Below are 54,995 nucleotides of genomic sequence, written 5' to 3'. Positions count from 1 at the left end.
CCGGGTAGCCCAGGGTCTCGATCAGGTCCAGCGCCGCCTCCCCGTCGAAGGCGACCCCCGTGCGCGGCGTCGGCAGCCCGGCGCGGGCCAGCGCGGCGTTCGTGGCGAGCTTGTCCCCGCACAGCTCGATCACGTGGGAGGGGTTCACCACCCGGACGCCCAGTCCCTCCAGCGCCCGCGTGACCCCGTGCCCGCGCGACTGGCTCACGCAACGTTCCAGCGCAACGCGCCACGGGACCCCGGCCCGCCCGGCGTCGTCGAAGGTCACCTTGAGCTGCGGCGCATACACCTTGTCGTAGGGCACGCCGAGGTCGTCGAGCGCCGCGAAGAGCATCTTCTCGTCGGGGCGGATGCGGTCGTAGATAACGGCTAAGTCGGCCATAAGGGGTTGAGGGGAGCAGTCAGCTTTCAGCGGTCGGCCGTCAGCAAGAAGGCTGAAAGCTGACCGCTGACGGCTGAAGGCTTCTTACTCCCCCCAGTCCTCCGCTTCCTGCGGGGCCTGTTCCAGACGCGGCGGGTCGAGGGACACGACCTCGTACTCCACGCCCGTCTCGTCGTCGATGACGAGTTCGCCGAGTTCGGGATCGGTGAGTTCGATGGTCGCACCCGTCTCCGGGTTTTCAAATTGAATGGTGGGCATGACGTTCTCCTTGCGGTTGACAGGTTAACGCAGGCCGCCGTGGGCCGGAGGGGTTGCCTAGCCCGCGCGGGAGCCGTCCCCCTCCTCGTCGTCCTCGAACTCCAGTTCGATGCGGGCGCGGCAGTGGGGGCAGGTGACGACGCTCACCTCCACGCCGTCCGCGCCCTGCACGGTGGGGGCGGCGGCGAGCATCTCGTCGGTCACGTCGAACTCCTCGCCGCAGTTCGGGCAGACGGTGAGGATGCCGAGGAGTTCGAGTTCGAAGTCCTCTCCCCCGGCGTTGCGGGTGACCTCCATCTCGGCGTTGCACGAGTCGCACACGATCACGTCGCCGACGGCCAGGTCGGCACGGTCCTCGTCGGTGAGTTCGAGGACCTCCGCGCACACGGGGCAGTCGATTTCCAGGGTTGCCATGCCCAGAGTGTAGTGAGGCGGGATGGGGGATGAGTGATGAGGCGGTTACTCGGCGGGTGGGCCGGGCTCGGGCTCGCCGGGAAAACGCCCGTACTTCTTGAAAAAGGCGAGGATGCTCCCCTCCCGCAGCGCCTCGGTCAGGAAGGCGGGGGGCGGCGGAAGCTGGAAGGTCTCGGTGTCGCGCGTGAGCATCCCAGAGGCCACGTCCAGCGTCACCTCGTCGCCGTCTTCGAGCACACCCGTCAGGTCGGCCTCGAAGGCGGGGATGCCCAGGTTCAGCAGATTGCGGTAGTGGATGCGGGCGAAGGAGGGCGCGATGATGCCGCCCACCTGTAGCTTCTTGAGGGCCTGCGGGGCGTACTCGCGGCTGGAGCCCAGGCCCCAGTTCCGCCCGCCGATCAGCACGTCGCCGGGCCGCACCTGCGAGGCGAACTCCGGGCGGATGTAGTGGAAGGCGAAGGTCTGAAACAGGTCCTCACCCGCCATGAAGGGGGCGAACTTGCCGGGCAGGATGTCGTCGGTGTTGACGGCGGGGCCGAATTTCCAGATGCGAGGCATCAGAGGGTCACCCTGCCAAGATTTCCGAACAAGTGGAGTGTAAATACAACAATTGATACCAAAAGAAGCTTGTGTCTCCAAGCTGCTAAAAGGATTGCAAAGACAGGCAGTCTTATTCGGCCAACCATCACTGAAAGGGACCTGTTTCTCCTTGATAAATAATCATCTACAGCCAGAAGAAACAGTACATCGATTGCAACGGCGACCATTGACGCCGCGTTCTTCGACATCAAAAACGCAGACTCTATATCACCAACGAGCGCATCCCCAGTCATGGCATAACCTATAAATGCCAGGGCCGCAAAATCTTCAACCTTCGTAAGCCACAACGTATGGTGTCTGGATATATTAGTCATGCACTTAGCACCATTTCTACATCCTCCGGCAAAGCAATCCGTCCCATCACCGCCGTCGCCGCCGCCACTGCGGGCGAGGCGAGGTAGATTTTCGCGTCCTTGTCGCCCATCCGCCCGATGAAATTGCGGTTGGAGGTGGAGACGCAGACCTCACCGGGGGCGAGCACGCCCTGGTGACGGCCCATGCAGGGACCACAGCCCGGCGTTCCCAGCACCGCGCCCGCCTGCATCAGCGTGAGGAGGGTGCCGTCCCCCATCGCCGCCTCCATCACCTCGCTGCTGGCGGGAATGACGAGGAGACGGGTGGAGGGGTCGACCCGCTGGCCCCTCAGGACCTCGGCGGCGGCGTGCAGGTCCTCCAGCCGCCCGTTCGTGCAGGTGCCGATGAAGACCTGATCGACCTTCAGGCCGCGCAGCTCCGACACGTCGTGAACGTTGTCCACCTCGGAAGGGGCGCTCATGCGGGGGCGCAGGGCGGCGAGGTCGATGGTCACGTCCTGAACGTAGGTGGCGCCGGGGTCGGGATACACCCAGTCGGGAATGTCGTAGTCGTAGCCCGTCAGAATCTCGCCGCCGGGCACGACGAGGCCCGCCTTGGCCCCGGCCTCGACGCACAGATTCGCCAGCGTCATGCGCTCGCCGCGCGTGAAGCGGTCCCCGGCGTGAATCTCGACGCTCTGGTAGGTGGCGCCGTCTGCCCCCAGGACGCGAATCATCTCCAGGGCGGCGTCCTTGGCGGTCACGCCGGGTCGCAGCTCGCCCACGAAGGTGACCTTGACGCTCTCGGGCACCTTCAGCCACGTCTTGCCGCTCGCGGCGGCGAGGGCGATATCGGTCGCGCCCATCCCCGTGCCGAAGGCGGCGACGGCCCCGTAGGTGGTCGAGTGGCTGTCCGAACCCAGGACGATCCAGCCGGGTTGCGCGAGGCGTTCCTCCATCAGCACCTGGTGGCAGATGCCGCGCCCCACGTCAAAGAGGCGCACGCCCGTGACGGCGGCGTACTCGCGCGCCTCCTTCTGTGCCTGCGCGACGCTGACGGTGGAGGCGGGGGCCACGTGGTCGATCACGATAGAGACGCGCTCGGGGTACTTGGGGCGGGCGGCGAGGTCCTGCTCCATCCTCTGAATGAAGCTCTGCGCGATGGAGTCCACGACCATAACCTGATCGACCTCCACGACGGCGAGGTCCCCGGCGTAGACCGTTCGGTCGCCGCGCCGCGAGAGGATTTTTTCCACCATCGTCTGGGGGCGGGGGGAGGGAACGTTCATGGGCCCCAGTTTCGCGCGCCCGGCCCGCCCACACCGTGAGCTTGCCTGTCCAGGGAGCGGTGACGCCTGGCAAGTGACAAGTTGGGCTTCCGGGGCGCGGACGGGAACTTCGCTCGCTGCGCGGGGGCGCGGGCCGCCCTATGCTGCACCCATGGTCAAGCTGGAGGAAACGCAACTGCCCGGCGTGGGCGTGCGGCACGATTTCGACGGACGCTTCGGCAAGCGGGTGGGGGTGATCACGCACCGGGACGGGCGGCGCGAGATTTTCGTGGCCCGGCGGGACGACCCGGACGCCTGCGCGCAGAGCATCGTCCTGAGCGACGAGGAGGCCGAGGCGGTCGCCGACCTGCTGGGCGGCAGCACGATCACCCGGCACATGAACACCCTGACCCAGGACATCGAGGGATTGGCGATGGACTGGGTGCCTCTCGCCGAGGGAACCCCCTTCGCCGGGCATCCGCTGGGCGACACGCAGATGCGGACCCGCACGGGCACGAGCATCGTGGCGGTGATGCGAGGCGGGCAGGCCATCCCCGCGCCCGGCCCCGAGTTCGGGCTGGAGGCGGGCGACACCGTGGTCGTGGTCGGCACGCCGGGCGGAGTGGTTCGCGCGGCCCGGCTGCTGGGCGGCGAGGGCTGATTCGCCTGACCCCCGCCGCCTTTTCCTGAGCCTCCCCTTCTCCCCGCGCGCCTCGCCCACCGGCTCCGGCCTGCTCGCCGTCCCTGGAGGCCCTCCCCTGTCCCTCGGTCAACTGTTCCTGGAAATCGGCGCGGTCATCCTCGCCCTCGCCTTTGTGGGCCGGGCCGCCGGGCGGCTGGGGATCACGCCCATTCCGCTCTACCTCCTCGCGGGAATCGCGCTCGGGGCCGTGCTGCATCTGGGAGACGGCCCCGAGGAATTCATCCATGTCGGGGCGGAAATCGGCGCGGTGCTGCTGCTCTTCACCCTGGGGCTGGAGTACACCAGCCAGGAGCTGCGCGACAACCTGCGGGCGAACCGTCAGGTGGGGCTGCTCGACCTCGCGCTGAACTTCACGCCGGGCGCCGTGGCGGGGCTGCTGCTGGGCTTTCCACCGCTCGGCGCCGTATTGCTGGGAGGCGTCACCTATCTCACCTCCAGCGGCATCGCCAGCAAGGTGTTGTCGGACCTGGGACGCCTGGGCAACCGCGAGACGCCCGTCGTGCTCGCCGTGTGCGTGCTGGAGGACGTGGCGATGGCCGTCTACCTGCCCGTCGTCGCCGCGCTCCTGATCGGCGGGACGGTGGCGGCGGTCGGGGTCAATCTGGTCGTGGCTCTGGACGCCTTCGTGCTGGCGTTTTTTCTGGCGCTGCGCTACGGGCACGTCCTGAGCCGGGTGGTGAACGTGCGGAACAACGAGACGCTGCTCCTGAGCGTGTTCGGGCTGGTGCTCGTGGTGGCGGGGGTGGCCGACCTGCTGCGGGTGTCGGCGGCCATCGGCGCCTTTCTCGTCGGAATCGCCCTCTCCGGCGAGGTCGCCGACCGCACCCGCGGGCTGATCGAGCCGCTGCGCGACCTCTTCGCCGCCGTATTTTTCGTCTTCTTCGGGCTGCAACTCGACCTGGGGAGCGTGCCGGGGGTCTTGCTGCCCGCCGCGGGGCTGGCGGTGGTCACGAGCGTCACCAAGTTCGTGACCGGGTGGTGGGGGGCCGCCCGCGCCGGGGTGCAGACGCGGGGCCGCTTCCGCGCCGGGGCCACCCTGATCCCGCGCGGCGAGTTCAGCATCCTGATCGCCGGGCTGGGCCTGAGCCTCGTGCCCACGCTGGGACCGCTCGCCGCCGTGTACGTGCTGCTCACGGCCATCATTGGGCCGCTCCTCGCCCGTTTCGACGGTCAATTGGCGCCGCTGCTGGACAGGCGGTTGCGGGAGGCGCGGACGGGGTAGGAGAAGGCAGAAGGCAGACGGCTTGTCCCTTGCCATCTGCCTTCTCCTTGAGCCTCCTGTCCCCCTACACCGCCAGTCCCTGTGCGTGCGCGCTCACCTCGCGCGGCTCGTACTGCCCGGGCGGCAGGCCGATGGCGGGCGTGTTCGCCTCGAACTCGTCGTGCCAGCCCACCTCGTCAAGCGCCTTTTTCCACGCGCCGATGCTCTCGCTCCTGTAGATCGAGTAGGCGGCCATGCCGACCTCGGGGCCGCCGCGGGCGATCACCGACTCGACCCAGGCCCACTTGGCGGAGACGTTGCGCAGTTCGGCGGTCGTCCGCAGCTCCTTCTGGATGCGCTTGAGCTTCTTCTCGATGGTCTGCACCCCCGCGAAGGGGTCGGCGAAGTGCGGCGTGTGGCGCTTGGGCACGAAGGGCGAGATACCCAGCGCGACCCGGTTGATCTTGGCGAGGTCCTTCGTGAAGTCGATCAGCTCGGTGATGTCGTCGTCGTTCTCCGGGCCCAGGCCGATCATCATGTAGACCTTGATGCCCGAGAAACCCAGGTCGCGGCTGATCTGCGCGGTCTTGGTCAGGTCCTCGGTCGTGATGCCCTTCTTCAGCCAGCGGCGCAGACGCTCGCTCGGCGCGTCGCTCGCCACGGTGAAGGTCCGCAGGCCGCCCGCCTTCAGAATTTCGGCGAGTTCGGCGTCCACGGTATCGGCGCGGATGCTGGAGACGCCCAGCTTGATGCCGCGGTCGGTGAGCACCCGCCCCACGTACTTCGTGTGCGGGAAGTCGGAGAGGGCCGCGCCCACCAGCCCGACCTTCTCCACCCAGTCGGGGATGGTGTCGAGGAGTTCCTGCGCCTGGTTGTTGCGGTTGGGGCCGTACATCGTCCGCGCGAGGCAGAAGGTGCAGGGGCGCGGGCAGCCGCGCTGCGCCTCCACCAGGAACATGTTGCTGAGTTCCGAGTTCGGCGTGACGATCTGGCTGTAGGCGGGCAGCAGTTCCTTGGGCGCCGTCGCCCACGTCGGCTCGTGGACGTGCCGGGCGGGGAGGAAGATGCCGGGCATCCCGTCGATCAGGTCGTAGAAGTCCTCGCGCGTCTGCGACTCCCGCAGGGCCTCCGACACCACGGGCACGATCTGCTCGCCGTCGCCGATCACGATGATGTCGGCAAAAGGGGTCAGCGGGTAGGGGTTGGAGGACGTGAAGGGACCCCCGATCATCACGATGGGGTCGTTGTCGTCGCGCTCGGCGCGCAGCGGGTGCATCCCCGCCACGTCCAGGGTGCGGATGATGTTGGTGAGGTCCAGCTCGAAGGACACGCTCAGGGCGAAGAGTTCGCAGTCGCCTGCATCGCGCCCGCTCTCCACGGTGGGCAGCGCCTGGCCCGTGCGCTCGAAGGCGTCCACGTCGTCGGGGAGGAAGGCCCGCTCGCAGGCAACGCCCTCTTCCTGATTGAACATGCGGTAGATGACCTGATAGCCCAGAGAAGCCATCCCCACGGAATAGCGGTTGGGAAACGCCAGCGTGACGCGGATCGGGGCCTGCTTGAAAAGGGTCCCCTTCTCCACGTCCAGCAGCGGTTTGATCTGGTTGCGCCAGTAACTCAAGAAGCCTCCACGGTTCCTAGAAGGTGGGGCGGCGCTGGGAGCTGAGGGGTGCTCAGGAATCAGCGCGCGTCACAATCGAATAGTTTAAAGGATTTTGTTTCCCCAAATGAAGCGGGAGTCACGGGGTCGGCGCGTCCACCCCGCCCAGAAAGGCGTGCGTGCGGTACATCAGTGTGACGGTACCGCTCCGCTCGTGCGCGTCAAACACGGCGTCGAGGGCCCGCGTCATCCCCGGGTACGCGGCGTCACTCGGCGACGGCAGGTAACTCACGCTCCCGGCGAGGGCGTGGAGCCGCTCGCGGGTGAGGGTCAGGGGGTTCTCGAAGGTGACGCGCTCGAAGCCGCCGGGGAGGAACAAGGGAAGCTCGTCCTCGGGAACGCGGGTGGCGAGGTCGGGAGTGCCCTCCTCCTGAAAACGCAGGGCAACTTGACGGTAGGCGAGGTTGAACGCGGTCTCCTCGCCCCGCCAGTCGTTCCAGACGAGCAGAACACGCCCGCCAGGAGTGAGGACGCGGCGAAACTCCTCCACCGTCGGCGCGGGCGTGAACCAGTGGGCCGCCTGTGCGGCGGTGATGAGCGATACCGAAGCGTCGGGCAGTCCGGTGGACTCGGAGGAGCCCGGCTGCACGGTCAGGCGCCCCGCTTCGATCTCCCCGGCGAGTCCCGCCGCCAGTTGGCCGCGCATCTCCGGGTTGGGTTCGACGGCGACGACCCGCGCACCGTGCGCGAGGAGCAGGCGGGTGAAGAGGCCCGTGCCCGCACCCACATCCGCAACCAGGTCACCCAGCAACCCCCGCTCCGCCAGCCACGCGCCGAGCGAGGCCGGGTAGGAGGGTCGCCCCTGCGCGTAGGCGTCCGCGCGGCCCAGGAAACGGTCGGCGGCGGTCAAGGGCGCGCCCCCTTTGTCGGTCGCCACGCGCTTGCCAGGAAGTAGGCCAGCCCGGCGAGCAGCCCCGTCCCCAGCAGATAACCGAGCAGCCGCCCCAGCACACCCGCCGTCCCGACGATGAACGAGCCCAGGCCCACGAGCACTTGCCCGGCGAGCCACACCAGGGACAGCGCCAGGACGGCGAGCAGGATCACACCCGCGAGGGCGAGGAGGAGGCGGGTCATGGGGGCAAGGATAGAGCGATCAGCCGTCAGCAGTCAGCCTTCAGCAAAAAGACAAGGGGCAGAGGCCAACGCTGACCCCTGCCCTCCACGTCCCGAACTTCAGGCGTTCCGCATGTTCTCGATGATCTTGTCCGCGAACTGGCTGGTCTTCACCTCGGTCGCGCCCTCCATGTTGCGGGCGAAGTCGTAGGTGACGACCTTCTGCTGGATGGTCTGGTCGAGGCCCTTCAGAATCAGGTCGGCGGCCTCGGTCCAGCCCATGTAACGCAGCATCATCTCGCCGGAGAGGATTACCGAGGAGGGGTTGATCACGTCCTTGCCCGCGTACTTGGGCGCCGTGCCGTGGGTCGCCTCGAAGACGGCGTGGCCCGTCACGTAATTGATGTTGGCGCCGGGCGCGATGCCGATGCCGCCCACCTCGGCGGCGAGGGCGTCGGAGATGTAGTCGCCGTTGAGGTTCAGGGTGGCGATCACGTCGTACTCGGTGGGGCGCAGGAGAATCTGCTGGAGGAAGTTGTCGGCGATCACGTCCTTGATGACGATGCCGTTCGGAAGCTGGCACCACGGGCCGCCGTCGATCTCGACCGCACCGAATTCGCGCTTGGCAAGCTCATAGCCCCAGTCGCGGAAGCCGCCCTCCGTGAACTTCATGATGTTGCCCTTGTGGACCAGGGACACGTTCTTGCGCCCGTTGTCCACGGCGTACTGGATGGCGGCGCGCACGAGGCGCTCGGTGCCTTCTTTCGAGACGGGCTTGACCCCGAACGCGGAGGTCTCGGGGAAGCGGATCTTGTTGACCCCCATCTCGTTGATCAGGAAGTCACGGACCTTGGCCGCCTCGGGGGTCCCGGCGCGGTACTCGATTCCCGCGTAGATGTCCTCCGTGTTCTCGCGGAAGATCACCATGTTCACGTCACCTGGCCGCTTGAGGGGGCTGGGCACGCCCTCGAAGTACTGCACCGGGCGCACGCAGGCGTAGAGGTCGAGTTCCTGGCGCAGCGCCACGTTGATCGAGCGGATGCCGCCGCCGACGGGCGTGGTGAGGGGGCCCTTGATGCCGACGAGGTACTCGCCGAAGGCGTCCACGGTCTCCTGCGGGAGCCACTCGCCCTCGCCGTAGACCTGCACGCTCTTCTCGCCCGCGTAGACCTCCAGCCACTCGATCTTTTTCTCGCCGCCGTAGGCGCGCTCCACCGCCGCGTCGAGCACCCGCACGGACGCGCGCCAGATGTCGGGCCCGGTGCCGTCGCCCTCCACGAAGGGGACGATAGGGTGGTTGGGTACCTGGAGCGTCTCGCCCTGCATCGTGATCTTCTCGCCCTGGGTGGGCACCTTGACGTGCTGCTGGGTGTTCGTCATGACGGCCCAACTCTACCTCCCCACCCCCCGAATGGGGGAAGGTGCGTTCTGTTACCCGGGATGGGTACACGCGGTCCAAGTTTTCGCAGGGGGCAGCGAAACCCCCGCAGCCTCAAGGCGCGGCTAGGAAAGGGTGACGCGAAGGCCAAGACTCCCCTTACCCACGGTTGAGCTTGCGGGCGCATCCTTGGAGGTACCCATCCGGGAATCCATCCACAGGAGGTCAACACGCATGAGTGATGACAAGAGCACGCTGGGGAACATGGCCGACGCCGCCAAGGCCAAGCTGAACGAGGGGGCCGACCGCGCCCGCGCCGCCGGGCACGACCTCGCCAGCAACTTCGGGGGCACCGCCGACAACCTGAAGGACAAGGCCGAGGCCGCCGAGGACCGCGCCAAGGCCGAGGTCCACAACGCCGAGGCGCACGCCGAGTACGGCGAGGGCAAGCGCGAGGCGCAGGACGGCGACGGTCACTGAACTCCCGGCACACCCGTCTCCTGACCGGCCGCCTGCGAAGGGGCCGGTTTTTCATTCCTTAATGGGGCCTCTCCCCGTAGACTGCCGGGCATGACCACCACCAAGGGGCGGGAGTCGCGGCGGGCGCAGCATGTCCGGGGCGCGCAGGGAGCGCGCGTCACCGTGCGCAACACCCTGGTCGCCTACGCCTTCATGCTGCCCTTCCTGATCCTGCTCGTCCTGTATCACACCTGGCCGGTGTTCTTCGGCACGTACCTGGCCTTTACCAGGTACAACATCATCTCCCCGCCGGAATGGGTGGGGCTTGCGAACTTCCGCACCCTCGCCGCCGACTCGCAGTTCTGGGCGGGACTCACGAACAGCCTGAAATACATCCTCGTCGTGCCGGTCATCCAGCTCCTGAGCATCGCGGTCGCCATGCTCGTGAACCGGCCCCTGAGGGGCATCGGCTTGTTCCGCACGGCGTACTACGTCCCCGTCGTGACGAGTTTCGCGGTGGTGGGCCTGATCTGGACATGGATGTACCAGCAAGACGGCCCGGTGAGCGCCGTGCTGAGGTTCCTGGGCCTGGAGGCGCGCGGCAGCCTGCTCAACAACCCCGCCACGGCCCTCTACGCGGTGATGTTCGTCACGCTGTGGAAGGGCATCGGGTACTACATGGTGCTGTACCTGGCGGGCTTGCAGGCGATTGGCCGCGAGCTGGAGGAGGCCGCCGTGATCGACGGGGCGACCCGCTGGCAGGTCTTCGTGAACGTGACGCTGCCGGGGCTGAGGCCCACCATCCTGGTGTGCAGTCTTCTGAGCACCATCAGCGCGATCAAGGTTTTCGAGGAGATTTACGTGATGACCCAGGGCGGACCCGCCGGAAGTACGTACACGGCGCTCTTTTTCACCTACTCGCGGGCTTTCGTGGACTTCCAGTACGGGCTCGCCGCCGCCGCCGGGCTGATCATCGCGGTCATCAGCATCCTGTTCGGCTTTCTCAACTTCAAGCTGACGAGGGGGGGGAAGGTCGATGCTTAAGGAAGCGGTCAGCCGTCAGCCCTCAGTCGTCAGCCCGACGCTGAGCCAGATCAAGGCGCGCAAGCGGCGCAAGGACCTCCTCTGGAACACCCTCTCCTACACGGTGCTCGTGGTCATCGGGTTGATCCTGCTCTATCCCTTTTACTGGACGCTGATCACCAGCCTGGAGACGACGGGGAGCATCTACGAGGCCAAGCTGCTGCCCAAGGGCGTGAGCCTGCGCAACTACGTCGAGGTCTTCCAGGGGACGACGGTGCCGTTCTGGCGCTTGATCGTCAACAGCCTGATCATCTGCACGCTGGGCGTCACGTTGACGGTCACGCTGGCCTCGCTCGCCGCGTACCCGCTCGCCAAGATGCGCTTTCCGGGGCGGGACCTGATCTTCTACGCGATCCTGGTATTGATGGTGCTGCCCAACGAGGCGGGCCTCATCGTCAACTACATCACGACGATCAAGCTGGGGCTCCTTCAGCAGACGAACCCGGTGCTGGACGCGGCGCGGCAGTACGCGGCGGTGGTGCTGCCGGGGGTGGCGAGCATCGTGGGGCTCTTCCTGCTGCGGCAGGCGTATCTCGGCGTGCCCATCGAACTTATCGAGGCCGCGCGGATCGACGGCGCGAAGGAGCTGACGATCTGGCGGCGGATCATGCTGCCGCTCGCGCTGCCGACCATCGTGGCCTTCTCGATCCTGGAGTTCGTCGCGTACTGGAACTCGTTCCTGTGGGCGCGGATCATGCTGCCCGACAAGAACCTGATGCCGCTGTCGGCGGGGCTCCTCGAACTCTCGGGCACCTTCAGCACGAACTCGCGCGCCGTGATGGCGGGGGCGGTGATCACCGTCCTCCCCATCCTGGTGATCTTCGCCTTCGGGCAGCGGTACTTCATGAAGGGGATCGAGGGGGCGGTGAAGGGGTGAGGCAGGTACGGAAGCGGAACAACGAGCAGAATGGCAGGATGGCGGCATGACGAAACTGTGGCCTGCCGCCTCCCTGCTCCTCGCGCTGCCTCTGGGCGGGTGCGGACTTCTGGGAATACCTCGCCCCGTCACCTTGGACGTGGTGGGCGTCAGTCTTCCCGCCACGGTTTCCCCAACGGCGCCCATGCAGGTGGATGTGCGGGTCGGCACCGGATCGTGTGAGGACACGAACCACCGCCTGACCTTGGTGTCCCGGACGGCTCAAGCCCTCACCCTGAAGGCCGAGGCGACCAAGACCAACTCTGGGGCCGTGTGTCCCGCCGTCTACACCGAGAACACCCTGTCCTACACCGACCCCGGAACGCCCGCCCGCACGATCCCCTTCGAGGTCGTCGTCAACGGGAAGTCGTGGGGCAAGGTCAACGTCCAGTGAGTCTCCCCTACACCACCAACCCCCGCTCCTGGGATGTCCTCGTCGCCGGGGGCGGCACCGCGGGCGCCATTGCGGGCATCGCCGCCGCGCGGGCCGGGGCGCGGGTGCTCGTCGTGGAGGCGCAGGGGAGCCTCGGCGGCACGGGCACGAACGCCTGGGTCACGCCGCTGATGCGCAACGTCTCGGCGGGGCGGAACCTGAACCGGGGGCTGACGGACGAACTCAAGGCCCGCCTCCACGCGCGGGGCGACGGTGCCACCGACCCCGGCGGCAACGACAACTGGTTCAACCCCGAGGGCATGAAGTTCGTGCTGGAGGAGATGCTGCTGGAGTCGGGCGGCGAGGTGCTGTACCACACGCACGTCGTCCAGCCGCTCGTGGAGGAGGGGCGGATTACAGCGCTCGTCGTCCACAACAAGGGCGGATTGCAGGCGCTCCGGGCGGAGGTCTTCATCGACTCGACGGGGGATGCAGACGTGGCGGTGGGCGCGGGTGTCCCCTTCCACGCGGGCGACGAGGAGGGCCTTCACCAGGCGATGAGCCTGCGCTTCACGCTCGCGGGGGTAGATACGGAGCGGCTGTGCGCCTTCCTGAATGCCCGAGGGCAGGGGCAGACGGGGCCCAGCTTCCTGCACTTCTGGATGGTGTGGGGCAAGCGGTCCACGCTCGAACCCCTCTTCCGGGAGGCGGTGGCGGCGGGCGTGCTGGAGGAGCGCGACGGCGATTACTTCCAGGGCTTCAGCGTGCCGGGGCGGCCCGGCGAGATCAGCTTCAACTGCCCGCGCATCCGGGCCGAGTTGAACGACGGCGCGGACCCCTGGCACCTCAGCGCGGCGCAGACGGACGGGCGGGTAGCCATTGACCGGCTCACGGCCTTCTGCCGCCGCTACCTGGAGGGGTGCGAGTCGGCCTACATCGGCACCGTCGCCCCGATGGTGGGGGTGCGGGAGACGCGGCGTGTCAAAGGCGAGTACACGCTGACGCTGGAGGACATTCTGGATTGCCGCCGCTTCGAGGACTCGATCTGCCGCAACCACTACCCGGTGGACATCCACTCGGTCAAGGGCGGGGCGCGGCTGCTTCACGAGCGGGAGGGCACGGCGCCGTATTTCGCCCCCGATGCCTACCACGAGATTCCGTACCGCGCCATCGTGCCGTATGGGATCACCAACCTCCTCGTGCCGGGCCGCGCGGCGTCGAGCACCTTCGAGGCGCAGTCGGCGATCCGGGTGCAGCAAAACTGTCACACGATGGGCGAGGCGGCGGGGATCGCGGCGGCGTGGGCGGCGCGGGAGCAGGGGGGCCGGGTGCGCTGCGTGGACGTGGCGGCCTTGCAAACGGAGATGCGAAGGCTGGGGGGGAATGTGTGAGGGGGAGCGGTGGGCTCTCCGCCGTCAGCGATGGGCCGAAGATCGCGGCGGGGACACTCCTCCTCATCCGCCACGCGAAGGCGACCGGACAGGCTCCCGACGCGACGCTGACTCCCGAGGGCGAGGCTCAGGCGGCACGATTGGCCGAACAGCTCGCCGACCTGGGCATCACCCGCATCGTGAACAGCCCGTGGAAACGCGCGGTGGACACGGTGGGTCCCCTGGCCCAGCGGCTGGGGCCGGAGGTCGAGACGGACGGGCGGTTGACGGAGCGGGCGCTGAGCGGCTTTGACCTGCCCGACTGGATGACGCATCTGCGGGCCAGCTTCGCGGACGCCGAACTCACGCTGGCCGGGGGTGAATCGGGTACGGCGGCGCGGACTCGCGTCGGCCAGGCCCTCGCCGGTGCCCGCGGTCCACGCGGCCTCACCGCCGTCGTCACCCACGGCAACCTGCTCGCCCTGGCGCTGGGACTGGACTTCGAGGGCTGGGCGAAGCTCCGTACTCCCGACGTGTGGCAACTGGGCACGGAAGGACGAGCGGCGCGACTGGAGACGGCATGACCGAGCGAACCTTCAACCCCGCCGACCCCCACGCCACGCCCAGCTATGACGGCACCCCGTACCTGATCGAGCGGCGGGTGCTGGCGGGCGTTCCCGTCCTGATCGAGCGACCTGCGGAACTGGCCGACGTGCGGGCCGTCTGCCTCACCTACCACGGGGCTTGGGCGGCGAAGGAAGGGAAGCTCGGCGTGTACTCCGGGCTCACCGCGCACGGCTGGGCCGTCGTCGTCCCGGACGCGGCGCTGCACGGCGAGCGGCTGGGAGACACGCCGCCCGGGCTCAACGCCCGCGAGTACGTCTGGGAGAGCGTGCGCCGGACGGTGGCGGAGGCCCCGGCCCTGCTGGACGCCCTGGCGGAGCTGTTCGGTCCGGTTCCCGTCTCCGTCACCGGGTCGAGCATGGGCGGGTACGTGACGCAGACCCTCGCGCGGACCGAGAGGCGGGTGCGGCGGGCGGCGGCCCTGATCTCGTCCGGCGTCTGGCACGAGCCCGAGGTCGGGAGGCCGGAACTGCGCGCCTTCCTGGAGGCCCACCGCCCCCTCACCCACGCCGGGGACGCCCCGCCCACCCCCCTCCTGCTGGCGAGCGGGGACGTGGACCCGGCCTTTCCCCTCTCCGCGCACCATGTCCCCACCGCGGCCGCATACCGCGAGGCCTACATGCGGGCGGGATGCCCCGATGCCTTCCGCGAGACCGTGTTTCCGGGAGTCGGGCACTACACGAGTCAGAAGATGCGGGACGAGACCGTCCGGTTCCTGCTTGGTCCCTGAGACGCGCTCCCGCTACCCCGGCGGCACCCGCACGATGGTCAGCATGTAGCGGCCCAGCGCCTGAATCGCCTCGTAGAAGCGGTCGAAGTCGATGGGTTTGACGACGTAGCTCGCGGCGTGAGCCTGATATGACCGCAGGATGTCCTCCTCGGCCTGGCTGGTCGTCAGGATGATGACGGGAATGGTCATCAGCAGGGGGTCACGTTTGAGGACGGCGAGGAGTTCGAGGCCGTTCATGCGCGGCATGTTGATGTCGAGCAAAATCACGTCCGGGCGGGGGACACCCGCGTAGACGCCCTCGCCCCGCAGGAAAGCGAGGGCGTCCACCCCGTCACGCACGACGTGCAGGCGGTTGGCGATTCCGGCGGCGGCAAAAGCTTCCTCGGTCAGGAGGATGTCGGCCTCGGTGTCCTCGACGAGGAGAATCTCGATAGGGGTGGTTTCGGAGCTGAGCATCGGCGGTTCCCGTCCTCTGCCCCGTAGTCTCGCCCCCCCGCCTGGCAGAAACACCCGAAACGTCGCCCGGCGCCTTTACGCTCCCGAAACGCGGCCTTGGGGCTCCCTTGAGTCGGGCTAGGCTGGATTCCATGAATCTCCTGCAAGCCTCCCTGGCGGGCGGGGCCGCCTTCCGCGAGCCGTCGCAGCTTCTCGACGGCCTGACTTTCGAGGTCGCCTCCCGGCCCGTGCCCGGCGTTCCCTACACCCTCGTGGCGCTGCTCGCCCACCTCGCCGTCACCACGCGGGCCAGCCTCGACCTCGCCTCGGGCCGCACCCAGGCGTGGCCGGAAGGGCTCGACGTGTGGCCGGACCCGCCCGTCACCGAGGCGGCCTGGCGGCACCTGATGGACGAACTCACCCTCGAACTCGCCGAGGCACAGGCGCTGGGGGGGGACCCCTCGGAGCGGGCGCGGGACGTGCTGACCGACCTCGCCGCGCATAACGCCTACCACTGGGGGCAGGTGGCCCTGTTGCGGAGAGTGCTCGGCGACTGGCCGGGGGACGGCGAATGAGGGTCCGGGTGGGCAGCCTCAACCCCGCGAAGGTGCGGCCCGTGCGCGAGGTGTTCGGCGCGTGGTGGCCGGACGCCGAGGTGGAGGGCGTGGCCGTGCCCAGCGGCGTGCCGGAACAGCCCGTCGGGGAGGCGCAGACGCGCGAAGGGGCGGTGAACCGGGCGCGGGCGGCCCTCGTCGGCGCGGACTGGGGCGTCGGGCTGGAGGGCGGCGTGAGCTTCGAGGGGGAGGAGGCGCGGCTCTTCGGCTTCGTCGCGGTGGCACGGGGACACCGGGTAGAGGTGGCGCGCACGGCGGAGGTGCGGCTGCCTCCGGTCGTCGCGGCGCGGGTGCGGGCGGGCGAGGAAGTCGGCCCGGTGATGGACGGGGTGCTCGGCACGGTGGACGTGAAGCGTGGGGTGGGGAGCGTCGGCGTGCTCAGCCGGGGGCTCGTCACACGGGCGGACGTGTGGCGGCAGGCGGTGGCGTTCGCCGCCGTGCCCTTCCTCGACCCGGGGTTGTACCCTGAGCCATGAGCCCCGAATCCCAGGTGACGAACAACGAGCAGGAGCGCCGCTACGAACTCCGTCTGGACGGCAACGTCGTGGGCATCGCCGAGTACCGCCCGGCGGGGCCCGCGCTGATGTTCACCCACACCGAGGTCGAGGAGGGCCACGAGGGACAGGGGCTGGGCTCGCAGCTCGTCCAGGCCGCGCTCGACGACGCCCGCGCCCAGGGGCGGCAGGTCGTGCCCATGTGCCCCTTCGTGGCGGCCTTTATCCGCGAGCACCGCGAGTACGTGGACCTCGTGCAGCCGGGGCAGCGGGGGGTCTTCGGGCTGTAAGCAGGCTCGGCTGTTCCTGAGCGGGAAACGCACGGTTGCCCCCCGGCGGGAGGCGCAGCCTCGGGGCATGACGGCCTCCTCCCCTTCCCCACGGCCGGTGCCGTGGGTCACGCGGCTGACGCTGCTGCTGAGCGCCACCCTCACCATCATGAGCGGGGCGACCATCGCGCCCTCGCTGCCCGCCATGCAGGCGCACTTTACGCAGGTGCACAGTGCGGGGCTGCCGAACGCCGACGTGCTCGTGCGCCTGACCGTGACGGTGGTCGGCCTCGCCATCGCCGTCAGTGCGCCCCTGAGTGGCTATCTCACCGACCGGATCGGGCGGCGTCCGGTCCTCGTCGTGGCGATGGTGCTGTACGCCCTCGCCGGGTCGAGCGGGCTGTACGCGCCGGACCTGACCACCCTGATGCTCGGGCGGGTGCTCCTCGGGCTCGCGGTGGGGGCGACGATGACGGCGGGGTCGGCCCTGGTGGCGGACCTCTTCGCCGGGGAGGAGCGGGCGCGCTTTCTGGGGTTGCAAAGTGCCTTTACCAGCCTCGGCGGGGTGATCTTCCTGCCGCTGGGCGGACTCCTGGCGAGTGTGGGGTGGCGCGCCCCCTTCGCGGTGTACCTCGCCGCCCTCCTGATCGTGCCGCTGGCGTTGCGGCTGCCGCGCGGGGAGACGGCGGGGGCGAGGGGCGCCGGGGACGCCGCCGAGCGCGTGCCGTGGCGGTGGGTTCTCCCGGCCTACGCGGTGGCGCTGGGATACATGCTGGTCTTCTACCTGATGCCCACCCAGCTCCCCTACCGCCTGGAGGGGCTGGGGGTGGCCCCGGCGCAGGTCGGCTTCGTGATGGGGGTCAGCACCCTGTCGGGCGCCGTCGCGGCGCTGTGGTTCTCGCGGCGGGGCGGCACCCGCACCCCGGCCCTCACGGCGGGCCTGAGCCTGCTGGCGATGGCGACCGGGTGGACGGTGGTGAGCCTCGCCCCCGGCACCGGGTGGGTCGTCCCCGGCCTGATCGTCGGCGGGGCGGGCGCGGGTCTGGTGACCCCGAACCTCACGACCTTCCTCGCGGCCCTCGCCCCGGCCCACGCGCGGGGAAGGGTGATGAGCGGGCTGTCGGCGAGCATCTTCCTGGGGCAGTTCCTCTCGCCGCTGCTCGCCCAACCCTTCGTGCGCGGGGACGACGTGAGCCACACCTTCGCGGGGGGAGCGGTGTTCGCGGCGCTGATCGGGGCAGGCCTTCTGGTGGCCGGGCTCCGGCTGGCGGCGGGGCGGTCGGCGGCGGCGGGGTGAGCGTCGCCCCCCTCCCCCGTGTCGCGGTACCTATCAATCGCTATTTCTTAGCCTTGAATACTTGCCATGTGATACCTTGACCCCATGATCGTCGTCAAAGTGGGCGGAAGCGCCGGGATCGACTACGACGCCGTGTGCGCCGACCTCGCCGCGCGGTGGAAGGAGGGCGGGCGGTTCGTGCTCGTCCACGGGGGGAGCGGGGAGACGAACCGGGTCGCCGAGGCGCTGGGGCACCCGCCGCGGTTCGTGACCAGCCCGAGCGGGTACACGTCGCGCTTCACCGACCGCGAGACGCTGGAGATCTTCGAGATGGTGTACTGCGGCAAGATGAACAAGGGCATCGTCGAGCGGCTTCAGCGCCTCGGCGTGAACGCGGTGGGCCTCAGCGGGCTCGACGGGCGCATCTTCGAGGGCCGCCACAAGGACTCCGTGCGCGCGGTCGAGAACGGCAAGGTCCGGGTGTTGCGGGGGGATCACACGGGCACCGTCGAGCGGGTGAACGTGGACCTCGTTCACCTCCTGCTGGGCGCGGGCTACCTCCCCGTCCTGACGCCCCCCGCCGCGAGTTACGAGGGCGTGGCGATCAACGTGGACGGCGACCGGGCCGCCGCCGCCCTGGCCGTGGCGCTGGGGGCCGACGCGCTGCTCCTCCTCTCCAACGTGCCCGGCCTGCTGCGGGAGTACCCGGACGAGAGCAGCCTGATTCGGGAGATTCCGGCGAACGACGTGGAGAGCTACCTGGAATTCGCCCGGGACCGCATGAAGAAGAAGGTGCTCGGCGCCGCCGAGGCCGTGCAGGGTGGGGTGAAGCGCGTCATCTTCGGGGACGCCCGGGCGGGGCAGCCGGTGAGCGCGGCGCTGGGCGGGGCGGGGACGGTGGTGAGTTAAGGCCCCTGTCAGGTGATGTGTGCCACGGTCGGGGTGATGAAAGACCCCGAGTACGAGGCTTTGCAGCGCGAGGTGCGTGATGCCGACCAACGAGCGCAGGCTGCCCGGCTGCGACTGTGGGAGAAACGGGGGCCGGAGTGGTGGAGGCGACTTGGAATACTGTTTGGCGCTTCAGGAGTGGGTTATGCGACTGCAATGTCGCTTAGGCTGTTTCTGGAAAGCCTAGAATTTTACAGGTCACTCAGCTCCGGATTTCTATGGAAGCTGCTATTTTCCGTGGCACTCGGCCCTGGGGTTTTGCTTGTCCTCCGCCTTCTGCCTCCGCTCCGACCTTTTATGCGCCGATTTGACTGGGAGCTCCTGCTGGGCTTCGGCGTGGGGCTTTCACTGACGCTCCTACTCGTCACACTCCGGAGTTGATAGGTGAGTTGCAGGAGCTTCTTTGCTCACTGAAGAAGGGCCAGGCACCATCTGCATGCCCGGCCCTTCATTCTGTTGCCCTTGCTACTGCCCCGCACCCGGAATCTCGAACGCCTGGAGCTCCACCGTCACCTCTCGCGTCTCCCCATCCCGCTGCACGGTGAGCCGCACGCTGTCGCCGATGCGCTTGGCGATGATCGCCCGGCGCAGGTCGTCGCCCTCGGTGACCGGCTGGCCGTCCACGGCGGTGATGATGTCGCCGCCCGTGGCGATCTGGGGCTGAGCCTGAGCACCCTGTCCCTGGAAGCCCTGGGGCGGGTTGGTCGCGGCGGGCTGGGTGCTCCCCCTGAGCCCCGCCCGTGCCGCCGGGCTGCCGGGGTAGACCTGCCCCACCAGGGCGCCCGTCGCCGGGAGGTTGAGCCGCTGGCGCTCGCCTTGCGAGAGGGCGCTCAGGTCGGTGAACCCGATGCCCAGGGTGGGGGTGCGCAACTCGCCGCCCGCCTGGAGTTGAGACAGCAACCTCTTGACGGTGTTCACGGGGATGGCGAAGCCCACGCCCGCGCTCTGGCCGCTGCCGCCCGTCAGAATCTGGGTGTTCACGCCGATGACCTGCCCGGCGCTGTTGAGGAGGGGGCCGCCCGAGTTGCCGGGGTTGATCGCCGCGTCGGTCTGGATGACGCTCTGGCTGACGCCCTTGGTGCCGACGGGCACGGTGCGCTCCAGGCTGGAGATGATGCCTTCCGACACGCTGAAGTCGAGGCCGAAGGGAGCACCCATCGCGATGGCCTTGAGGCCCACGTCGAGCCGGGAGGAGTCGCCGAGCGGGATGGGCCTGACGGCGTTCCGCGGCAGCCCCTCGGCGCGGATCAGGGCGAGGTCGAAGTCGGGAGCGCGGCCGATCACCCTCGCCTGGTAGGTCTGCTTGCTGCCGTGGAGGCGGATGGTGATCTCGCTGGCCCCCTCGACAACGTGGTTGTTGGTGATGATGTCGCCCTGGCTGTTCACGAAGAAGCCGCTGCCGGTGCCCTGCTGCACGCCGCCGGGGCCCCCTTCCGGCAGGCCGGGGATGTCGGGGCCGAACTGGTCTTGCAACCGCTGGCGGAGTTCGGCCTGGGGCCCGCTGCCCGCTCCCTCGGTCACGCCGATGTACACGAGGCCGTCCTGGCGCTGCTTGACGACATTCACGGTGTTCGCCTCCGACTCGGTGCGGGCGCGGCCCGAATCGTAGACGGGGGAGGAGGTCCCAGCGGAGGAAGGGGTCGCCGTCTGAGTCACGGCGGCCGGCACGGTTGAACTCTGCGCGTTCGTCCGCTCCGACACTTGAAAACCCGCGAACGCCCCGAGCGCGAGCGTGCCTGTCAGGGCCAGCAGGGAGAGGTTCTTCTTCACGGGTGCAGCTTGACTGAGGTCGGTTACGCGGCGGTTAAAAACGCGCGCCCCCTTCCCCAGTTCACACCGCCGCCGCGCTCGCCCGCCCCGCCACCCGCCCGCTCAGGAGACAGCCGCCCAGGAAGGTCCCCTCCAGCGAGCGGTACCCGTGCATCCCGCCCCCGCCGAAGCCCGCGACCTCGCCCGCCGCGTACAGGCCGGGGATGACCTCGCCGCCCGGTCTGAGGACCCGCCCCTGCAAGTCGGTCTCCAGCCCGCCGAGGGTCTTGCGGGTGAGGACGTTCAGCCGCACGGCGATCAACGGTCCGCCCGCCGGGTCGAGGATCGGGGCGGGCGGCGAGACGCGCATCAGCCGCTCGCTGCGCAGGCCCCGCGCCCCACGCACGAGGGCGAGCTGGGTGTCCTTCCCCACCTCGTTCGCAAGCTGCGCGTCGCGGTCCTGCACCTCCCGCTCGACGGTCGCGTAGTCCACGTCCTGAGTGCCGACGAGCGCGTTCATCTCAGCCACGAGGTCGCGCAGATTGTCGCGGATCACGAAGTCCTCGCCGTGGTCCATGAAGGCCTGCACGGGAGCGGGCACCTTCCCCGTCACGCGGCGCAGGACGAGGCGCACGTCCCGGCCCGTCAGGTCGGGATTCTGCTCGCTGCCGGAGAGGCCGAACTCCTTTTTGATGATGCGGCGGTTGAGGAGAAACCACGTGTGCGGGTAGCCGCTGCGGGTGATATGCGTCAGGGTGGCGAGGGTGTCGAAGCCGGGGTAGTGCGGAAAGGGCAGGCGCCGCCCGGTGGGGTCGAGCCACAGGCTGCTGGGGCCGGGCAGGATGCGGATGCCGTGTCCCGGCCAGACCGGGTTCCAGTTGCGCAGCCCCTCGGTGTAGTGCCACATGCGGTCCTCGTGGATGAGGTTCGCCCCTGTCCGCGCGACGGTGGCCTGCAACTCGCCGTCCACATGCCGGGGCACGCCCGCCACCATGAACTTCGGAGGAGGGCCCATCCGGTCCACCGGCCAGTTCCGCCGCACGAGGTCGAAGTTGCCGCCGATCCCGCCCGAGGTCACGACGACCGCCCCCGCGTTCAGGCTAAAGTCGTCCACCACGACCCGCGAACTCGCCTCGCCGCGCCCCACGTCGGAGGGTTCGAGCACGTCGCCGTAAACCCCGTGGACGACGCCGTTCGTGATGTTCAGGCCACGCACCCGGTGGCGGAAGCGCAAGGCGATCCGTCCCGTCCCCACGTGTTCGCGCACCCGCCGCTCGAAGGGCTCCACCACGCCCGGCCCGGTGCCCCAGGTGATGTGGAAACGCGGGACGCTGTTGCCCGGCGCGTCCGCCCCCTGCCCGCCGCGCTCGGCCCAGCCGACGGCGGGGAAAAAGCGCATCCCCTGACCCGTCAGCCACGACCGCTTCTCCCCCGCCGCAAAGTCGAGGTAGGCTGAAGCCCAGCGGCGCGGCCAGTGGTCCTCGGCCCGGTCGAAGCCCGCGGTGACCGCCCAGTCGCGCCCGGCCAGCTCGCGCGAGTCACGGATACCCAGCCTGCGCTGCTCGGGCGAGTCGATCAGGAAGAGGCCGCCGAAGGACCAGAAGGCCTGGCCGCCCAGGCTCTGCTCGCCCTCCTGGTCGAGGAGGAGGACGCGGCGCCCGGCGTCGGCGATTTCTGCGGCGGCGGTCAGCCCGGCGATTCCGGCGCCGACGACGATCACGTCTGTGTCAGGGGTGTGCATGGGAGACCTCGGGGGGCGGGGAGGGGGCGCTTTTCTACAGCAGTTCCCGGTGAAATTTCTGGACCTCGACCGTGAAGCCCCCCGGTGTCATGAGGTAGAACGTCCAGCGGCCGTGGTCCTCCCTGGGGGCCTGCGGGTGAAAGCCGCCTTCCACGAGGCGGCGGTACACCTCATCGACCTCCTCGACGGTGTTCCGGGTGAACCCGATGTGGAACATGGGCGGATAGATCACGTCGTCCTCCTGGAAGAGGGAGAGAAGGGCACCGCTGTCGTCGCGCAGGAACGCCATGTCCCCGGTCACCAGCCGGGTCCGGCGAAATCCGAAGTAGGTTTCCAGGAGGGCGACGGTGGCCCCCACATCGGTGACCGCCAGGTTGACGTGATTGAGGTTCATGGGTTCAGGGAGTGTACTGCACGCCGCCAGCTTGCCCTTCGCCTGCGACGAAGAACGGGGACACCCCCTTTTCCGAGGGTGTCCCGCTGCTGGATTGGATTTTGGTGGTGCTCGGTCAGCCGCTGGGCTGTGGTCTTGCTCCGGTCCTACTTCTTGCGCTTGGAGGCGGCGGGGCCCTTCTTGCCGCCCCCACCGCCGCCGCCGCGTTCCTTGGCGTCGCGCATGAAGGAGCGCAGCTTGGCCTCGAACTGCGGGCTCTGGCGACCGATGGCGCGGGGGCGCGGAATCTCTTCGGGCTCTTCGAGCAGCTCCTTGATGGAGAGGTCGAGGCGGCCCCGCTCGTCGCGGCCCAGCACCTTGACCTCCACGTTCTCGCCCTCGCGGACATGATCGTGGATGTTCCGCACGAAGGAGTGCGCGATCTGCGAGATGTGGACGAGGCCGGTCTCGCCGTTCTCGAACTGGATAAACGCACCGAAGTCGGTGACGCGCGTGACACGGCCCTCGACGACCGCGCCGGGGTCAAGCTGCACCAAGGGTGCCCTCCTGAATCAGCATGGGGCCAAGTCTACACCATGCCCCCACACCCCTGCACCCCCAAAGGTGAGAGTCCGCCCGGAAACCGGCAGGGCGCTGTGCGCCGCCTCCGCGCCCCCGCCGCCCCGCGCGCCCTCAGGAGGACCCGGGCAGCTCACCCGCTAGAGTGAAGATCATGAAGCTTCGCGGCACGCTCGGCGGTCTCAATCTCCTCCTCGAACCGGGCGACACGGCTTCCAGTGTCATGAACGCACTTGCTTCCCGCGCCGACCTGCTGGGCTCCAACGTGACGCTCGAAATTCAGGGAGACACCGACCCCGGCGCCGTGGAGGCCGCCCTGGACGCCATCCGGTCGGCGGGGGGCACCCCGGGCCGGGTCCGCGCCCCCCGCGTGACGGTCCCGAGCGCGGCGGGCGACGACGGCAGCGCCCGCACCGTGATCCTGCCGCACGGCGTCCGCGCGGGCTTCCGGGGCGAGTACCGGGGCAGCGTGGTGATCCTCGGCGACGTGAATCCCGGCGCCGAGATCGTCGCGGGCGGCGACGTGATCGTGATGGGCGCCCTGCGCGGGGTGGTGCATGCGGGATACGGCGGGAACGCGGACGCCATCGTCTGGGCCCGCCCCATCGCCAGCGCGCAAATCCGCATCGGCGACGCCGTGGCCCGTGCCCCCGAGGGCAGCAGCCTGAGCAACATGCGCAAGCTCGACGGCCACGAGGGGGCGGAGCAGGCCCGTTTGCAGGACGGAGTGATCGTGATCGACGCGCACCGGTGATTCATGGAGAAGGGATTCTATATTATCGTCGATGTCCCATTCCCAAGTGCTGTTTTCAAGACAAGCACGGATAATTTTTTAGTTGCAGGCTTATTTATATGGCTGTCGAGGAAATTATAAAATAGGCTAATTCCTGTTTATGGCAAGTTGGAGGTCAAAGTCGTTTTTATCTCAAAATTCGGAGCGTATGACTATCATCTGGCTCCGCTATTTGATGACAGATCTACCTCAGCAGTTGGAAGCTCGATCCATGACGAGATATACTATGAGGCAGCCAGAATAATGAGCGATGTCATCTCCTCTTCTCTCCTAATTGTTTACCTACCTTCTACAGTGACAATGTAAAGAGCATCACTCTTGAAGCAGCCAGGATGATCAAGGTAGAAGGCGACTGATCGACATCCTAGGAGAAAGTGCAGTGGGGTGAGGAGGTCTCAAGGCTCCTCATGCGCCGACTCCCTTCCAGGCTGCCTGTTTTCCCTCCCTGGACGAGAACCAAGGCCGTCACCACCTCCCACTCCCGTCCTTTGTGACCCCTTTCCCCGCCCCAGCCCACATTTCGGGTATACTTGCAGGGCAGTTCCTCGAACGAGGGGTGGGCAGTGGGCCCACCTTTTTTCGTGGAGGGGGTGGTGGAGGGCTGCCCGAAAGGTGGCCGACAATATGAATAACAACGCAGCCAACAACTCAAACAATCTGCACGCGCTCGCCGACGGGGTGCTGCGGCCCCTGGGCTTCGAGGTGCTCGACGTGCAGGTGCAAAACCCCGGTCGGCGGCCCATCGTGGTGATCCGGATGGACCGCCTAGACGAGCAGCCCGTCACGGTCGAGGACCTGGAGGCCGCCAGCCGGGCGGTCGGGGCGGAGTTCGACCGCCTGGACCCCATCTCCGGCGAGTACCGGCTGGAGCTGGAGTCGCCGGGAGCCAAGCGGCCCCTGACCCGGGCGCGGCACTTCGAGCGCATGATCGGCCTCAAGGCCCGGGTGCGCGGCGAGGGGCACGCCTTCACGGGACCGATCAAGGCGGTGGACGGCGAGCAGGTGACCTTCGACCGCGAGGGCGAGGACGTGACGCTCACGGTGGGGAGCTTCCAGGGCAACCTCGCCGAGTTCCCGGACCGGCACCGCTAAAACCGAAGAGAACACAGGAAGGAAGAGTGAGATGACCCAGGGTGAATTCAACTTCGCGGACGCGCTGCGTGAGGTCGCGCAGGCCCGCAACATCAACGAGATGCAGCTCATCGAGGCCTTCGAGCAGTCGCTCGCGCAGGCCTACACCCGCAACGTCGAGCCCGACCGCCGGGTGGAGGTTCACCTCGATCCCGTGAGCGGCGAGCTCGAAGTGCTGATCGTGCGCGAGGTCGTCGAGAAGGTGGAGGACGAGAACCTCCAGATTTCCCTCGCCGACGCCCTCGAACTCGACCCCGGCGTCGAGATCGGCATGGAGATGGAGTTCCCGGTGGACCGCGAGAAGTTCAGCCGGATCGCCCTCCAGGCCGCCAAGCAGACGCTGACCCAGAAGATGCGCGAGACCGAGCGCAACGTGGTCTTCAACGAGTACAAGGACCGCGAGGGCCAGGTGCTCACGGCGCAGGTCGTCCGCTCCGACAACAAGGGCAACTGGTTCGTCGAACTGGGTGCGGGCGAGGCGATCCTGCCCCCCCGCGAGCAGATTCCCGGCGAGAAGCTGGTGCCCGGCAACCGGGTCAAGATCTACCTCAAGGAAGTGCGCAAGACGCCCAAGGGCCCGACCATCCTGGCGAGCCGGGCGGACGAGCGGCTCCTCGACTACCTGCTGCGCCAGGAAATTCCCGAGGTCGCCAACGGCATCGTCGAGGTCAAGGCCATCGCGCGCGAGGCGGGGCAGCGGTCGAAGGTCGCGGTGTTCTCGCACAACCCCAACGTGGACCCCATCGGCGCGTGCATCGGGCACCGGGGCAACCGCATCCAGGCGGTGACGGGCGAGCTGGGCCGCGAGCGCGTGGACGTGATCTTGTGGGACGGCAACACCCGCGACTTCATCCGCAACGCGCTCTCGCCCGCAAAAGTGGGCCTCATCGAGGTCCACCCCGACGTGCGCGAGGCGACGGTCACGGTGACGCCCGACCAGCTCTCCCTCGCCATCGGCAAGGGCGGGCAGAACGTGCGGCTGGCGGCCAAGCTGACGGGCTTCAAAATCGACCTGCGCGAGACGGCGGCGGTCAGCGACCTCGACCTGGCGATGCAGCAGGCGATGCAAGACGAGCGGGCGGCGGCGAGCAATGCGGGGAGTGCGAGCTCGGCCTTCGACGCCCTCTTCAAGGACAGCAAGTCGGTCGCCACGGCCAGCCCGGACGACGGGCAGGAGTAAACCGCGTGTCCGCCCAGCCGCGCCACATCCCCGAGCGGTCCTGCGTGGCCTGCCGCCGAAAGCGTCCCCAGGGCGAGTTCGTGCGGGTCACGCGGACCCAGGAGGGGTGGCGGGTCCTGGCCGGGGGGCGGACGGGCCGGGGGGCCTACGTCTGCGCCGACTCGCCGGAGTGCTGGGCGGAAAAGCGTCTGCGCCGGGCCTTTCGGGGGGACGCCCCGGCGGTCAGCGCGGCGCTGCTGACGCGGCCTCCCGGCCCGGCGCACTCCAATCCGACTCACACAGCCACGGATCAGCCTGTGACAACCTGATCTTCTGCCCCCACTCCCCTCTGCCCACGGGTTGAGGGGCGGCCAGGGGGCCTCACCGGAGGTGAGCATGTCGAAAGTTCGCATCTATAACCTCGCCCGCGACCTGGGCGTGGACAACGGCAAAATGCTGGAAATCCTCGACGGGCTGGGCGTTTCCTACAAGAGCGTGAGCAGCACCATCGAGGACGAGACGGTCGACCTCATCAAGCAGATTCTGGAGGAGGAAGCGGCGGGCGGCCCAGCTTCGACGCCCACCGCCGCTCCCGAGCCCGTCCAGGCCAGCGTCCCGCAGGCCCAGGCCGAGACGCAGGCCGCGTCCCAGTCGGCCCCGACGGCGACGGCGGAGCGTGAGCCCGAGCCCACCGCTCCCGCGACCCGGGAAATCCCGCACCGCGCCCCGGTCGTCACGATCATGGGGCACGTGGACCACGGCAAGACCTCGCTGCTCGACTACATCCGCAAGACGAAGGTGGCGGCGAAGGAGGCGGGCGGCATCACCCAGCACGTCGGCGCCTTCGAGGCGAAGACGAGCAAGGGCAAGATCGTCTTTATCGACACCCCCGGCCACGAGGCGTTCACGACCATCCGCGCGCGCGGGGCGAACGTCGCCGACATCGCCATCATCGTGATCGCCGCCGACGACTCCCTGATGCCCCAGACGCGCGAGGCCATCGCGCACGCGCAGGCGGCCAAGGTCCCGATGATCGTGGCGATCAACAAGGTGGACCTCCCGCAGGCCGACCCCGAGCGGGTCAAGACCGACCTCACCCAGCTCAACCTCGTGCCCGAGGAGTACGGCGGCGACCTGATCGTCGTGCCGGTGAGCGCGCGGACGGGCGAGGGCGTGGAGGACCTGCTGGAGTACATCAGCCTGACCGCCGAGTTGGAGGACCTGCGCGCCGATCCCAAGGGCGAGTTCCGGGGCGTGGTGATCGAGAGCCGCGTGGACCGCCAGGCGGGCGTCCTCGCCACCGTGATGGTGCAGGAGGGCACGCTTCATGTCGGCGACTTCCTCGTCGTCGGCGAGGGCTACGGCAAGATCAAGGCGATGACCGACTCGAACGGCGGACGCATCAAGGACGCCGGGCCGAGCACGCCCGTGCAGATTCTGGGCTTCAACGAGGCCCCCGCGAGCGGTGAGACGGTCCGCAGCGCGAAGAACGAGCACCAGGCGCGCGAGGTCGTGGCGCAGCGGGTCGGCGACCGCCGCGACGCGGAAGAAGCCCGGGGCCGCCGCCGCCTGAGCCTGGAGGAGATGATGGGGCCGCTCGGGGAGACGCGCACGGTGAACGTGATCCTGCGCGCCGACACCCAGGGCAGCCTGGAGGCGATCCAGGGCATCCTCGCCAAAAAGGAGACGGACGACGTGAAGATCAACGTCCTCCTCGCCGGGATCGGCTCGCCGACCGAGGGCGACGTGCTCCTGGCCTCCACCGCCGAGGCGACGATCCTGTGCTTCAACGTGACCGCCTCGGGCGGCGTGAAGAAGATCGCAGAGCAAAAGGGCATCGACCTGGGGTCCTTCCGCATCATCTACGAGCTGATCGACGAGGTGGACCGCCTGATCAAGGGCAACGTTGAGCCCGTCTTCGAGGAGCGGTACCTGGGCCGCGCCGAGGTCCGCATGATCATCAAGCACCCCAAGAGCGGTAACATCGCGGGGTCGTACGTCACCGACGGGCTGCTGCGCAGGAACGCGAAGGCCAAGGTCACGCGCGGGCGGCAGGTCGTGTACCAGGGGACCGTCGTGGGCCTCAAGCGCTTCAAGGACGACGTGCGCGAGGTGCAGACCGGGTACGAGTGCGGGATCAACCTCGACTGGAACGACGTGCAGGAGGGGGACATCATCGAGGCGTCCGAGATGGTGGAGGTCACGCAGGCGTAAGGGGAGCAGTCAGCTCTCAGCAGTCAGCCATCAGCAAAAGGAGAGGGGCGGCCCCGGTGTGGGAGACCGCCCCTCTCTTCTTTGGTTCGTGGGCTCAGGAGCCCTGGGTGCCGGGGGTCGTGGTGCCCGGCTGGCCGAAGCCACGCGGTCCGCCCTGACCGTCCCGACTGGGGCCGCCGCGTCCGCCGCGCCCGAAGTTCAGGCCGAAGTTCGCGTCCGCCTGGGCGCGGGCGAGGAGTTGCTGGGCCTGCGCCTGGGAGAGGCGACCGGCCTGCACCTCGGCGTTGAGGCTGGTCCTCAGGGCGGCGACGGCGGCGTTGCGGACGGTGGTGGTGCTGACACCCTTGGCCTGGGCGAGCTGGCGGACGGTCTGCCCCTGCTGGAGCTGCTGGGTGAGGGCCTGCTCGCTCAGCCCCAGGGTGCGGGCGACGGCGGCGACGACGGCCTGGCCGAATCCGGCGCGGGGGCCACGGTCATTCATCTGGCCGCCCATCTGCCCCGTCTGGCCGTCAGGTCCACCCCGGCCCAGGTCACCCCGTCCGCCGAAACGTCCGAAGTTGAGGGGCGCGTCCTGAAGGCGGGCCTTGAGGTCGGCGGCGCGGTCTTGCGGGATGTCCCCGTTGCGCACCGCCTGGTCGATGGTGGCGTTCCCGGCGGCGACGGCGGCGGACTTCAGACGGTCCACGCTGATGCCAAGCCCCGCGGCGAGGCGTTGCAGGAAGGTGTCGGCGTAGTTCGTGGCGCTCGTCTGCGCGCCGGGGGGGGTGCCGGGCCGGGCGTTGTTCTGGCTCTGGCCGGGCTGCGCGGGCTGGACCCGCTGGGGGGCCGACTGCTGGGCGAACACCAGCCCCGCCGTGAGGGGCAGGGCGGCGACGAGGGCGAGCAGGGCCGTGCGGTTCTTGGGGGTGGACTTCACTCGGTTCACGCTCCTTTGGGGGAATGCCCGGCAGAGGGGACCGGGCACGGCGTCAGGGTGCGGCGGGGCCGTTAAACGGGGGCTAACGGCGGGGGAGGGTGACGCACGGGCGGCGGGGTCCCGGACAGCCCTGCTATGCTGGGGCGCTCAGCACGGGCGGCGTTTCTCCTGACCGGGCTGTCCCGCGCGCAGACCCACGAAGATGCCCACCCCCGAGCCCGTCCCCGCCCGCCTCCCCGTGACGCCCCCGTGGCGGTCGCGGCTGGCCGCGTGGCCGGGCGTGCTGACGCTGCTCTCGGTGCTCGCGGTGCTGCTCGGTCACCAGCCGCCCGTCATGGACCAGGGATCCCGGGTGACGGCGGGGAGCGTGGCCCCGGCCCTCCCCGAGTGGCGCCCGGCGCCGCAGCCCACCCCCGGGCCCGCGCTCGGTGCCGCCCCGCCGCCCGAGCCCTTCCGGATGCCGGGGGGGGCCGACCCGGCGCCCAACCGGCTGCCCGTTTGGACGGTCTCCCCCCCGAAACGCAGCCTCGCCCTGCTGGGACGGCGGCAGACGGACGGGGGGTAGGAAGGCGGAGGCCGGGCCGCCACCGTCTCCCCTCTCCCTCCCATCTGGAGTCCTTCTGTGACCTACAGCAATCCAAACCGCAACCGCAACCGCCGCCCGCCGCCCCGGAAGGCGGCCCCGGCGCCCGGCAAGCCGAACCGCTGGACGGGCCTGCTCCTGCTGCTCACCCTGCTCGCCAGCCTGCTGTACATCTGGCGGCCCTGGGAACACCGGGGCGATCTCTGGACCCTCTGGGACGACCAGTACCAGTTCATGACGCTGGGCCTCGACCTCAAGGGCGGCCTGCGCATCGAGCTTGCCCCCGAGGGCGGCAACGCCACCCGCGAGGAACTCGACCGGGTGAAGACCGTCATCGAAAACCGCATCAACGCCCTCGGCGTGGCCGAGCCGACCGTCACCGTGGCGGGCGGGCGCCGGGTCGTGGTGGAGATTCCGGGCGCGACCCCCGCCGTGCAGCAGCGGGCGCGCGAGATCATCGGTCGCACCGCGCGGCTCGAATTCCGCATCGTGAACCCGGGGGCACAACCTGATCCGCAGCTCGCGCAGCAGAAACCCGCGACGGGCGGCTATACCCTCGAAGACCTTGGCCCGGCGCAGGCGACGGGTGAAGTCATCGCCAACGCGCAGGCCTCGACCGATCCCACGACCGGGCGCTGGGTGGTGAACTTCCAGACGACCCCGCAGGGCGCGCAGGTGTTCGGGGACTTCACGGGCAAGAACGTCGGGCGGCTGATGGCGGTCGTGCTCGACGACCAGATCCAGTCGGTGGCGACGATCCAGCAGCGCCTCTTCCGCGACGTGCAGATCAGCGGCTCCTTCGACGCCGAGGAGGCGGGCCAGCTCGCCCTGGTGCTGGAGTCGGGGGCGCTGCCCATCCAGATCAGGACCGAGGCCGAACGCGCCATCGGGCCCACGCTGGGCGCCGACGCCATCCGCAGCGGCGCCATCGCCTCGCTGGTGGGGATCGCGCTGGTGTTCGGGATGCTCTTCTTGTACTACGGCTTCTGGTTCGGGCTGGTGGGGGCGCTCGGCCTGCTGTTCTCGGCCATCGTGATCCTGGGAATGCTGGGCGGCTTCGGGGCCACCATGACGCTGCCGGGCATCGCGGGGCTGGTGCTCACCATCGGCGCCGCCGTGGACGGCAACGTGATCTCCTTCGAGCGCATCAAGGAGGAGATGGCGAAGGGCAAAGGCCTCAAGAACGCCATCGGCGCCGGATACCAGCACTCCACCGCCGCGATCCTCGACGTGAACGCCTCGCACCTGCTCTCGGCGCTGGCCTTGTACAACTACTCGACCGGCCCGGTGAAGGGTTTTGCCGTCACCCTGATCATCGGCGTGATCGCCTCCACCTTCTCGAACCTCGTGTTCGCCAAGTGGGGGATGCAGGTGCTGGCGCGGCGCAGGCCGAATGCGAGCGCCCCGACCCGCATCGGCAAGACCAACATCAACTTCATGAAGGCCGCGCCCATCGTGACCACCCTCAGCGTGCTGCTGGCGCTGGGCGGCGGGCTGATCCTGGCGACCCGGGGCCTGAACTACGGGGTGGACTTCGTGTCCGGCACCACCCTGACCGTCCGGGCGGGCGCGGCGACGACGCCCGAGCAGATGCGCGAGGCCGTCTCGGGTGCGGGCGTCGCCAAGGTGACCCCGCAGAGCGCCACCATCCAGCGGGACGTGATTCCGGGGATCAGCGGCGCCCAGTACACCGTCAAGGTGCCCGAACTCACCGCCGCCGAGACGCAGCGGCTGGGCACGGCCATCTCGGCGCTGCCGCAGGGCGAGGTGCTGTCGAGCGAGACGGTCGGCCCGGCGGTCGGCCAGGAGCTCACCCAGAAGACCGTCTACGCCGTGGTCCTGGGTCTGGCCCTGATCCTGATCTACGTCGGCTTCCGCTTCGACTTCATCATGGGGCTGGGCAGCATCATCGCCGCCGTCCACGACGTGGCGATTGCGATGGGGCTCTTCAGCCTGCTCGGCCTGGAGTTCACGGTGGCGACCGTGGCCGCGCTGCTCACATTGATCGGTTACTCGCTCAACGACTCGATCATCGTCTCCGACCGCATCCGCGAGAACCTGCGCGAGATGCGCGGGCGGCCCTACCGCGAGATCGTGAACACCTCGATCAACCAGACGCTCTCGCGCACGGTGATGACCTCGGTGAGCACCATGCTGCCGCTCGTCAGCCTCCTGATCTTCGGCGGCCCGGTCCTGCGCGACTTCAGCCTGATCCTCCTGATCGGCATCCTCGTCGGCACCTACTCGTCGATCTACATCGTCGCGCCGATGGTCGTGTACCTGGAGGAGTGGAAGGACAAGCGCAAGGCGGGCGCGCGGACGGTCAAGGCGTAAGGGGGAGCGGTCAGCTTTCGGCCATCAGCCAGAGGGGCGGCTTCCGGTGGGCGGTCGCCCCCCTCGCTGTTGTGCTGAGTCAGCACGGTCGGCCTGTCAGAAGGTTCCATCTCCAACCCAGCTCTAACCGGCACCCAGTACCCTGCGGCCACCCTTTTCAGGAGGTCTGTCATGAACCCGTACCCGCAGCACGACGACCAGGACAACGACGACGAGATGGTGGGGACCCTGCTGAGCAGGAGAACGGCCCTGCGGCTGCTCGGACTGGGCGGCGCGGGGCTGGCGGTGGGCGGCGGCGTCCTCGCCCAGCGGCGCGGCCCTCCTCCCGGCGGGGCGGGCGGCACGAGCGCGGGCACGGGCGGCGCGGCCAGCCTGCCGGGCTGCGTGGTGCGCCCCGCCATGACCGAGGGGCCGTACTTTGTGGAGGAGGAGTTGCGGCGAAGCGACATCCGCAAGGACACCTCGACCGGACAGGTCAGCGCGGGCGTGCCGCTCACCCTCACCTTCGTCACCTCACGCGTGGCGGTGAACGCCTGCCAGCCGCGCGCGAACGTGCTGGTCGACGTGTGGCAGTGTGACGCGCTGGGCGTCTATTCGGGCGTGCAGGGCGACGGCGGCGACTTCCTGCGGGGCTCGCAGGTCACCAATGCCCAGGGCAGGGCGACCTTCACGACCGTCTACCCCGGCTGGTACCCGGGCCGGGCCGTCCACATCCACTTCAAGCTGCGGCCCCTGAACGCGGGCGGGCAGGCGACCGGAGAGTTCACCTCCCAACTGTTCTTCCCGGAAGAGGTCACCGACCGGGCACACGCCCGCGCCCCCTACAACCGCAAGGGCAGGCGCAACGTGCTGAACGCGGAGGACGGCATCTACCGCAACGGGGGGAACCAACTCCTGCTGAGCTTGACGGGGGCGCCGGAGCAGGGGTACAAGGCAACTTTCGACGTAGGGCTGAACATCGGGTAGGAAGGTCAGGGGGCCGGGGCGGGCTCAGTCCTCGCCTCCCGGTCCAGCCGGGCTTTCACGAGCCGCATCAGGTCGTCGAGGGTCGCCGCCGCGCGGATCTGGGAGGCGGGAAGCCACTCGCGCAACGTTCCATCCGGCCCCACCTCGAAGGCGGCGGGGAGGGGCACGCCCTGCACGCCGTACTCGTCCCGCAGTTCATCGCGGTGCAGGAACCGCACGTCGCGTCCCAGCCCTTTCACGTAGTCGCGCCACTCGCGTTTCATGCCCGTGACCCCGTAGGTCACCGCGCAGAGCTGGCAGTCGTACTCCCCTGGCCGGACGGTCTTGACCCACAGGTCCCTCAGGCCGTTGAGGACGCCGCCGTCCGCGTTGTACACGAAGACGAGGGGAACCGGGGCAGGGGCCGTCATGCGCTCAGCGTAGAGCCCGTCGCTCGTCACGACGGCGAGCCCCGCGACGGTTGCGCCCGCCGCCTGTCTGCCCCGCCGTTCCTGACCATGCCGAGGATTGGCGTAGCTTAAAGACATGACGGACACCGCGACCAAGAGGAAGCTCAACTGGAACAGCCACCACGTCACGCAGGGGGACGAGCGCGCGCCCAACCGGGCGATGCTGCGCGCGGTGGGCTTCGGGGACGGCGACTTCGAGAAGGCGATCATCGGCGTGGCGCACGCGCAGAGCAACATCACGCCGTGCAACAACGGGTTGGGTGAGCTGGCGGGCCATATCACCGACGCGATCCGCGAGGGCGGGGCGATGCCCCAGGTGTACGGCACCATCACCGTGTCCGACGGCATCAGCATGGGCACCGAGGGGATGAAGTGCTCGCTGGTCAGCCGCGAGGTGATCGCCGACTCCATCGAGACCGTCAGCCGGGGCCAGTCTCATGACGGCGTGATCGTGGTCGGCGGCTGCGACAAGAACATGCCCGGCGCGATGATCGGCATCGCCCGCCTCAACATCCCCGCCGTCTTCGTCTACGGCGGCACCATCAAGCCCGGTCACTACGACGGCAAGGACCTTACCATCGTGTCCGTCTTCGAGGCGGTCGGCGCTTTCGGCGCGGGCAAGATCAGCCGCGAGGACTTCGAGCAGATCGAGAAACGGGCCTGCCCCGGCAACGGCTCGTGTGGCGGCATGTACACGGCGAACACGATGAGCAGCGCCTTCGAGGCGATGGGGATGAGCCTGCCGTACTCCTCCACGATGAGCGCGGTGGACGCGGAGAAGGCGACGAGCAGCGCCGACAGCGCCCGCGCGTTGATCAAACTGATTGAGCAGGACATCCGCCCGCGTGACATCCTGACGAAGCAGGCCTTCGAGAACGCGATCACCGTCGTCATGGCCGTTGGCGGCTCCACGAACGCCGTACTGCACCTGATGGCGATTGCCCACGCCTGCGACATCGACCTGAGCCTGGAGGACTTCGAGCGCATCCGCGAGCGCACGCCAGTCTTCTGCGACCTCAAGCCCAGCGGGCGGTACGTGGCGACCGACCTGCACGAGGTGGGCGGCATCCCGCGCGTGATGAAGATGCTGCTGAAAGCCGGGCTGCTCCACGGCGACTGCCTCACGGTCACGGGCAAGACGGTCGCCGAGAACCTGGCGGACGAGCCGGAGACCCCCGACGCCGGGCAGGACGTGATTCACCCCTTCGACCAGCCGATCTACCAGCAGGGGCACCTCGCCATCCTGCGCGGGAACCTCGCGCCGCAGGGATCGGTCGCCAAGATCAGCGGCCTGAAGAGCATCAAGATCACTGGCCCGGCGCGCGTCTTCGACTCGGAGGAGGAGTGCATGGCGGCGATCATGGGCGACCAGATCAGGGCCGGGGACGTGCTCGTCATCCGCTACGAGGGCCCCAAGGGCGGCCCGGGAATGCGCGAGATGCTCTCCCCCACCAGCGCGATCATCGGCAAGGGGCTGGGCGACTCGGTGGGATTGATCACCGACGGGCGCTTCTCGGGTGGCACCTTCGGGCTGGTCGTGGGCCACGTCGCCCCTGAGGCGTTCGTGGGCGGCCCCATCGCGCTCGTGCAGGAGGGCGACACCATCGAGCTGAACGCCGAGACGCTGCAACTCAACCTGCACGTGGACGAGGAGGAGCTGGAGCGGCGGCGGGCGGTGTGGGTGGCGCCGGAGCCTCGGTACAAGCGCGGCGTGCTGGCGAAGTACGCGAGGCTGGTGAGCAGCGCGGCGGTGGGGGCGTACACGGACTGAGCGGGGGATGGAAGTGGGGGCCGTCCATCTGGGGGTGGGCGGCCCTTCTGCTTGGGATAGGTTGAGGCATGGCAGTGCCGGATTTTCAAGCCTTCATGCGGCCCATCCTGCACCTGATTCAGGACGGCCAGGAACACCGGATCAGGGACCTCTACGAACCACTTGCACGGCACTTCTCTCTCACGAAAGAAGACGTGCAGGAGCTCTTACCCAGCGGGCGCCAGGCGAAGTATGCCAACCGCATCCTGTGGGCCAAGTTCCATCTGAGCAAGGCGGGCGCGGTCAGCAGCCCGAGTCGGGGCACAGTGCGGATGACCGAGCAGGGCGGACGCCTCTTGCAACAGTACCCCGGCAGTATCTCCATGCGGGAGCTGAGTACCATCCCTGCCTACGCGCAATTCGTCGGACGTGGGAAGGCCGCCGACCTTCCAGCAGAGGCTCAACTGACCTCCATTCCTCCAACAACCTCACCCGAAGAGCAACTCGATGCCCTTTACACCGAACTCAACGCAGCGCTGGCGGACGACCTGCTGGCTCAGGTGACGCAGCTCACGCCGCAGCAGTTCGAGGCGCTGGTGGTGCAACTGCTCGTGGCGATGGGCTACGGCGGGACGACCCGCGACGCCGGGCAGGCCCTCGGCAAGAGCGGCGACAACGGCATCGACGGTCTGGTCAAACAGGACCCGCTGGGGCTGGACAAGGTGTACCTGCAAGCGAAGAAGTGGCAGAACACGGTGCATAGCCCGGAGATTCGGACCTTCGCCGGGAGCCTCAGCTACCACAAGGCCAGCAAGGGCGTTTTTCTGACGACCTCCGGCTTCAGCAATGGGGCCAGAGAAACCGCCGAGCGCCTCGGCCACATCATCCTGATCGACGGACCGAGACTGGCCGAGCTGATGATCCAGTACGGCGTCGGCGTCGTCACCCACACGACCTATGCGCTCAAGCGGGTGGACAGCGAATTCTTCGAGGGTGTCTGACCCCTGGGGCCATCTGCTCCTTAGGAGACGAGGTTTGTCTCGCCTCACGCCCAACCGACATGAGCCCAACCCCCCTCCACCGCCGACCGGCAGACCGCCCATAACGGGGGCGCTACGCCTTCGTCGATGGGGGGCCGCTGATCTTCGGAGAGCCGTCCCTTTCGCCGGAAGAAATTCACAAGACGGCGCGGCGGGTTTTCCTTTTCTCACCTTCCCGCCTCTTTTTGTCGAATAGACCCCAGTGACCCCGCCAGTGGGGGCATGTGCCTCTCCTGAGACGGCTGTTAAGTTCGGCTCATGAAGGTCCTGGTCACGGGTGGGGCGGGGTACATCGGCAGCACGGTCTGTTCCGCGCTGGAGGAGCACGGTCACACACCGGTCATTCTCGACTCGCTCGTGACGGGTCGGCGGGAATTCACACGCGGCCGCGCGTTCTACCGGGGAGACATCGCGGACAGGCCGCTGCTCGAACGGCTGCTGGACGAGCACCCGGAGACCTGTTGCACGATCCACTGCGCGGCGCTCATCGTCGTTCCCGAGTCGGTGGCCGAGCCGTACCGCTACTACCGGGAGAACGTCGCCAAGAGCCTGGACCTGTTCCAGAACCTCGTGGAGCTGGGGCAGACGCGCGTGGTGTTCAGCTCCAGCGCGAGCATCTACGACGCCTCGCCGGACTTCCGCGTCACGGAGGACAGCCCCCTGCGCCCCGGGAGCCCCTACGCCCGCACGAAATACATGATGGAGATGGTGCTGGAGGACCTGTGCCACGCCACCGAACTGCGCGGGATCGCCCTGCGGTACTTCAATCCCATCGGCGCCGACCCCGGGCTCCGCAGCGGGTCGCACGTGGAGGCCCCCTCCCACGTCCTGGGCCGGATCGTGGAGGCGGCGCGCGGACGGCTGCCCGTCTTCGAGGTCACCGGGACGGACTGGCCCACCCGCGACGGCAGCGGCCTGCGCGACTACATCCACGTCTGGGACCTCGCCCTGGCCCACGTGCGGGCGGTCGAGCAGTTCGACGCCGTTCTCGAACGTGCCCGCCTGCGCGACCTGAACGACCGCTACCTGGCCGTGAACCTCGGCACCGGCCAGGGCGTCACGGTCAGGGAACTCGTCGCCGCCTTCGAGCGTGTGTCCCGTCAGCCGCTGCCCCTGCGGGCCGCCCCGCCCCGCCCCGGAGACGTCGGCGGGGCGTACGCCGGAGTCGAGCGGGCGTGGGAGTTGCTGGGCTGGAGGCCGCAATCGAGCGTCGACGAGGGCATCAGGACCGCCCTCGCCTGGGACGAGCGGAAAATCCTGGGTTGACGCGGGGCACTCCAGGCTTCAAAACCGGGGGGTGGGAGGAGCCGAGGGCCGGGTCTCGCCCAGACCTCCCCGAGGAGCCGCATGAATCCCACCGATCCCCCCGCCCCCGACCACTGGCAGGCCGCCCACTACCGCGACCGCCACGCCTTCGTCTTCGAGGCCAGCCGCGACCTCGTGACAGGCTGGCTCGCGCCGCAGCCGGGTGACCATATCCTCGACCTGGGGTGCGGGACGGGGGAACTCACCGCCCAGATCGCCGGGAGCGGCGCAGTCGTGACGGGGGTGGACGCCTCGCCGGACATGATCGCGGGGGCGCGGGAGCGGCACCCCGGCGTGACCTTTGTGGTGGAGGACGCCCACCGCCTCCCCTTCCGCTCCGAGTTCGACGCCGTGTTCAGCAATGCGGCGCTGCACTGGATGGACCCCCTGCCGCCCGTGTTCGCCCACCTGCACGCGGCCCTGCGGCCCGGCGGGCGGCTGGCCCTGGAGATGGGCGGGGCCGGGAACGTCCTGGCCGTGCGGGAGGCCGTCGAGGGAGCGCTGGCCGACCTGGGCCTGCCCGCAATGGAGCCCCCCTGGGTCTTTCCCGGCCCGGCGGAGTTGGCGACCCTGCTCGAAGCGGCGGGATTCCGGGTCGAGCGCCTGCACCGTTTCGACCGACCCTCGGTGCTGAGTGGCGCGGACGGGTTCCGGGCTTGGCTGGAGGGCTTCGCGGGAGGCTGGCTCGCGCCCCTGGGAGACAATGAGCGGCGGGCGGTCCTCACCCGCGCCGAGCAACTCGCCCGGTCCCACCTGTGGAACGGGCAGGACTGGGTGGCCGATTATGTGCGGCTGCGGGCGCTGGCGGTGAAGGGCTGAAGGTTTTCCGGGTACAGCACACCCAGTTCTAGAATCTCGCCCCGCCGGAAGTCCTTGCGGTTAGCGGTGAGGAAGGCGCTCGCTCCAGCTTCTACGGCGCAGGCGAGGTGCAGGGCGTCCGGGGCCCGGAGACGGTAGGCGGCGGCGAGCTGGGTGGCGAGGAGGGCCGTGCTGCGCGTGATGTCGTGCAAACTGAGCGCAGCCAGCAGGCTTCCGAGAAGCTGAAGCTCCGTGGCCCTCCCCTCGCGCAGAGGGTTGGCGAGCACTTCCGTGAGAAGGAGGACGGAACCGACGTGCATCTCCGACTCGGCTTCCTGAGGAAGTCGCCGAACCGGATCGCCGAGCGGCTGGCCCTCACTGGCGGCACAACCAAGAACGTCGCTGTCGAGCGCGTATTTCACTCGCCCGCGACTCTCTGTTGATCAACGTCCTGGATCAGTTCCTCGGCACGTTCAGGGTGGGTGCCCTCACTGCACAACTTCAAACCATCCCGGCGGACCCGGTTTCTCGCCGCTTCCAGTTGTACGGCAAGAGCGTCCGCAGCAGCGATGTTCGGCGTCATCACGCGGGGACGCAGCCGCTCGGGATGGACAAGCGCGGCGACGATCACGCCGTTCTGGACGATCTCGATCTCCTTCCCGGCCTTGACCTGTTCTACCGCTTCGCGCAAATTCTGGCGAAGCTGGCTGATGTTCAGTCGAGGCAGGCCAGAGCGTACAACGGGTGTACGCCGCTCCTCTCAGCCCACGATTTCGCCGAACACCGCCCGGCTGATCACGAGCTGCTGAATCTCGCTGGTGCCCTCGTAGATTTCGGTGACCTTGGCGTCGCGGTAGAGGCGTTCGACGGGATACTCGCGGCTGTAGCCGTTGCCGCCGAAGATCTGAATGGCGTCGCGGGTGGCGTCCACGGCCGTCTCCGAGGCGAGGAGCTTGGCGATGCTGGCCTCCTTGCCGTGGGGCAGGCCCCTTTCTCCCAGCCACGCGGCCTTGAGGGCGACGAGGCGGGCGGCCTCGATGCGGGCGGCCATGCGGGCGATCTTGAAGGAGACGCCCTCGAACTCGCGGAGCCTCTTGCCGAACTGCTCGCGCTCGGCGGCGTAGCGGGTGGCGTGCTCCAGCGCCGCGCGGGCGATCCCGAGGGCCTGCATGGCGATGCCCACCCGCCCCGAGTCGAGGCTGGACAGGGCGATGATCAGGCCCTGCCCCTCCTCGCCGACCATGTTCCCGGCGGGCACGCGCACCCCCTCGAAGGTCACGGTGGTCGTGTGCGCGGCGTGCAGGCCCAGCTTCTCCTCGGGGCGGCCGAAGCTCAGGCCGGGGGTGTCCTTCTCGACGACGAAGCAGCTCACCCCGCGTGCGCCGGGGCCGCCCGTACGCGCCATGACGAGGTAGGTGTCGGCCTGACCCCCCGAGGTGATCCAGGCTTTGGCGCCGTCCAGGACCCAGCCGTCCCCGTCGCGGGTGGCTTTGAGTTGCAGGCTGGCCGCGTCAGAGCCTGCCCCGCTCTCGGTGAGGCAAAACGCGCCGATGCGCTCGCCCATGGCGAGGGGTCGCAGGTACTTCTCCTTCTGGGCGTCGGTGCCGTAGCGCAGCAGCATCTTTTCCGGCAGGCCGTTTTGCACGGAGACGATCACGGCCACCGAGGCGTCGGCGGCGGCGATCTCCTCCAGGCACAGGGCGTAGGTCACGGCGTCGAGCCCGGCCCCGCCCCACGTCTCGGGCACGGTCGCCCCCAGCAGGCCGAGTTCGGCCAGGCCGCGCAGTTGCGGCCAGGGGTACTCGCCGCTGCGGTCGTACTCGGCACTCAATGGGGCGATCTCGGCGCGGCAGTAGTCGCGGACGTGCCCGACGATCAACCGCTGCTCGTCCGAGAGGGCGAAGCCCAGGCCGGACTCCGGGGGGGTGACGGTGGTGGTCATGCCCCCACGCTACCAAACGGGCGTTAGGTGTCGTGTAGTGCGGCTGACAGCGCCTCCTCGATGCCGCGCCCGCGCCAGCCCGGGTCCACGCCCAGGGCCTCGCCGCCCTCCCACCTCAGCGCCGCACCGATCACCGCGCCGCCCGCGACGGCGAGGGCCGCGCCCGTCAAGGCCTCCAACGGGGCGTCCGGGCACAGCCGCGCCGCCGCCGCCCTCAGGCCGGGGGCGAGGGGCAGGGGGGGCCGGGTGACGCGGACGCGGGCGGGCAGGGGCGGGGCGCTCACGGGGCGGAGTCTACCGCCGGGGGGCGGGTGTCCTTTTCAGGCGGCGGCTCTACAATGCCCGGCGATGACGGCGACCATCCGGGCGGCGGGGCAGGAGCGAGGGTGCGGGCTCTGAGGTGGGTTCTCGTCGTGGCGCTGGCGCTGGCGGTGCTCGCTCTGGCCGCGCTGACGCTGGGGGTCTTCGCCACGCTCAACCCGAACGCGCCGCTGTGGCTGCGCTCGCTGGGGAGCGTGGAGGGCGTGCTGAGTGCCCGGGTGGGACTGGAGGGGGTCGCCAGTTACAGCCGCGCCGTGGGCCTGACGCTGCTGACGAGCCTGCTCGCGGGGCTGGCGGCTTACCTGAAACCGAGGGGCTGAGGGCGCAGACACGGCTCCGGAGCCCATTCATGCCCCGTGCTACGATTGGGGCGTTTTGAGCGGAGGCATGGCGTGAGGTTTTCTGAAGACATCGGCATCGATCTGGGCACCGCGACCTTCCTGATCTACACCAAGAGCCGGGGCCTGGTCCTCCAGGAACCCAGCGTGATCGCCATGACCCGCGACAGCAAGCAGGTCAAGGCCGTCGGCGAGGAGGCCTACCGCATGATCGGGCGCACGCCCGGCGGGATCGTCGCCGTGCGGCCGATCAAGGACGGCGTGATCGCCGACGAACTCCTCACCGAGCGGATGATCACCATGTTCCTGCAAAAGGTGCAGGGCGGGGCGGGGCGCATGTTCGGCCTCAAGCCGCAGCTCATGGTGGGCATCCCCAGCAACGTGAGCGACGTCGAAAGGCGGGCAGTGCTGCGCGCGGCGCTCAACGCCAACGCCCGCCGGGCCTTCCTGATCGAGGAACCGCTCGCGGCGGCCATCGGGGCGGGGCTCAAGATCGCCGAGCCGGTGGGCAGCATGATCGTGGACATCGGCGGGGGCAGCAGCGACATCGCGGTGATCTCGCTGGGCGGCATCGTCGTCAGCGAGTCGATGCGGGTGGCCGGGGACGAGTTCGACGAGAGCATCATCCGGTATGTGCGGCGCAAGCACAACGTCTTGGTGGGCGAGCGCACCGCCGAGGAGATCAAGGTCAAGGTGGGGGCCGCCACCCTCCTCGACGAGGGCGAGAACCTCACCGCCGAGGTGCGGGGCCGCGACCTCGTGAACGGCCTGCCGAAGACGATCACGCTCGACACCCGCGAGGTGGTGGAGGCGCTGAGCGAGCCCGTCAGCCAGATCGTCGAGGGCGTCAAGCGCGTGCTGGAGATCACCCCGCCCGAACTCGTGAGCGACATCCTCGACCACGGGATCGTGATGACGGGCGGGGGCTCGCTGCTGCGGAACTTCGATGGGCTCATCCAGCAGGCGACGAAGATCCCCGTCCGGGTGGCGGAGAACGCCGTCGAGGCCGTCGCCATCGGCACAGGCATGGCGCTGGAGATGATCCCGGTGCTCGGCGACAGCCTGGTGTCGAGCGACCACTACCTGCGCCGCTGAGCCCCCCGCCCGACCCACCGGGGGCTGAGCGCGGCTCCCGCCCCTTCTCACGCCCCACCGGAGACCCACCTATGAAACCCCTGCTCATCCAAGACGTGCTGCGCACCCTGCCCCACCGTTTCCCCTTCGTGCTCGTGGACCGGGTGCTGGGCGCCGGGAACGGCGAGGTCCACGCCCTCAAGAACGTGACCGTGAACGAGCCCTTCTTCCCGGGGCACTTTCCGCAAGAACCCGTGATGCCGGGCGTCCTGATCGTGGAGGCGCTGGCCCAGGCGAGCATGTTCTGCCTGCACGGCGAGCTGGAGCCGGGCACGGTCGGCTACCTCGCCGGGGTGGAGGGGGCGCGGTTCAGGCGCAAGGTGATTCCGGGCGACCAGCTCCACCTCCACGCCAAACTCGACTTCCTGCGCCGGGGCCTGGGCAAGACGACCTGCCGGGCCGAGGTGGACGGGCAGGTGGCGGCGGAGGCGACGATCCTGTTCGCGGTGGCGAAGGGGTGAGGGGGCCTGTGGCCTGTGGCCTGTGGCGTGTGGAGAAAGGCCCACCCTCCTCCACAAACCACGCGCCACACGCGACAAGCCGCGCCGGGATCGCGCGGTGACCCGCCTCACCCGCTACGTCACCCGCGAGCTGTTGCCGCCGCTGCTGGCGGGCACGCTCCTCTTCACCGCGATCCTGAGCTTCGGGTACTTCTTCATCAGCAGCCAGTGGCTGCGCGGGGTGCCCGTGGTGCGGATCGGGCAGTGGATCGGGTATCAGGTGCCGGACACGCTCGTCAAGATTTTCCCGATGGCGGTCGTGCTCATGACCGTGGTGGCCTTCGGGCGCCTTGCCACCGAGCGCGAACTCGTGGCGGTGCAGTCGGGCGGGATCGGGCTGGGGAGGGTCGCGCGGCCCGTGGCAGTCGTCGCGGGGATCGTGACGTTGATTGCCGTGTGGCTGAGCCTGTGGATTGCCCCCCGCGCGAACGTGGAGACGCGTGGCCTGTACTGGGACGTGCTGACGGGCGCGGGGCTGGGGCGGCTCGCCGGGCAGACGCTCGACCTGCGGGGCGGGCTCACCCTCTCGCTCCAAGGGTACGACCGCGCCACCCGCCAGATGAGCGGCGTGCGGGTCGAGCGCTGGCAGCCGGGCGACCTCCGGCGCGGCACGGTGATCTTCGCGGACGCGGGCATCTTCGAGGGCAACGTCCTGAGCCTGACGGGGTATCAGGTCTTCAGTGTGAACTACGGGGCGGTGGCGGACCTCGCGCGGGTGCCCGAAGACGACCCGGCAGCCTTCCGCACGGCGGTGCAGGAGGTCTTCCCGAACGTGATCCTGCCCGAACGAGCGACGGATACCCTGACGCTCGACACCGGGCTCTCGCGGCAGGAGACCTTCGCCCAGTACGCGGACGCCATCGGGGCGGACTCGCAGGGGTGGCCGGAACTGGTCACGGCCCTCACCGCGCCCGGCGTGCCCGAGGGCGAGCGGCAGGACGCGAGGCTGGGCCTCAACCGCAAGCTGGCGCTCCCTTTCGGGAATCTCGTGCTGGCCCTCGCCGCCCTGCCCTTCGCGCTGCGCTATGGGCGAACGCTGGGAGTCAGCCTGGGCATCGCCCTGATGATCGCGGTCGCGTACTACCTGCTGTTCTTCGTGGGGCTGACGGTGGCGGGAAACCTGCCGGGCCTGCCGGAAGTCGGGGTGTGGCTGGCGAACGTGGTCTTCGCGGGGACGGGGCTATGGCTGCTGAGGCGCGCGTGAAGGAGGGTGCGCGGGAGGCGGGGCGCGGGACGCAGGAACAGCCGCCGCGCTCCGCGCCCCGCCTCCTGCCCTCCCCCGCCGGGCTGCGCGCCCTGATCCTCTCGGCCTCGTTCGGGAGCGGGCACCACCAGGCGAACGACGCGCTCGACCGGGCGCTGCGGGGGGCGGGGGTTGACCTGGAGGCGCGGCACGCGGATTTCATCGCGTACCTCACGCCCTTCGAGCGGGCGGTCACGGCGGGCACCTACGCGGCGTGGCTGCGCTACGCGCCGGGGATGTACCGGGCCTTTTACGAGTGGACCGACCGCGAGACCGAGCCCCGGGCGCTGACGGGCACCTTCGGCTGGCTGGGCCTGCGCGGGATGCTGCGCGACGTGCGCGAGGTGCGCCCCGAGGTGGTCGTGAGCAGCTACCCCACGCCCGTGGCGCTCGCCCACACCGCCCGCACGCGGCTGGGCACGGACTTCCTGAACGCCCTCGTCGTCACCGACTACCGCATCCACCATCACTGGGCGCGGCCCGAGGCCGAACTCCTGATGGTGCCCACCGAGGAGGCCCGCGAGCAGATGGGCCGCTGGCGGATTCGCGGGGACGACGTGACCGTCACCGGCATCCCCATCTCACCGAGATTCCGCGAGCTGATCGGGGCGGACCGGGCGGCCCTGCGGGAGCGGCACGGGCTCCGGGCGGACGAACCCCTGATCCTGGTGTCGGGGGGCGGCACGGGGACGTACCGGGCGCTCGGGCGGGTGCTGGCCGAGGTGGCGAACCTGGGGCGGCGGGTGCAGGTCCTGGTGCTCGCGGGGGCGCGGGGGCGGGGGGTCACGCGGATCGGCGGGGCAACCGTCCACGCGCTGGGCTTCACGCACGACTTCCCCGACCTCCTCGCCGCGTCCGACCTCGTGGTGGGCAAGGCGGGGGGGCTCACGGTCGCGGAGGCCACGACACTCGGGGTGCCGCTCGTCATCCACGACCCGATTCCCGGACAGGAGGAGCACAATGCCAGCTACCTCGTCCGGCACGGGGCGGCGCTGTGGGCGAGAGGTGTGGCGGAGGTCCGCCCGGCCATTCTGCGCGCGCTCGACCCGGACGAACACGCCCGCCTGAGCGGGGGCGCGACCGCCGTCAGCGTGCCCGACGCCGCCGACCGGGTGGCCCGCGCCCTGCTGCGCAAACTGGGGCGGACATGAGGCGCCGGGGCTGGCTGGGCCTGGGCGCCCTCGCCCTGGTGGGGTACGTGGGGCTCCCCTCCCTCCTCGTGCAGCGGCTGAACCTGGGCCTGATCCGCGAGGGACGGCAGGAGCAGCGGGCGCTCGCCCTCACCTTCGACGACGGGCCGGACCCCGCCACGACGCCCGCCGTGCTCGACGCGCTGCGGGAGGCGGGTGCGCGGGCGACCTTCTTCGTGATCGCTCCCCGCGCGGAAGCCTACCCGGAGCTGATCGCCCGGACCCTCGCCGAGGGGCACGAGGTCGAACCCCACGCGGCGCGGCACGTCCACGCCTGGGTGCGGACACCGTGGGGGGCCTTCCTCGAACCCGGGCGGGCGGCGCGGCGCGTGTCCGCCGTGACCGGGCGATCCGCACGGCTGCACCGCCCACCCCACGGCGCGTACACCCTCGCCACCATTTTCGGGCAGCGCGCGGCGGGAGTGACGGGCGCCCACTGGACCGTCGAAGGCCGCGACTGGCACCCCGAGTCCACCCCGGAGAGCGTGCGGAGTCGGGTAGGAGCCCTGGCCCACCCCGGCGCGGTCGTCGTCCTGCACGACGCGGGGCCGGGGGCGCCCAACACGGTGCCTGCCCTGCCCGGCCTCCTCGCCGACCTGCGGGGGCGGGGGTACGCCCTGGTGCCGCTCGGCGGGTTGGACGGGGCCGCGCCGCTGGGCCTCCGGGGCCTGCCCCGCCGTCTGCTGGGGGGCCTCGACCGGCGGGTGGACCGCATGGGGGGGATCCGGCACGCCGGGGGGCGGGCGGACAACCTCTTCCGGCTGGGAAGCGTGCGGTTCGCGCTGGAGGGCGTCACGCTGGCGGATGGCACCCCCGTGCCCCGTGGGACCCCCGCCGCCGAACTCCACCTCAACAGCCCGCTTCTGGTGGATATCGGTCTGCGCCGGGGCCTGCGCCTCGCCCCCGGGGACTTCCGGGACCTCGCCCGCGACCTCCAGACGAGGCCGGAACTCCGGGGCGCGCGGGTGATCTTCGGCCTCAGCACCTTCGCGCCGCTGCTCGCCCTCCTGGGCTTCGAGAGCCAGCCCCTCCCCTCCGCCGTCCTGCGCCGGTTGCGCCCCTGGTCGGCCCTGGTGCGCCGCGCCTACGGGACGGGGGGCCCCATGCCCGAAGTCAGGCTGAGCGTGGTGAGTCGGGAGGCGTTTCTGGAGCGGTACGGGGAAGGGTCGTAGGTCGTGGGAAGTGCCCCACAACCTCCCGCCCGCAACCCACTACCCTCTCTCCCGTGAACTACGACGACTTCGCCGACCTCTACGACCACCAGTACGACCTCTACCGCGACGACCTGCACTTCTACGCGGGGGTCGCCGAGCGCGTCGGCGGGCCGGTGCTGGAGGTGGGGGCCGGGACGGGGCGGGTGACGGCCTTCCTCGCGCGGCGCGGCGTGCGGGTGGTGGGCCTGGAGCCGAGCGCGCGGATGATCGAGCGCGGAAGGGCGCGGGCGGCGGAGGGCGGGCTGAGTCTGGACTTCGTGCAGGGAGACGCGGGCAGCTTCAGGCTGGAGGAACGCTTCCCCCTCGTCATCGCCCCCTTCAATTCGCTGATGCACCTGTACACGCCGAACGACCAGCTCGCGGCGCTGGAGAACCTGCGGGCGCATCTCCTCCCCGGCGGCGCCTTCGTCTTCGACCTGTACGTGCCCCGCTTCGGCGAGATGAACACCGTCCGGCACGAGGGCGAGACCTTCCACGCCCCGGACGGCTCGCGCACCGACGTCTTTCTGGTGCAGCGCCACGACCGGCCCCATCAGCACATCACGACCGAATATTTCGCGGACAGGGCGGCCCCGGGCGGCGGGCTCACACGGCGGCACTACACCCTCACCCAGCGGTACTACACCCGCTACGAGGTCGAGTGGCTGCTCCGACACGCAGGCTTCGAGCCGCCGCGCGTGTCGGGGAGCTTCCAGGGCGGGCCGCTGGAGGAGGGAAGCGACGTGATGGTGTTCCAGACGCGGCGGGAGGGTTAGGCAGGTCCGCTCCCCCCATGCCGCCCACGGTATGCTCAACCATGCTCGACGCCCACCAGTACGGCGCTTTCCTCCTCGCGGCCCTGGTTCTCGCGGTGCTTCCGGGGCCCGGCCTGCTCTACGTCCTGGCGCGCAGCCTGGGAGGAGGGCGGCGCGACGGGGTGCAGAGTTCGTTCGGCACGCTGGTGGGGGGAATGTTTCACGTGTTCGCCTCCGCCGCCGGACTCTCCACCCTGATCCTCGCCTCGTCGCTCGCCTTCAGCCTCGTGAAGTACGCGGGGGCGGCCTACCTGATCTACCTGGGCGTGCGGACGCTGTTGTCGAAGGAACGGCTCTCCCTCGACGTGAACGGCGGTCCCCGTCCGAACCACGCCTTCAGGCAGGGCGTCATAACCGAACTGCTCAACCCGAAGACCGCGCTCTTCTTCCTGGCCTTCGTCCCGCAGTTCGTGAACCCGGAGGCGGGCGGCGTGTTCTGGCAGTTCGTGCTCCTCGGGACGACCTCGGTCGTGCTCAACACGCTCGCTGACCTGCTCGTCGCCGCGTTCGCCGGGCCGCTGGGGTCACGCCTGCGGCTGAACGCCCGTTTTCAACGCGGGCAGAGGGTGGCCTCGGGTGGCGCGATGATCGCCCTGGGCACCTACGCGGCGGTCGACCGCTGAGGAGCCCACCCCCGTCCCCTCACCTCCCCAGCTTCCGCATCCCCCGCCGCATCCCGTGGTCGGGCCTTACCCCGTCGGCGATGAGGTGGAGCCACTGGCTGAGGTAGTAGCCCAGCAGGATGGGGACGAGGAACTTGAGGCTGATCGGCTCGGGAATGCCCGGCAGAGGCACCCCCGGCACGAAGGTGCGCAGCAACCCGACGACGAGGGCGACGACCACGGCGACGTACGCGAGGCGGGTGAGCGGGCCGACGACCCAGGTGTGGGATAAGCCCCGGTGGCTGAAGATCATGCCGTAGGGCACCCACAGGATGCCGAGCAGGCCCCAGTGGCGCTTGCTGTCCACCCGCCCCTCCGCGAGGTCGAGGTCGGGCGAGAGGAGGAAGGTGCCCGCCGCGAAGCCGAGGGTGAAGTTCAGCGCCTGCACGGGCGTCACGGTAACGAGCCCCGCCCGGGAAGCGAGCAGGACCCCCGCGGCAAGAACGCTGTAGGCGGCGATGTTGATGAGGTTGTGGACGCGTCCGCTGGGCACGCCCCCATTGTGGGGGCCCCGGCGCATCTTCACACACCGCCCGCCCCGCTGCGGCATCCTGGGAACGCATGAACCGTCTCCCCGTCCTGCTCACCGCCGCCCTCCTGCTCTGCGCCTGTACCCAGGCGCCCTCCAGCATTCCCCCGCGAACGGTCGACCTCGGCACGCGGCTGAGTCTCCCGACGGTCCAGGCCTTCGCGGGGAGTTGGACCGTGGAGGGGGTGCCCTCCTGGCTCACCGTCTCGCCCCCGAAGGGGACGGGCGACGTGCGGCTGACCGTGACGGCGGACCGGGGGCAGGCGACCCGGACGGCGGCGGACCAGGCGAGGCTGAGCGGCCAGATCACCGTCGCGTGGCAGCGCGGGCAGGAGAGCGGACGCGCGACGTGGACGGTCACCGCCGACCAGTACACCCTGACCGGGCGGGTGGTGGACGCGGCGCAGGCCCAGGGAGCGGACGTGGGCCTGCGGGCGGAGGCGACCCCGGCCCCGACCCCGCAGGCGCGCGGCGTCATCGTGAAGTACCGCTCGGCGGCGGCGCAGTCGGTCGCGCTCGGGCGGGGCGGGGCCGCGCGGGAGCTCACGCGGGACACCCTGGCGCGGCTGAACGTGCCGCCCTCCTCCCGGCGTGACCTCGGCGGGCGGGCCGTGCGGCTGGAGACGCGGGACGTGGAGGGGGCCCTGCGGGCGCTGCGGGCCGACCCCGACGTCGAATACGCCGTGCCCAACGCCGTCCTGCGGGCCCAGGCCGCCCCGGTCGTGCCGACGGACCAGTACGCGGGGCTGCAATGGAGTTCCCGCCTGCTCGGGTACGGGAGCGTGTGGCGCGACATGGAGGGGGGCGCGTACACCCGGCCCGTCACGGTGGCCGTGGTGGACTCCGGCGTGCGCTACGACCACCCCGACCTGGAGGGGCAACTGTACGGGCCGGGGGACGGGGCGCTCGACGTGCTGGGCTTCCAGGCGGCGGCCCCCGACGCGGCAGGCTACGACAACGGCGACGGGGACGGCCCGGACCTCGACCCCACCGACCCCGACACGCCCGGCCGTACCCAGGGCAGCCACGGCACCCACGTCAGCGGCATCATCGCGGCCCGCTGGGGCGAGAACCGGCAGGCCTGCCCGGAGTGCAGCACGAGCGGGGTGGTGGGGGCGGTCTACCGCGCGCCCGTCAAGGTGCTCCCGGTGCGCGCCATCGACGCCTCGGGGGGCGCCGAGATCGCGGACGTGGCCCTCGCCGTGCGCTACGCGGCGGGCCTGGCGGTGACCCTGGACGGCCAGACGCACACCAACCCCCACCCGGCGCAGGTCGTCAACCTCAGCCTGGGCGGGGACGTGGACGCGGCGACGGCCCGGCCCCTGTGCGACGCCGTGGCCGACGCGGCGAGGGCGGGCGCACTCGTGGTCGCGGCGGCGGGGAACGGATACGGGACGACGCCCTATTACCCCGCCGCCTGCGAGGGGGCGGTGGCGGTCGCCAGCGTGACCCTCTCGGGGGCGAGCGCCCCGGAGCGGGCCGCCTACAGCAACAGCTACCCGCAGGTCGCCCTCGCGGCACCGGGCGGGGTGGACCCGCAGGGCGCGACCTTTTTCGGGGGCGGGACCCTGAACGGCCAGCCCTTCCCGGACCTGATCCTCTCGACCGAGTGGGACTACGCGGGGGACGCGCCCGTCTACCTCGCCGAGTCGGGCACGAGTCAGGCCGCCCCGCAGGTGAGCGCCCTCGCCGCGCTGCTGCTGAGCAAGGGGGTCACGGCGGGCCGCGAGGACACGCTCGCCCGGCTGGTGGCGACGGCCACCGACCTCGGCCCGGTGGGGCGCGATGAGCAGTTCGGCTTCGGGATGGTCAACGCGGCGGCGGCCCTCGGCGCCCCGGCGGTGAGCGACACCCTCGGCGTGCGGATGCAGGACGCGCGCGGGAACGCCTTCCAGCCCGCGCTCGACCCCCTGGGCCGCTTCAGCGCGTTCCTGCCGGACGGCACCTTCCGGGTGGTCGGCGGGCGCGACCGGGACGGCAACGGCGTGTACGGGGAGCCGCACGAGCCGCGCGCCGAGGGGTCGGCCACCCTGGGCCCGGCGCGGACGAGCGCGGCGCTGGGCGACCTGACCCCGCAGCCCTGAGGGGCCGGGAGGCGTTCGCCTTGACACCACCCGGGGGGGCCCCTACCCTGAATCCACGCTGGCCCTTTACCCACCCCTCACGTCCGAGCGTCACCCACCCCCGGTGGTCCGGCGCGGACGTGGGGCGGCCCCTGGAGGCTTCATGAAGAAAGTGCTTCTGACCGCCCTGCTCGCCGCCCTGCCCTCTGCGGGCGCGGCGACCCTCGTCTTCGGCGCGAACGGTGATCCCGTCAGCCTGGAGCCGGGGAACATCACCGACGGCATCTCGATCCTGGTGCAGCGCCAGATCTACGACACCCTGGTGGACTTCAAGGAGGGCACGACCGACCTCACCCCCGGGCTGGCGACGAGCTGGAAGAGCAACGCGAACGCGACGCAGTGGACCTTCACCCTGCGTCCGGGCGTGCGCTTCCACGACGGCACGCCGATGAACGCGGACGCGGTGGTCTTCAACGTGAGCCGCTGGTGGGACCCCAAGCACCCCTACGGCTTCCGCGACCAGGGCCGCACCTTCGAGATCGTGGGCGAGCTGCTCGGCGGGTACAAGGGTGATGCCACCGCCGTCATCAAGAACATCGTGAAGGTGGGCGACACGACGGTGCGCTTCGACCTCAACAAGCCCTCCAGCGTGTTCCCGAACGTGATGGCCGCCGGGTATTTCGGCATCGCCAGCCCCACCGCCATCCGCAAGGACGGCGCGAAATACGGCACGCCCGCGAGTAGGCCCGTCGGCACGGGTCCCTTCATCTTCCAGGCGTGGCGCACGGGTGACCGGGTGACCCTGCTTCCCAACAAGCTGTACTGGGGCGAGAAGGCCAAGGTGGACCAGCTCGTGATCCGGGCGATCAAGGACCCCTCGCAGCGGCTGAACGAGCTCAAGGCTGGGACCATCGACTTTACCAACGACCTGACGCCCGAGGCCCTCAAGAGCGTGCAGGCCGACCGCAACCTCGTGGCGGTGAAGCGGCCCTCCTTCAACGTGGGCTTCGTGAGCCTGAACAACCGCAACCAGTACCTCAAGAACGACAAAGTCCGGCAGGCGATCTCCATGGCGATCAACAAGGACGCCATCGTGGAGGCCTTCTGGCCGGGGCTGGGCATCAGCAACGCCTCATTCGTGCCGCCGGTGCTGGCGTGGGCGAACTCGAAGAACGTGCCCGCCGACTACAAGTTCGACCCCCAGGCCGCCAAGAAGATGCTCGCGGACGCGGGTTACCCGAACGGCCTGTCCATCGACCTGTGGTACATGCCGGTCAGCCGCCCGTACTTCCCGAGCCCCAAGCCCATCGCCGAGGCCATCGCCGCCGACCTCAGCGCCATCGGGATCAAGGTGAACCTCAAGACCGAGGACTGGGCGAAGTACCTCGAAGACCGCAACAAGGAACCCGGCTTCGACATGTACATGATCGGCTGGACCGGGGACTACGGCGATCCCGACAACTTCTACAGCGCGTACTACGGGGCGACCGCCTCGGACGACATCAACTGGAACCCGCCGCAGCTCCAGCGCCTGCTCGAGCAGGGCCGCGCCGCCGTGTCGCAGGCCGACAAGGCCAAGGTCTACGCGCAGATTCACGAGATCACGTACGGCGCGAACTACCGCATCCCGGTCGTTCACAGCCAGCCGCTCGCCGCCGCGCGCACCTACGTCAAGGGGTGGGTGCCGAGCCCGCTGGGCAGCGAGCCCTTCAACACGATCAGCGTGGTCGGCAAGCGGTAAACGAGGCAAACGTCGGGTGCGGGGCGGGCAGAGCAACGGGCCCGCCCCGCACCCCTTCTCCCAGAAAGGAGGCGTCTTCCCTTTGGGCAGTTACCTGATCCGCCGCGTGCTGCGGACCCTGCTGGTGATCGTCGGGATCAGCGTGGTCGTGTTCGCCTTCGTGCGCTCGATTCCCGGCGACCCCGCCACCGCCCTGCTCGGCGAGCGCGCCACCCCCCAGGCCAGCGCCGCCCTGCGCGAGCAGCTCGGGCTCAACAAGCCGTGGTTCATCAACTACAAAGACCCCGCCAGATTGCTCGACGCCCAGTTCCCCAAGTACGTGGGGCAACTCGTGCAGGGCGACCTCGGCAGCGGCATCAAGAGCAACATCCCGGTGCGCGACGAACTCGCCGCCCGCTTTCCCGCCACCGCCGAACTCGCCGTCTCCGCGCTGCTCTTCGCCCTGATCATCGGCCTGCCCGCCGGGATCGTCGCGGCGCTGCGGCGCAACAGCGTGTGGGACAACCTCGCCACCACGATCAGCCTCGTGGGGGTGAGTATGCCGATCTTCTGGCTGGGCCTGCTCCTCGCGTACTTCTTCGGGGTGCGGCTGGGGTGGCTGCCCCCCAGCGCCCGGCTGGGCAACGACACGGTGCTGGAGCCCCTCACCGGCTTCTACGTCCTCGACGCGATCTTGCGGGGCCAGCCCGCCGCCGCGTGGGACGCCGTCCGCCACCTGATCCTGCCCGCCATCGCGCTGGGCTCGATTCCGCTCGCCATCATCGCGCGGATCACCCGCTCCAGCCTGCTGGAGGTGCTGGGGCAGGATTACGTGCGCACCGCGCGGGCCAAGGGCCTCGCCGGACGCACCGTGACGCTCAAGCACGCGCTGAGAAACGCCCTCCTCCCGGTCGTGACCGTGATCGGTCTTCAGGCGGGGGCGCTGCTCGGCGGGGCGGTGCTCACCGAGACGATCTTCTCGTGGCCGGGGCTGGGCTCGTGGGTGTACGACGCGATCAGCCAGCGCGACTACCCGGTGATCCAGGGCGGGGTGATCTTCGCCGCCCTGGTGGTGAGCGTGGTCAACCTGATCGTGGACCTGAGTTACGCGGCGCTGGACCCCAGGATTCAGTACAGGTGAGGGGTGGGGGAGGGAGGCGCAAGCTCCCGTGCCCTGCGTCTTTTCTAACCCCTCATCCCCAACTCCTTCCCCGAGGTAACCCATGACCACCCTCTCCCCTCCCCGGGCGGCCCGCAAGCGTCAGCCCAGCATCTTCTGGCGGCGCTTCCGCAGATCGACGCCCGGCAAGGTCGGCGCGGTGATCGTCGCCGTGTTCGCGCTGCTGGCCCTGCTCGCGCCGATTATCGACCCCTACGACCCCACCACCGACCGCAACTACCGCCTCAACCTCAAACCGCCCTCGGTGGCCGCGCTGTGGAACCCCGAGGTGGCCGAGGAGTACCGCGACCCGGCCACGGGCAGCGTGAACGCCTGGGCCGCCCCCTTCGGCACCGACAACCTGGGGCGCAGCGTCGCCACGCGGGTGCTGCACGGGGCGCAACTGAGCCTCAAGGTCGGCGTGGTGAGCACGGTGCTCGCCCTGATCGCGGGGACGCTGCTCGGCGTCTTGGCCGGGTACTTCGGCGGCTGGTTCGACTCGCTGGTGGGCTACCTGTCGGACGTGATGCTGGCCTTCCCGAGCATCCTGCTCGCCATCGGGTTCGCCTCGATCTTCTCCAGCGACAACCCGCCGCTCCTGATCGGGGCGCTCGACCGCCTCTTCGCGCTGAACAGCCCGCAGCTCGTGACCGCCATGCTCGCGGTGTCGCTCGTGCAGGTGCCCGTGTATATCCGGCTGGCGCGCGCGGTCGTGCTCAGCGTGCGCGAGCGCGAGTTCGTGCAGGCGGCGGGGGCGCTGGGGGCCACCCAGGGGCGGATGATCTTCCGGCACGTGCTGCCCAACAGCCTCTCGCCCCTGATCGTGCAGGGGGCCCTGAGCATCGCCACCGCCACCATCGAGGTCGCGGCGCTGGGCTTCCTGGGGATCGGCGCGCAGCCCCCCCTGCCCGAGTGGGGCACCATGATCAGCGACTCGCGGCAGTACTACGTGGACGCGCCGTGGACGATGGTCTTCCCGGGCCTCGCCATCTTCCTGACCGTGCTGGGCTTCAACCTGCTGGGCGACGGCTTACGGGACGTGCTCGACCCGCGCAGCACCCAGTAGACGGCAGGCCACGGGCGGAGGGCAGGGGGCGTGCGCGCGGCCCTCTGCCCCCCGCCTTCCTAGAGGCTGGGCAAAGCCCTATCCAAAAAATGGCTTGATTTTCGCCAGCATCAGAACGCAAGCGGCAACAAAGTGAAAGCCGATCAGAGTAGAGGACAAGCGTTCTAAATCTCGTCCCAGGCGACGGAAGCGCGACAACCAAGCGAGGGAGCGCTCGACCACCCAGCGTTTGGGGAGCAGGACGAAGCCGCGTGAAGCGTCTTGACGCTTCACGACGATCAGCTCGATATTGCTCTTCCTGGCAGCGTTGAGGGGTGCTGTCCCAGTGTAGCCCTGATCCACAAAAGCCACTTCCAGCATCCCCCCCGTGAGTTCTTGGGCTTCTCGGCACAGCTCTTCGACCTGCGCCCGGTCCTGCTCGTTCGCTGGCGAGGTCATCAGG

At 69.5% G+C, this 54,995-nt stretch carries 61 protein-coding genes (1 of these 61 running past the window's edge); 38 read left to right on the top strand and 23 right to left on the bottom strand.

Translation table 11 applies throughout. The annotated features are described in order from the left end of the window. The 6 genes from lysX to IC605_RS00280 form a co-directional block, all read right to left on the bottom strand. Window positions 1-382: the beginning of a lysine biosynthesis protein LysX gene (gene lysX / locus IC605_RS00305; protein WP_216317581.1), read on the bottom strand. The gene continues 470 nt to the left of window position 1, outside the view; only the first 382 of its 852 coding nucleotides appear in the window; its start codon is at window positions 380-382; its stop codon lies off the left edge, out of view. A gap of 84 nt (window positions 383-466) precedes the next feature. Then, window positions 467-640, bottom strand: a complete 174-nt coding sequence (lysW, locus tag IC605_RS00300; protein WP_216317580.1) for a lysine biosynthesis protein LysW — start codon at window positions 638-640, stop codon at window positions 467-469. A 57-nt stretch (window positions 641-697) separates the two neighbouring features. Further along, a complete protein-coding gene (locus IC605_RS00295; RefSeq protein ID WP_216317579.1) occupies window positions 698-1,054 on the bottom strand; it encodes a zinc-ribbon domain-containing protein in 357 nt (118 codons plus the stop codon). A 45-nt stretch (window positions 1,055-1,099) separates the two neighbouring features. Further along, window positions 1,100-1,612: a LeuD/DmdB family oxidoreductase small subunit gene (locus tag IC605_RS00290; RefSeq protein ID WP_216317578.1), complete on the bottom strand. Its 513-nt coding sequence runs from the start codon at window positions 1,610-1,612 to the stop codon at window positions 1,100-1,102. Continuing rightward, window positions 1,612-1,968: a hypothetical protein gene (locus IC605_RS00285; RefSeq protein WP_216317577.1), complete on the bottom strand. Its 357-nt coding sequence runs from the start codon at window positions 1,966-1,968 to the stop codon at window positions 1,612-1,614. Before IC605_RS00285 ends, IC605_RS00290 begins: the two co-directional genes overlap by 1 nt. Beyond that, entirely contained in the window at window positions 1,965-3,236 is a 1,272-nt protein-coding gene (locus IC605_RS00280) for a 3-isopropylmalate dehydratase large subunit (protein ID WP_216317576.1), read from the bottom strand. Before IC605_RS00280 ends, IC605_RS00285 begins: the two co-directional genes overlap by 4 nt. A 151-nt stretch (window positions 3,237-3,387) precedes the next feature. Between IC605_RS00280 and IC605_RS00275 the strand changes: the two genes are divergently transcribed. Together IC605_RS00275 and IC605_RS00270 are read left to right on the top strand one after the other, a co-directional pair. After that, entirely contained in the window at window positions 3,388-3,876 is a 489-nt protein-coding gene (locus tag IC605_RS00275) for a cation:proton antiporter regulatory subunit (protein ID WP_216317575.1), read from the top strand. A 97-nt stretch (window positions 3,877-3,973) separates the two neighbouring features. Next, a complete protein-coding gene (locus tag IC605_RS00270) occupies window positions 3,974-5,140 on the top strand; it encodes a cation:proton antiporter (protein WP_216318716.1) in 1,167 nt (388 codons plus the stop codon). Window positions 5,141-5,204: 64 nt separating this feature from the next. Here IC605_RS00270 and IC605_RS00265 read toward each other — a convergent pair whose 3' ends face one another. The 4 genes from IC605_RS00265 to icd form a co-directional block, all read right to left on the bottom strand. Beyond that, window positions 5,205-6,737, bottom strand: coding sequence for a B12-binding domain-containing radical SAM protein (locus IC605_RS00265; protein ID WP_216317574.1), 1,533 nt, complete (start codon window positions 6,735-6,737; stop codon window positions 5,205-5,207). A 118-nt stretch (window positions 6,738-6,855) separates the two neighbouring features. After that, window positions 6,856-7,626, bottom strand: a complete 771-nt coding sequence (locus IC605_RS00260) for a class I SAM-dependent methyltransferase (protein ID WP_216317573.1) — start codon at window positions 7,624-7,626, stop codon at window positions 6,856-6,858. After that, complete coding sequence (locus IC605_RS00255; protein ID WP_216317572.1) at window positions 7,623-7,850, bottom strand: hypothetical protein; 228 nt, start codon at window positions 7,848-7,850, stop codon at window positions 7,623-7,625. The genes IC605_RS00260 and IC605_RS00255 overlap by 4 nt, the downstream gene beginning before the upstream one ends. 99 nt (window positions 7,851-7,949) lie before the next feature. Further along, the gene (gene icd / locus IC605_RS00250) at window positions 7,950-9,209 is read right to left on the bottom strand and encodes an NADP-dependent isocitrate dehydrogenase (RefSeq protein WP_216317571.1); all 1,260 of its coding nucleotides are present in this window, start codon (window positions 9,207-9,209) and stop codon (window positions 7,950-7,952) included. 232 nt (window positions 9,210-9,441) lie between these two features. Here icd and IC605_RS00245 point away from each other — a divergent pair, with 232 nt between their 5' ends. The 7 genes from IC605_RS00245 to IC605_RS00215 all read left to right on the top strand — a co-directional run bounded on the left by IC605_RS00245 (window position 9,442) and on the right by IC605_RS00215 (window position 14,762). Next, on the top strand, window positions 9,442-9,687 hold the full coding sequence (locus IC605_RS00245; protein ID WP_216317570.1) for a hypothetical protein: 246 nt from the start codon (window positions 9,442-9,444) through the stop codon (window positions 9,685-9,687). 90 nt (window positions 9,688-9,777) lie between these two features. After that, the gene (locus IC605_RS00240) at window positions 9,778-10,710 is read left to right on the top strand and encodes a carbohydrate ABC transporter permease (protein ID WP_216317569.1); all 933 of its coding nucleotides are present in this window, start codon (window positions 9,778-9,780) and stop codon (window positions 10,708-10,710) included. Beyond that, a complete protein-coding gene (locus tag IC605_RS00235; protein ID WP_216317568.1) occupies window positions 10,703-11,626 on the top strand; it encodes a carbohydrate ABC transporter permease in 924 nt (307 codons plus the stop codon). Before IC605_RS00240 ends, IC605_RS00235 begins: the two co-directional genes overlap by 8 nt. 46 nt (window positions 11,627-11,672) lie before the next feature. Beyond that, window positions 11,673-12,059, top strand: a complete 387-nt coding sequence (locus IC605_RS00230) for a hypothetical protein (RefSeq protein ID WP_216317567.1) — start codon at window positions 11,673-11,675, stop codon at window positions 12,057-12,059. Next, a complete protein-coding gene (locus IC605_RS00225) occupies window positions 12,056-13,429 on the top strand; it encodes an FAD-dependent oxidoreductase (RefSeq protein WP_216317566.1) in 1,374 nt (457 codons plus the stop codon). The genes IC605_RS00230 and IC605_RS00225 overlap by 4 nt, the downstream gene beginning before the upstream one ends. Further along, a complete protein-coding gene (locus tag IC605_RS00220) occupies window positions 13,426-13,992 on the top strand; it encodes a histidine phosphatase family protein (protein ID WP_343216447.1) in 567 nt (188 codons plus the stop codon). The genes IC605_RS00225 and IC605_RS00220 overlap by 4 nt, the downstream gene beginning before the upstream one ends. Next, entirely contained in the window at window positions 13,989-14,762 is a 774-nt protein-coding gene (locus IC605_RS00215; protein ID WP_216317565.1) for an alpha/beta hydrolase family protein, read from the top strand. Before IC605_RS00220 ends, IC605_RS00215 begins: the two co-directional genes overlap by 4 nt. A 12-nt stretch (window positions 14,763-14,774) precedes the next feature. Here IC605_RS00215 and IC605_RS00210 read toward each other — a convergent pair whose 3' ends face one another. Then, a complete protein-coding gene (locus IC605_RS00210; protein ID WP_216317564.1) occupies window positions 14,775-15,218 on the bottom strand; it encodes a response regulator in 444 nt (147 codons plus the stop codon). Window positions 15,219-15,349: 131 nt separating this feature from the next. Between IC605_RS00210 and IC605_RS00205 the strand changes: the two genes are divergently transcribed. From IC605_RS00205 to IC605_RS00185, 5 genes are all read left to right on the top strand, one after another. Beyond that, window positions 15,350-15,772: a DinB family protein gene (locus IC605_RS00205; protein WP_216317563.1), complete on the top strand. Its 423-nt coding sequence runs from the start codon at window positions 15,350-15,352 to the stop codon at window positions 15,770-15,772. Further along, the gene (yjjX, locus tag IC605_RS00200; RefSeq protein WP_216317562.1) at window positions 15,769-16,287 is read left to right on the top strand and encodes an inosine/xanthosine triphosphatase; all 519 of its coding nucleotides are present in this window, start codon (window positions 15,769-15,771) and stop codon (window positions 16,285-16,287) included. Before IC605_RS00205 ends, yjjX begins: the two co-directional genes overlap by 4 nt. Then, window positions 16,284-16,595 (top strand): GNAT family N-acetyltransferase, encoded by a 312-nt coding sequence (locus IC605_RS00195; protein ID WP_216317561.1) that lies wholly within the window; start codon window positions 16,284-16,286, stop codon window positions 16,593-16,595. The genes yjjX and IC605_RS00195 overlap by 4 nt, the downstream gene beginning before the upstream one ends. A gap of 67 nt (window positions 16,596-16,662) precedes the next feature. Continuing rightward, entirely contained in the window at window positions 16,663-17,871 is a 1,209-nt protein-coding gene (locus IC605_RS00190; RefSeq protein WP_246580239.1) for an MFS transporter, read from the top strand. 84 nt (window positions 17,872-17,955) lie between these two features. Beyond that, window positions 17,956-18,759, top strand: a complete 804-nt coding sequence (locus IC605_RS00185) for a [LysW]-aminoadipate kinase (protein WP_216317560.1) — start codon at window positions 17,956-17,958, stop codon at window positions 18,757-18,759. Window positions 18,760-19,263: 504 nt separating this feature from the next. On the opposite strand, the gene IC605_RS00180 is transcribed toward IC605_RS00185, so the two are convergent. The 4 genes from IC605_RS00180 to IC605_RS00165 form a co-directional block, all read right to left on the bottom strand. Further along, on the bottom strand, window positions 19,264-20,568 hold the full coding sequence (locus IC605_RS00180) for a S1C family serine protease (RefSeq protein ID WP_216317559.1): 1,305 nt from the start codon (window positions 20,566-20,568) through the stop codon (window positions 19,264-19,266). A gap of 61 nt (window positions 20,569-20,629) precedes the next feature. Then, window positions 20,630-22,288 (bottom strand): FAD-binding dehydrogenase, encoded by a 1,659-nt coding sequence (locus IC605_RS00175; RefSeq protein WP_216317558.1) that lies wholly within the window; start codon window positions 22,286-22,288, stop codon window positions 20,630-20,632. A 34-nt stretch (window positions 22,289-22,322) separates the two neighbouring features. Next, window positions 22,323-22,682: a VOC family protein gene (locus tag IC605_RS00170; protein WP_216317557.1), complete on the bottom strand. Its 360-nt coding sequence runs from the start codon at window positions 22,680-22,682 to the stop codon at window positions 22,323-22,325. A gap of 146 nt (window positions 22,683-22,828) precedes the next feature. Further along, window positions 22,829-23,218, bottom strand: a complete 390-nt coding sequence (locus IC605_RS00165; RefSeq protein ID WP_216317556.1) for a S1 RNA-binding domain-containing protein — start codon at window positions 23,216-23,218, stop codon at window positions 22,829-22,831. Between the two features lie 176 nt (window positions 23,219-23,394). Between IC605_RS00165 and IC605_RS00160 the strand changes: the two genes are divergently transcribed. The 5 genes from IC605_RS00160 to infB all read left to right on the top strand — a co-directional run bounded on the left by IC605_RS00160 (window position 23,395) and on the right by infB (window position 28,537). After that, window positions 23,395-23,994: a septum site-determining protein MinC gene (locus tag IC605_RS00160; protein WP_216317555.1), complete on the top strand. Its 600-nt coding sequence runs from the start codon at window positions 23,395-23,397 to the stop codon at window positions 23,992-23,994. Window positions 23,995-24,657: 663 nt separating this feature from the next. Further along, entirely contained in the window at window positions 24,658-25,125 is a 468-nt protein-coding gene (gene rimP, locus IC605_RS00155) for a ribosome maturation factor RimP (RefSeq protein ID WP_216317554.1), read from the top strand. A 31-nt stretch (window positions 25,126-25,156) separates the two neighbouring features. After that, complete coding sequence (nusA, locus tag IC605_RS00150) at window positions 25,157-26,344, top strand: transcription termination factor NusA (RefSeq protein WP_216317553.1); 1,188 nt, start codon at window positions 25,157-25,159, stop codon at window positions 26,342-26,344. 5 nt (window positions 26,345-26,349) lie between these two features. Then, a complete protein-coding gene (locus IC605_RS00145) occupies window positions 26,350-26,652 on the top strand; it encodes a YlxR family protein (RefSeq protein ID WP_216317552.1) in 303 nt (100 codons plus the stop codon). Between the two features lie 67 nt (window positions 26,653-26,719). Next, window positions 26,720-28,537, top strand: a complete 1,818-nt coding sequence (gene infB / locus IC605_RS00140; RefSeq protein WP_216317551.1) for a translation initiation factor IF-2 — start codon at window positions 26,720-26,722, stop codon at window positions 28,535-28,537. Window positions 28,538-28,631: 94 nt separating this feature from the next. Here the strand turns inward: infB and IC605_RS00135 are convergent, their stop codons facing one another. After that, window positions 28,632-29,462: a hypothetical protein gene (locus tag IC605_RS00135; protein WP_343216446.1), complete on the bottom strand. Its 831-nt coding sequence runs from the start codon at window positions 29,460-29,462 to the stop codon at window positions 28,632-28,634. A gap of 193 nt (window positions 29,463-29,655) precedes the next feature. Here IC605_RS00135 and IC605_RS00130 point away from each other — a divergent pair, with 193 nt between their 5' ends. The 3 genes from IC605_RS00130 (at window position 29,656) to IC605_RS00120 (ending at window position 33,336) form a co-directional block, all read left to right on the top strand. Further along, on the top strand, window positions 29,656-30,018 hold the full coding sequence (locus tag IC605_RS00130; protein WP_246580238.1) for a hypothetical protein: 363 nt from the start codon (window positions 29,656-29,658) through the stop codon (window positions 30,016-30,018). A gap of 57 nt (window positions 30,019-30,075) precedes the next feature. Continuing rightward, window positions 30,076-32,370 (top strand): protein translocase subunit SecD, encoded by a 2,295-nt coding sequence (gene secD / locus IC605_RS00125; protein WP_216317550.1) that lies wholly within the window; start codon window positions 30,076-30,078, stop codon window positions 32,368-32,370. Between the two features lie 171 nt (window positions 32,371-32,541). After that, the gene (locus IC605_RS00120) at window positions 32,542-33,336 is read left to right on the top strand and encodes an intradiol ring-cleavage dioxygenase (RefSeq protein WP_216317549.1); all 795 of its coding nucleotides are present in this window, start codon (window positions 32,542-32,544) and stop codon (window positions 33,334-33,336) included. Window positions 33,337-33,341: 5 nt separating this feature from the next. Here IC605_RS00120 and IC605_RS00115 read toward each other — a convergent pair whose 3' ends face one another. Beyond that, a complete protein-coding gene (locus tag IC605_RS00115) occupies window positions 33,342-33,746 on the bottom strand; it encodes a hypothetical protein (RefSeq protein WP_216317548.1) in 405 nt (134 codons plus the stop codon). 115 nt (window positions 33,747-33,861) lie between these two features. Here IC605_RS00115 and ilvD point away from each other — a divergent pair, with 115 nt between their 5' ends. The 4 genes from ilvD to IC605_RS00095 all read left to right on the top strand — a co-directional run bounded on the left by ilvD (window position 33,862) and on the right by IC605_RS00095 (window position 38,699). After that, window positions 33,862-35,556 carry a dihydroxy-acid dehydratase gene (gene ilvD, locus IC605_RS00110; protein ID WP_216317547.1) on the top strand — a complete coding sequence of 565 codons (1,695 nt, stop codon included), beginning with the start codon at window positions 33,862-33,864 and terminating at the stop codon, window positions 35,554-35,556. 68 nt (window positions 35,557-35,624) lie between these two features. Next, complete coding sequence (locus tag IC605_RS00105) at window positions 35,625-36,536, top strand: restriction endonuclease (protein WP_216317546.1); 912 nt, start codon at window positions 35,625-35,627, stop codon at window positions 36,534-36,536. A 297-nt stretch (window positions 36,537-36,833) separates the two neighbouring features. Further along, the gene (gene galE, locus IC605_RS00100) at window positions 36,834-37,841 is read left to right on the top strand and encodes a UDP-glucose 4-epimerase GalE (RefSeq protein WP_216317545.1); all 1,008 of its coding nucleotides are present in this window, start codon (window positions 36,834-36,836) and stop codon (window positions 37,839-37,841) included. 81 nt (window positions 37,842-37,922) lie between these two features. After that, window positions 37,923-38,699: a class I SAM-dependent methyltransferase gene (locus tag IC605_RS00095; RefSeq protein WP_216317544.1), complete on the top strand. Its 777-nt coding sequence runs from the start codon at window positions 37,923-37,925 to the stop codon at window positions 38,697-38,699. On the opposite strand, the gene IC605_RS00090 is transcribed toward IC605_RS00095, so the two are convergent. The 4 genes from IC605_RS00090 to IC605_RS00075 are packed head-to-tail and all read right to left on the bottom strand — an operon-like array spanning window position 38,663 to window position 40,904. Beyond that, window positions 38,663-39,100, bottom strand: a complete 438-nt coding sequence (locus tag IC605_RS00090; protein ID WP_216317543.1) for a type II toxin-antitoxin system VapC family toxin — start codon at window positions 39,098-39,100, stop codon at window positions 38,663-38,665. The genes IC605_RS00095 and IC605_RS00090 overlap by 37 nt on opposite strands. Further along, window positions 39,097-39,390, bottom strand: coding sequence for a type II toxin-antitoxin system prevent-host-death family antitoxin (locus IC605_RS00085; protein WP_343216485.1), 294 nt, complete (start codon window positions 39,388-39,390; stop codon window positions 39,097-39,099). Before IC605_RS00085 ends, IC605_RS00090 begins: the two co-directional genes overlap by 4 nt. Before the next feature lie 48 nt (window positions 39,391-39,438). Next, a complete protein-coding gene (locus IC605_RS00080; protein WP_281416178.1) occupies window positions 39,439-40,620 on the bottom strand; it encodes an acyl-CoA dehydrogenase in 1,182 nt (393 codons plus the stop codon). A 23-nt stretch (window positions 40,621-40,643) separates the two neighbouring features. Beyond that, window positions 40,644-40,904, bottom strand: a complete 261-nt coding sequence (locus tag IC605_RS00075; RefSeq protein WP_216317541.1) for a hypothetical protein — start codon at window positions 40,902-40,904, stop codon at window positions 40,644-40,646. A 102-nt stretch (window positions 40,905-41,006) separates the two neighbouring features. On the opposite strand from IC605_RS00075, the gene IC605_RS00070 reads away from it, so the two are divergent. From IC605_RS00070 to IC605_RS00035, 8 genes are all read left to right on the top strand, one after another. Then, window positions 41,007-41,261 carry a hypothetical protein gene (locus IC605_RS00070; protein WP_343216445.1) on the top strand — a complete coding sequence of 85 codons (255 nt, stop codon included), beginning with the start codon at window positions 41,007-41,009 and terminating at the stop codon, window positions 41,259-41,261. A 72-nt stretch (window positions 41,262-41,333) separates the two neighbouring features. Then, window positions 41,334-42,374, top strand: a complete 1,041-nt coding sequence (mreB, locus tag IC605_RS00065) for a rod shape-determining protein (RefSeq protein WP_343216444.1) — start codon at window positions 41,334-41,336, stop codon at window positions 42,372-42,374. A 71-nt stretch (window positions 42,375-42,445) separates the two neighbouring features. Continuing rightward, window positions 42,446-42,874: a 3-hydroxyacyl-ACP dehydratase FabZ gene (gene fabZ / locus IC605_RS00060; protein WP_216317539.1), complete on the top strand. Its 429-nt coding sequence runs from the start codon at window positions 42,446-42,448 to the stop codon at window positions 42,872-42,874. Window positions 42,875-42,971: 97 nt separating this feature from the next. After that, window positions 42,972-44,117, top strand: a complete 1,146-nt coding sequence (locus tag IC605_RS00055; RefSeq protein ID WP_216317538.1) for an LptF/LptG family permease — start codon at window positions 42,972-42,974, stop codon at window positions 44,115-44,117. Further along, window positions 44,114-45,307 (top strand): MGDG synthase family glycosyltransferase, encoded by a 1,194-nt coding sequence (locus IC605_RS00050; RefSeq protein ID WP_484840031.1) that lies wholly within the window; start codon window positions 44,114-44,116, stop codon window positions 45,305-45,307. Before IC605_RS00055 ends, IC605_RS00050 begins: the two co-directional genes overlap by 4 nt. Beyond that, on the top strand, window positions 45,304-46,518 hold the full coding sequence (locus IC605_RS00045; protein ID WP_216317536.1) for a polysaccharide deacetylase family protein: 1,215 nt from the start codon (window positions 45,304-45,306) through the stop codon (window positions 46,516-46,518). Before IC605_RS00050 ends, IC605_RS00045 begins: the two co-directional genes overlap by 4 nt. Window positions 46,519-46,571: 53 nt before the next feature. Then, on the top strand, window positions 46,572-47,315 hold the full coding sequence (locus IC605_RS00040; RefSeq protein WP_216317535.1) for a class I SAM-dependent methyltransferase: 744 nt from the start codon (window positions 46,572-46,574) through the stop codon (window positions 47,313-47,315). A gap of 41 nt (window positions 47,316-47,356) precedes the next feature. Beyond that, window positions 47,357-47,977, top strand: coding sequence for a LysE family translocator (locus tag IC605_RS00035; protein WP_246580237.1), 621 nt, complete (start codon window positions 47,357-47,359; stop codon window positions 47,975-47,977). A 19-nt stretch (window positions 47,978-47,996) separates the two neighbouring features. Here IC605_RS00035 and IC605_RS00030 read toward each other — a convergent pair whose 3' ends face one another. Beyond that, the gene (locus IC605_RS00030) at window positions 47,997-48,509 is read right to left on the bottom strand and encodes a DUF2227 family putative metal-binding protein (RefSeq protein WP_216317533.1); all 513 of its coding nucleotides are present in this window, start codon (window positions 48,507-48,509) and stop codon (window positions 47,997-47,999) included. Window positions 48,510-48,577: 68 nt separating this feature from the next. Here IC605_RS00030 and IC605_RS00025 point away from each other — a divergent pair, with 68 nt between their 5' ends. The 4 genes from IC605_RS00025 (at window position 48,578) to IC605_RS00010 (ending at window position 54,553) form a co-directional block, all read left to right on the top strand. Then, complete coding sequence (locus tag IC605_RS00025; RefSeq protein WP_216317532.1) at window positions 48,578-50,629, top strand: S8 family serine peptidase; 2,052 nt, start codon at window positions 48,578-48,580, stop codon at window positions 50,627-50,629. Window positions 50,630-50,771: 142 nt separating this feature from the next. Next, window positions 50,772-52,349, top strand: coding sequence for an ABC transporter substrate-binding protein (locus IC605_RS00020; RefSeq protein WP_216317531.1), 1,578 nt, complete (start codon window positions 50,772-50,774; stop codon window positions 52,347-52,349). Between the two features lie 82 nt (window positions 52,350-52,431). Beyond that, window positions 52,432-53,469 (top strand): ABC transporter permease, encoded by a 1,038-nt coding sequence (locus IC605_RS00015; RefSeq protein WP_216317530.1) that lies wholly within the window; start codon window positions 52,432-52,434, stop codon window positions 53,467-53,469. An 82-nt stretch (window positions 53,470-53,551) separates the two neighbouring features. After that, window positions 53,552-54,553 (top strand): ABC transporter permease, encoded by a 1,002-nt coding sequence (locus tag IC605_RS00010; RefSeq protein WP_216317529.1) that lies wholly within the window; start codon window positions 53,552-53,554, stop codon window positions 54,551-54,553. A 78-nt stretch (window positions 54,554-54,631) separates the two neighbouring features. Here IC605_RS00010 and IC605_RS00005 read toward each other — a convergent pair. After that, on the bottom strand, window positions 54,632-54,995 hold a 364-nt coding region (locus IC605_RS00005), incomplete at its 5' end, for a transposase (protein ID WP_216317528.1).

Origin of the sequence: Deinococcus aestuarii, assembly GCF_018863415.1 — a bacterium.
GTDB classification, from domain to species: domain Bacteria; phylum Deinococcota; class Deinococci; order Deinococcales; family Deinococcaceae; genus Deinococcus; species Deinococcus aestuarii.
This window is presented reverse-complemented; position numbering and strand designations above follow the sequence as displayed.

What these genes read in the sequence shown, in the direction of transcription:
- IC605_RS00245 (WP_216317570.1), top strand. Translation starts at nt 9,442, where the DNA reads ATGAGTGATGACAAGAGCACGCTGGGGAACATGGCCGACGCCGCCAAG.
- IC605_RS00115 (WP_216317548.1), bottom strand. Translation starts at nt 33,746, where the DNA reads ATGACGGCCCCTGCCCCGGTTCCCCTCGTCTTCGTGTACAACGCGGAC.
- infB (WP_216317551.1), top strand. Translation starts at nt 26,720, where the DNA reads ATGTCGAAAGTTCGCATCTATAACCTCGCCCGCGACCTGGGCGTGGAC.
- IC605_RS00045 (WP_216317536.1), top strand. Translation starts at nt 45,304, where the DNA reads ATGAGGCGCCGGGGCTGGCTGGGCCTGGGCGCCCTCGCCCTGGTGGGG.
- IC605_RS00010 (WP_216317529.1), top strand. Translation starts at nt 53,552, where the DNA reads ATGACCACCCTCTCCCCTCCCCGGGCGGCCCGCAAGCGTCAGCCCAGC.
- IC605_RS00120 (WP_216317549.1), top strand. Translation starts at nt 32,542, where the DNA reads ATGAACCCGTACCCGCAGCACGACGACCAGGACAACGACGACGAGATG.
- galE (WP_216317545.1), top strand. Translation starts at nt 36,834, where the DNA reads ATGAAGGTCCTGGTCACGGGTGGGGCGGGGTACATCGGCAGCACGGTC.
- IC605_RS00195 (WP_216317561.1), top strand. Translation starts at nt 16,284, where the DNA reads ATGAGCCCCGAATCCCAGGTGACGAACAACGAGCAGGAGCGCCGCTAC.
- IC605_RS00175 (WP_216317558.1), bottom strand. Translation starts at nt 22,288, where the DNA reads ATGCACACCCCTGACACAGACGTGATCGTCGTCGGCGCCGGAATCGCC.
- IC605_RS00215 (WP_216317565.1), top strand. Translation starts at nt 13,989, where the DNA reads ATGACCGAGCGAACCTTCAACCCCGCCGACCCCCACGCCACGCCCAGC.
- IC605_RS00285 (WP_216317577.1), bottom strand. Translation starts at nt 1,968, where the DNA reads ATGACTAATATATCCAGACACCATACGTTGTGGCTTACGAAGGTTGAA.
- IC605_RS00280 (WP_216317576.1), bottom strand. Translation starts at nt 3,236, where the DNA reads ATGAACGTTCCCTCCCCCCGCCCCCAGACGATGGTGGAAAAAATCCTC.
- IC605_RS00035 (WP_246580237.1), top strand. Translation starts at nt 47,357, where the DNA reads ATGCTCGACGCCCACCAGTACGGCGCTTTCCTCCTCGCGGCCCTGGTT.
- lysW (WP_216317580.1), bottom strand. Translation starts at nt 640, where the DNA reads ATGCCCACCATTCAATTTGAAAACCCGGAGACGGGTGCGACCATCGAA.
- IC605_RS00210 (WP_216317564.1), bottom strand. Translation starts at nt 15,218, where the DNA reads ATGCTCAGCTCCGAAACCACCCCTATCGAGATTCTCCTCGTCGAGGAC.
- icd (WP_216317571.1), bottom strand. Translation starts at nt 9,209, where the DNA reads ATGACGAACACCCAGCAGCACGTCAAGGTGCCCACCCAGGGCGAGAAG.
- IC605_RS00080 (WP_281416178.1), bottom strand. Translation starts at nt 40,620, where the DNA reads ATGACCACCACCGTCACCCCCCCGGAGTCCGGCCTGGGCTTCGCCCTC.
- nusA (WP_216317553.1), top strand. Translation starts at nt 25,157, where the DNA reads ATGACCCAGGGTGAATTCAACTTCGCGGACGCGCTGCGTGAGGTCGCG.
- IC605_RS00095 (WP_216317544.1), top strand. Translation starts at nt 37,923, where the DNA reads ATGAATCCCACCGATCCCCCCGCCCCCGACCACTGGCAGGCCGCCCAC.
- IC605_RS00190 (WP_246580239.1), top strand. Translation starts at nt 16,663, where the DNA reads ATGACGGCCTCCTCCCCTTCCCCACGGCCGGTGCCGTGGGTCACGCGG.
- IC605_RS00240 (WP_216317569.1), top strand. Translation starts at nt 9,778, where the DNA reads ATGACCACCACCAAGGGGCGGGAGTCGCGGCGGGCGCAGCATGTCCGG.
- IC605_RS00105 (WP_216317546.1), top strand. Translation starts at nt 35,625, where the DNA reads ATGGCAGTGCCGGATTTTCAAGCCTTCATGCGGCCCATCCTGCACCTG.
- IC605_RS00185 (WP_216317560.1), top strand. Translation starts at nt 17,956, where the DNA reads ATGATCGTCGTCAAAGTGGGCGGAAGCGCCGGGATCGACTACGACGCC.
- rimP (WP_216317554.1), top strand. Translation starts at nt 24,658, where the DNA reads ATGAATAACAACGCAGCCAACAACTCAAACAATCTGCACGCGCTCGCC.
- IC605_RS00025 (WP_216317532.1), top strand. Translation starts at nt 48,578, where the DNA reads ATGAACCGTCTCCCCGTCCTGCTCACCGCCGCCCTCCTGCTCTGCGCC.
- IC605_RS00275 (WP_216317575.1), top strand. Translation starts at nt 3,388, where the DNA reads ATGGTCAAGCTGGAGGAAACGCAACTGCCCGGCGTGGGCGTGCGGCAC.
- IC605_RS00235 (WP_216317568.1), top strand. Translation starts at nt 10,703, where the DNA reads ATGCTTAAGGAAGCGGTCAGCCGTCAGCCCTCAGTCGTCAGCCCGACG.
- ilvD (WP_216317547.1), top strand. Translation starts at nt 33,862, where the DNA reads ATGACGGACACCGCGACCAAGAGGAAGCTCAACTGGAACAGCCACCAC.
- IC605_RS00295 (WP_216317579.1), bottom strand. Translation starts at nt 1,054, where the DNA reads ATGGCAACCCTGGAAATCGACTGCCCCGTGTGCGCGGAGGTCCTCGAA.
- IC605_RS00230 (WP_216317567.1), top strand. Translation starts at nt 11,673, where the DNA reads ATGACGAAACTGTGGCCTGCCGCCTCCCTGCTCCTCGCGCTGCCTCTG.
- IC605_RS00205 (WP_216317563.1), top strand. Translation starts at nt 15,350, where the DNA reads ATGAATCTCCTGCAAGCCTCCCTGGCGGGCGGGGCCGCCTTCCGCGAG.
- fabZ (WP_216317539.1), top strand. Translation starts at nt 42,446, where the DNA reads ATGAAACCCCTGCTCATCCAAGACGTGCTGCGCACCCTGCCCCACCGT.
- IC605_RS00160 (WP_216317555.1), top strand. Translation starts at nt 23,395, where the DNA reads ATGAAGCTTCGCGGCACGCTCGGCGGTCTCAATCTCCTCCTCGAACCG.
- IC605_RS00290 (WP_216317578.1), bottom strand. Translation starts at nt 1,612, where the DNA reads ATGCCTCGCATCTGGAAATTCGGCCCCGCCGTCAACACCGACGACATC.
- IC605_RS00170 (WP_216317557.1), bottom strand. Translation starts at nt 22,682, where the DNA reads ATGAACCTCAATCACGTCAACCTGGCGGTCACCGATGTGGGGGCCACC.
- IC605_RS00020 (WP_216317531.1), top strand. Translation starts at nt 50,772, where the DNA reads ATGAAGAAAGTGCTTCTGACCGCCCTGCTCGCCGCCCTGCCCTCTGCG.
- IC605_RS00130 (WP_246580238.1), top strand. Translation starts at nt 29,656, where the DNA reads ATGCCCACCCCCGAGCCCGTCCCCGCCCGCCTCCCCGTGACGCCCCCG.
- yjjX (WP_216317562.1), top strand. Translation starts at nt 15,769, where the DNA reads ATGAGGGTCCGGGTGGGCAGCCTCAACCCCGCGAAGGTGCGGCCCGTG.
- IC605_RS00255 (WP_216317572.1), bottom strand. Translation starts at nt 7,850, where the DNA reads ATGACCCGCCTCCTCCTCGCCCTCGCGGGTGTGATCCTGCTCGCCGTC.